This window comes from Streptococcus sp. 20925_1_22, from assembly GCF_041431685.1.
Taxonomy (GTDB): Bacteria; Bacillota; Bacilli; order Lactobacillales; family Streptococcaceae; genus Streptococcus.
This window is the reverse complement of record NZ_JAPVYE010000003.1, coordinates 288,357-346,027: the sequence shown is the minus strand read 5'-3', so window position 1 is coordinate 346,027 and position 57,671 is coordinate 288,357. Positions and strand designations below refer to the sequence as shown.

General features: G+C 43.4%; 53 protein-coding genes (2 of these 53 cut by a window edge). 47 read left to right on the top strand and 6 right to left on the bottom strand.

Annotation, left to right across the window (positions count from 1 at the left end; all coding sequences use genetic code 11):
• A protein-coding gene (locus O3621_RS06030; RefSeq protein WP_371513939.1) for a CshA/CshB family fibrillar adhesin-related protein crosses the window boundary here: on the top strand, window positions 1-775 show its final stretch. It extends 7,841 nt beyond the left edge of the window; the window shows 775 of its 8,616 coding nt (coding positions 7,842-8,616); the start codon falls outside the window, past its left edge; the stop codon is at window positions 773-775.
• A 186-nt stretch (window positions 776-961) separates the two neighbouring features.
• On the opposite strand, the gene fbpA is transcribed toward O3621_RS06030, so the two are convergent.
• Window positions 962-2,611 carry an Rqc2 family fibronectin-binding protein FbpA gene (fbpA, locus tag O3621_RS06025; RefSeq protein ID WP_125410312.1) on the bottom strand — a complete coding sequence of 550 codons (1,650 nt, stop codon included), beginning with the start codon at window positions 2,609-2,611 and terminating at the stop codon, window positions 962-964.
• Between the two features lie 158 nt (window positions 2,612-2,769).
• Between fbpA and O3621_RS06020 the strand changes: the two genes are divergently transcribed.
• The 10 genes from O3621_RS06020 (at window position 2,770) to O3621_RS05975 (ending at window position 13,558) form a co-directional block, all read left to right on the top strand.
• Window positions 2,770-3,330 (top strand): RNA polymerase sigma factor, encoded by a 561-nt coding sequence (locus O3621_RS06020; RefSeq protein ID WP_149565677.1) that lies wholly within the window; start codon window positions 2,770-2,772, stop codon window positions 3,328-3,330.
• Entirely contained in the window at window positions 3,311-4,060 is a 750-nt protein-coding gene (locus O3621_RS06015; RefSeq protein ID WP_371513936.1) for a beta-carotene 15,15'-monooxygenase, read from the top strand. Before O3621_RS06020 ends, O3621_RS06015 begins: the two co-directional genes overlap by 20 nt.
• Complete coding sequence (locus O3621_RS06010; RefSeq protein ID WP_125410314.1) at window positions 4,044-4,928, top strand: ABC transporter ATP-binding protein; 885 nt, start codon at window positions 4,044-4,046, stop codon at window positions 4,926-4,928. Before O3621_RS06015 ends, O3621_RS06010 begins: the two co-directional genes overlap by 17 nt.
• Window positions 4,912-6,096 carry an ABC transporter permease subunit gene (locus O3621_RS06005; RefSeq protein ID WP_125410315.1) on the top strand — a complete coding sequence of 395 codons (1,185 nt, stop codon included), beginning with the start codon at window positions 4,912-4,914 and terminating at the stop codon, window positions 6,094-6,096. The genes O3621_RS06010 and O3621_RS06005 overlap by 17 nt, the downstream gene beginning before the upstream one ends.
• A 422-nt stretch (window positions 6,097-6,518) precedes the next feature.
• Window positions 6,519-7,526, top strand: a complete 1,008-nt coding sequence (trpX, locus tag O3621_RS06000; protein ID WP_125410316.1) for a tryptophan ABC transporter substrate-binding protein — start codon at window positions 6,519-6,521, stop codon at window positions 7,524-7,526.
• A 319-nt stretch (window positions 7,527-7,845) separates the two neighbouring features.
• Window positions 7,846-8,895: a phenylalanine--tRNA ligase subunit alpha gene (pheS, locus tag O3621_RS05995; RefSeq protein WP_125332081.1), complete on the top strand. Its 1,050-nt coding sequence runs from the start codon at window positions 7,846-7,848 to the stop codon at window positions 8,893-8,895.
• Window positions 8,896-8,940: 45 nt separating this feature from the next.
• Window positions 8,941-9,450 carry a GNAT family N-acetyltransferase gene (locus tag O3621_RS05990; RefSeq protein ID WP_371513932.1) on the top strand — a complete coding sequence of 170 codons (510 nt, stop codon included), beginning with the start codon at window positions 8,941-8,943 and terminating at the stop codon, window positions 9,448-9,450.
• A 111-nt stretch (window positions 9,451-9,561) separates the two neighbouring features.
• Entirely contained in the window at window positions 9,562-12,003 is a 2,442-nt protein-coding gene (pheT, locus tag O3621_RS05985; protein WP_371513947.1) for a phenylalanine--tRNA ligase subunit beta, read from the top strand.
• Window positions 12,004-12,187: 184 nt separating this feature from the next.
• Window positions 12,188-12,580 (top strand): YbgA family protein, encoded by a 393-nt coding sequence (locus tag O3621_RS05980; RefSeq protein ID WP_125351719.1) that lies wholly within the window; start codon window positions 12,188-12,190, stop codon window positions 12,578-12,580.
• A gap of 150 nt (window positions 12,581-12,730) precedes the next feature.
• The gene (locus O3621_RS05975) at window positions 12,731-13,558 is read left to right on the top strand and encodes an alpha/beta hydrolase (RefSeq protein WP_314449421.1); all 828 of its coding nucleotides are present in this window, start codon (window positions 12,731-12,733) and stop codon (window positions 13,556-13,558) included.
• 123 nt (window positions 13,559-13,681) lie between these two features.
• On the opposite strand, the gene O3621_RS05970 is transcribed toward O3621_RS05975, so the two are convergent.
• Window positions 13,682-14,821, bottom strand: coding sequence for a cobalamin-independent methionine synthase II family protein (locus O3621_RS05970; RefSeq protein ID WP_314449494.1), 1,140 nt, complete (start codon window positions 14,819-14,821; stop codon window positions 13,682-13,684).
• Window positions 14,822-14,863: 42 nt separating this feature from the next.
• Entirely contained in the window at window positions 14,864-15,331 is a 468-nt protein-coding gene (locus O3621_RS05965; RefSeq protein WP_268697686.1) for a GNAT family N-acetyltransferase, read from the bottom strand.
• A 234-nt stretch (window positions 15,332-15,565) separates the two neighbouring features.
• Here O3621_RS05965 and O3621_RS05960 point away from each other — a divergent pair, with 234 nt between their 5' ends.
• Window positions 15,566-16,036 (top strand): SP_0198 family lipoprotein, encoded by a 471-nt coding sequence (locus O3621_RS05960; protein ID WP_125352755.1) that lies wholly within the window; start codon window positions 15,566-15,568, stop codon window positions 16,034-16,036.
• 180 nt (window positions 16,037-16,216) lie between these two features.
• Window positions 16,217-17,254, top strand: a complete 1,038-nt coding sequence (locus tag O3621_RS05955) for a zinc-binding dehydrogenase (RefSeq protein WP_268697685.1) — start codon at window positions 16,217-16,219, stop codon at window positions 17,252-17,254.
• Between the two features lie 92 nt (window positions 17,255-17,346).
• Here the strand turns inward: O3621_RS05955 and O3621_RS05950 are convergent, their stop codons facing one another.
• Window positions 17,347-18,072: a hypothetical protein gene (locus O3621_RS05950; RefSeq protein WP_314449430.1), complete on the bottom strand. Its 726-nt coding sequence runs from the start codon at window positions 18,070-18,072 to the stop codon at window positions 17,347-17,349.
• Window positions 18,073-18,180: 108 nt separating this feature from the next.
• On the opposite strand from O3621_RS05950, the gene O3621_RS05945 reads away from it, so the two are divergent.
• The 30 genes from O3621_RS05945 to O3621_RS05800 all read left to right on the top strand — a co-directional run bounded on the left by O3621_RS05945 (window position 18,181) and on the right by O3621_RS05800 (window position 51,259).
• The gene (locus O3621_RS05945; RefSeq protein ID WP_111675961.1) at window positions 18,181-18,789 is read left to right on the top strand and encodes a TetR/AcrR family transcriptional regulator; all 609 of its coding nucleotides are present in this window, start codon (window positions 18,181-18,183) and stop codon (window positions 18,787-18,789) included.
• 67 nt (window positions 18,790-18,856) lie between these two features.
• Window positions 18,857-19,918, top strand: coding sequence for an ABC transporter permease (locus tag O3621_RS05940; RefSeq protein ID WP_314449433.1), 1,062 nt, complete (start codon window positions 18,857-18,859; stop codon window positions 19,916-19,918).
• Window positions 19,919-20,584: an ABC transporter ATP-binding protein gene (locus O3621_RS05935; RefSeq protein WP_314449436.1), complete on the top strand. Its 666-nt coding sequence runs from the start codon at window positions 19,919-19,921 to the stop codon at window positions 20,582-20,584.
• Window positions 20,585-20,632: 48 nt separating this feature from the next.
• The gene (locus O3621_RS05930) at window positions 20,633-21,049 is read left to right on the top strand and encodes a GNAT family N-acetyltransferase (RefSeq protein ID WP_268697682.1); all 417 of its coding nucleotides are present in this window, start codon (window positions 20,633-20,635) and stop codon (window positions 21,047-21,049) included.
• Between the two features lie 167 nt (window positions 21,050-21,216).
• Window positions 21,217-21,828, top strand: coding sequence for a TetR/AcrR family transcriptional regulator (locus tag O3621_RS05925; protein WP_268697681.1), 612 nt, complete (start codon window positions 21,217-21,219; stop codon window positions 21,826-21,828).
• 18 nt (window positions 21,829-21,846) lie between these two features.
• Window positions 21,847-23,613 carry an ABC transporter ATP-binding protein gene (locus O3621_RS05920; protein WP_268697680.1) on the top strand — a complete coding sequence of 589 codons (1,767 nt, stop codon included), beginning with the start codon at window positions 21,847-21,849 and terminating at the stop codon, window positions 23,611-23,613.
• Complete coding sequence (locus tag O3621_RS05915) at window positions 23,606-25,351, top strand: ABC transporter ATP-binding protein (RefSeq protein WP_314449441.1); 1,746 nt, start codon at window positions 23,606-23,608, stop codon at window positions 25,349-25,351. The genes O3621_RS05920 and O3621_RS05915 overlap by 8 nt, the downstream gene beginning before the upstream one ends.
• A gap of 98 nt (window positions 25,352-25,449) precedes the next feature.
• Window positions 25,450-26,424 (top strand): hypothetical protein, encoded by a 975-nt coding sequence (locus tag O3621_RS05910; RefSeq protein ID WP_314449443.1) that lies wholly within the window; start codon window positions 25,450-25,452, stop codon window positions 26,422-26,424.
• A 200-nt stretch (window positions 26,425-26,624) separates the two neighbouring features.
• On the top strand, window positions 26,625-27,896 hold the full coding sequence (locus O3621_RS05905) for a DUF2130 domain-containing protein (protein ID WP_314449444.1): 1,272 nt from the start codon (window positions 26,625-26,627) through the stop codon (window positions 27,894-27,896).
• 9 nt (window positions 27,897-27,905) lie between these two features.
• Window positions 27,906-28,349, top strand: a complete 444-nt coding sequence (locus O3621_RS05900; protein WP_314449446.1) for a GNAT family N-acetyltransferase — start codon at window positions 27,906-27,908, stop codon at window positions 28,347-28,349.
• 30 nt (window positions 28,350-28,379) lie between these two features.
• On the top strand, window positions 28,380-29,183 hold the full coding sequence (locus O3621_RS05895) for an alpha/beta hydrolase (RefSeq protein WP_314449449.1): 804 nt from the start codon (window positions 28,380-28,382) through the stop codon (window positions 29,181-29,183).
• A gap of 3 nt (window positions 29,184-29,186) precedes the next feature.
• Entirely contained in the window at window positions 29,187-30,065 is an 879-nt protein-coding gene (gene truB, locus O3621_RS05890; RefSeq protein ID WP_314449452.1) for a tRNA pseudouridine(55) synthase TruB, read from the top strand.
• Window positions 30,066-30,312: 247 nt separating this feature from the next.
• Complete coding sequence (locus tag O3621_RS05885) at window positions 30,313-31,242, top strand: bifunctional riboflavin kinase/FAD synthetase (RefSeq protein WP_371513923.1); 930 nt, start codon at window positions 30,313-30,315, stop codon at window positions 31,240-31,242.
• 111 nt (window positions 31,243-31,353) lie between these two features.
• Window positions 31,354-31,755, top strand: coding sequence for a Spx/MgsR family RNA polymerase-binding regulatory protein (locus tag O3621_RS05880; protein ID WP_002906786.1), 402 nt, complete (start codon window positions 31,354-31,356; stop codon window positions 31,753-31,755).
• A gap of 2 nt (window positions 31,756-31,757) precedes the next feature.
• On the top strand, window positions 31,758-32,036 hold the full coding sequence (locus O3621_RS05875; protein WP_002897770.1) for a UPF0223 family protein: 279 nt from the start codon (window positions 31,758-31,760) through the stop codon (window positions 32,034-32,036).
• Window positions 32,026-32,796, top strand: coding sequence for an inositol monophosphatase family protein (locus O3621_RS05870; protein ID WP_314449459.1), 771 nt, complete (start codon window positions 32,026-32,028; stop codon window positions 32,794-32,796). Before O3621_RS05875 ends, O3621_RS05870 begins: the two co-directional genes overlap by 11 nt.
• Complete coding sequence (locus O3621_RS05865) at window positions 32,797-34,101, top strand: RsmF rRNA methyltransferase first C-terminal domain-containing protein (RefSeq protein WP_268688917.1); 1,305 nt, start codon at window positions 32,797-32,799, stop codon at window positions 34,099-34,101.
• Between the two features lie 131 nt (window positions 34,102-34,232).
• Window positions 34,233-35,114, top strand: a complete 882-nt coding sequence (locus O3621_RS05860; protein ID WP_371513921.1) for a phosphate ABC transporter substrate-binding protein PstS family protein — start codon at window positions 34,233-34,235, stop codon at window positions 35,112-35,114.
• A complete protein-coding gene (pstC, locus tag O3621_RS05855) occupies window positions 35,111-36,028 on the top strand; it encodes a phosphate ABC transporter permease subunit PstC (RefSeq protein WP_125435734.1) in 918 nt (305 codons plus the stop codon). The genes O3621_RS05860 and pstC overlap by 4 nt, the downstream gene beginning before the upstream one ends.
• Window positions 36,018-36,902 carry a phosphate ABC transporter permease PstA gene (pstA, locus tag O3621_RS05850; protein ID WP_002895770.1) on the top strand — a complete coding sequence of 295 codons (885 nt, stop codon included), beginning with the start codon at window positions 36,018-36,020 and terminating at the stop codon, window positions 36,900-36,902. Before pstC ends, pstA begins: the two co-directional genes overlap by 11 nt.
• A gap of 10 nt (window positions 36,903-36,912) precedes the next feature.
• Window positions 36,913-37,716 (top strand): phosphate ABC transporter ATP-binding protein PstB, encoded by an 804-nt coding sequence (pstB, locus tag O3621_RS05845; RefSeq protein ID WP_002895769.1) that lies wholly within the window; start codon window positions 36,913-36,915, stop codon window positions 37,714-37,716.
• Window positions 37,717-37,791: 75 nt separating this feature from the next.
• Window positions 37,792-38,550 (top strand): phosphate ABC transporter ATP-binding protein PstB, encoded by a 759-nt coding sequence (pstB, locus tag O3621_RS05840; RefSeq protein WP_009660526.1) that lies wholly within the window; start codon window positions 37,792-37,794, stop codon window positions 38,548-38,550.
• Window positions 38,551-38,564: 14 nt separating this feature from the next.
• The gene (gene phoU / locus O3621_RS05835; RefSeq protein ID WP_002897761.1) at window positions 38,565-39,218 is read left to right on the top strand and encodes a phosphate signaling complex protein PhoU; all 654 of its coding nucleotides are present in this window, start codon (window positions 38,565-38,567) and stop codon (window positions 39,216-39,218) included.
• 151 nt (window positions 39,219-39,369) lie between these two features.
• The gene (locus tag O3621_RS05830) at window positions 39,370-41,910 is read left to right on the top strand and encodes a M1 family metallopeptidase (RefSeq protein WP_371513918.1); all 2,541 of its coding nucleotides are present in this window, start codon (window positions 39,370-39,372) and stop codon (window positions 41,908-41,910) included.
• Window positions 41,911-42,062: 152 nt separating this feature from the next.
• Window positions 42,063-46,277: a GbpC/Spa domain-containing protein gene (locus O3621_RS05825; protein ID WP_314449473.1), complete on the top strand. Its 4,215-nt coding sequence runs from the start codon at window positions 42,063-42,065 to the stop codon at window positions 46,275-46,277.
• Between the two features lie 331 nt (window positions 46,278-46,608).
• Complete coding sequence (locus O3621_RS05820; RefSeq protein WP_314449477.1) at window positions 46,609-47,091, top strand: hypothetical protein; 483 nt, start codon at window positions 46,609-46,611, stop codon at window positions 47,089-47,091.
• A 106-nt stretch (window positions 47,092-47,197) separates the two neighbouring features.
• Complete coding sequence (locus O3621_RS05815; RefSeq protein ID WP_002897753.1) at window positions 47,198-47,872, top strand: response regulator transcription factor; 675 nt, start codon at window positions 47,198-47,200, stop codon at window positions 47,870-47,872.
• Window positions 47,862-49,253 (top strand): HAMP domain-containing sensor histidine kinase, encoded by a 1,392-nt coding sequence (locus tag O3621_RS05810; RefSeq protein WP_314449482.1) that lies wholly within the window; start codon window positions 47,862-47,864, stop codon window positions 49,251-49,253. Before O3621_RS05815 ends, O3621_RS05810 begins: the two co-directional genes overlap by 11 nt.
• 159 nt (window positions 49,254-49,412) lie before the next feature.
• Window positions 49,413-49,799 carry a VOC family protein gene (locus O3621_RS05805; RefSeq protein ID WP_002895748.1) on the top strand — a complete coding sequence of 129 codons (387 nt, stop codon included), beginning with the start codon at window positions 49,413-49,415 and terminating at the stop codon, window positions 49,797-49,799.
• Window positions 49,800-49,861: 62 nt separating this feature from the next.
• Entirely contained in the window at window positions 49,862-51,259 is a 1,398-nt protein-coding gene (locus O3621_RS05800) for a polysaccharide deacetylase family protein (RefSeq protein ID WP_314449486.1), read from the top strand.
• 91 nt (window positions 51,260-51,350) lie between these two features.
• Here O3621_RS05800 and O3621_RS05795 read toward each other — a convergent pair whose 3' ends face one another.
• Together O3621_RS05795 and O3621_RS05790 are read right to left on the bottom strand one after the other, a co-directional pair.
• On the bottom strand, window positions 51,351-52,442 hold the full coding sequence (locus O3621_RS05795; RefSeq protein ID WP_314449487.1) for a DEAD/DEAH box helicase: 1,092 nt from the start codon (window positions 52,440-52,442) through the stop codon (window positions 51,351-51,353).
• Window positions 52,432-53,442: a Gfo/Idh/MocA family oxidoreductase gene (locus O3621_RS05790; RefSeq protein WP_314449489.1), complete on the bottom strand. Its 1,011-nt coding sequence runs from the start codon at window positions 53,440-53,442 to the stop codon at window positions 52,432-52,434. The genes O3621_RS05795 and O3621_RS05790 overlap by 11 nt, the downstream gene beginning before the upstream one ends.
• A gap of 79 nt (window positions 53,443-53,521) precedes the next feature.
• Here O3621_RS05790 and udk point away from each other — a divergent pair, with 79 nt between their 5' ends.
• From udk to leuB, 4 genes are all read left to right on the top strand, one after another.
• Complete coding sequence (gene udk, locus O3621_RS05785) at window positions 53,522-54,157, top strand: uridine kinase (RefSeq protein ID WP_009660533.1); 636 nt, start codon at window positions 53,522-53,524, stop codon at window positions 54,155-54,157.
• 165 nt (window positions 54,158-54,322) lie between these two features.
• Window positions 54,323-54,991, top strand: coding sequence for a YoaK family protein (locus O3621_RS05780; protein WP_371513912.1), 669 nt, complete (start codon window positions 54,323-54,325; stop codon window positions 54,989-54,991).
• 537 nt (window positions 54,992-55,528) lie between these two features.
• Window positions 55,529-57,097: a 2-isopropylmalate synthase gene (locus O3621_RS05775; protein WP_371513910.1), complete on the top strand. Its 1,569-nt coding sequence runs from the start codon at window positions 55,529-55,531 to the stop codon at window positions 57,095-57,097.
• Window positions 57,098-57,109: 12 nt separating this feature from the next.
• A protein-coding gene (gene leuB / locus O3621_RS05770) for a 3-isopropylmalate dehydrogenase (RefSeq protein ID WP_371513908.1) crosses the window boundary here: on the top strand, window positions 57,110-57,671 show its 5' portion. 476 nt of this gene lie beyond the right edge of the window; 562 of the gene's 1,038 nt are visible here — the first part of the coding sequence; it begins with the start codon at window positions 57,110-57,112; its stop codon lies beyond the right edge, outside the window.

Here is a 57,671-nt window from a genome sequence, read left to right as displayed (position 1 = left end):
TGTTCCAACCGTGGTTGAACCATCAACCAGCAAGGACAGTGTGTCCAGCGGTCGCAAGGGTCAAGCTCAAACGGGAACGCCAACCTTTGAAGGGGCGATTGACCAAGCGGTAGCACCAACCTTTGCGGATGGTAGCACCGAAATGGTTGTCCCAGGAGAAGGAACTTATCGTTTCAATATGCTGGGAGCAGTAACCTTTGCGCCGGAAGCCGACTTTGTCGGAACTGCTCGCGGAGTCGTCGTGAAACGTCTCGATATTTATGGCAATGCCGTGACGGCTACCTATACCCCAACTGTTTTGGGAAGCACTGCCACAGAAGATACCGGCAGCACCGGTCTCAAAGGCCAGCCGCAGACTGGTAAACCAATCTTTGAAGGCGATGTGGATCCAACTGTTCCGCCAACATTCGAGGATGGCAGTACTGAAAAGGTTGTTCCAGGCCAAGGTACTTACACGATTGCGCCAGATGGCACTGTGACCTTTGTACCGGAAACCGGCTTTGTCGGCCAAGCTGACGGCGTGACAGTGATTCGCAAAGACCGTAATGGTCAGACGATTTCAGCGGTTTACGTTCCGACTGTGACAGAAAATCCTGTTCAGCCAGAGCGGACGATTACACCTGCACCGCCATCACTTTCTAAGAGTGCGGGTGCAAAATCCCTTCCTAAGACTGGTACAGAAGAAACCTCCTACTTGGCAGCAAGCTTACTTGCGGGAGTATCAGGTTTAGGACTGTTTGGTTTAGAGAAGAGAAAGAAGAATTCTGAAGACTAACATAGGCTTGAAGAAATTCCGTTAATGAACTAGAAGAATTTCGGCAAAGCGCAAAAACAGGTAGAACTTATGTTCTACCTGTTTTTTTATCAAAAAATTGTTGGGATTGATGGAGATAATAGAAAGTTTCAGCTAGCTAATGACTGTCCTGCTCCTAAGTCTGTTTCATAGTTAAAAAGGGTAATTCTACATTTTCATGCTTTTAATTTTCTCTTCGTCTGGTGTGACGCGCAGGGTTTTCTGGCCCGTATAGGTGACAAACCCTGGCTTACCACCGGTTGGTTTGTTGAGTTTTCTAGTCTCAATCATATCTACTTGGACCAGATTAGAGAGTCTGGCCTTGGAGAAGTAGGCTGCTAACTCGGCAGCGTCTGTCTTGACTTCATCGCTAGGTTGGAGGTTACCAGTAATCACCACATGACTACCTGGAATATCCTTGGCGTGAAACCAAAGCTCGTCCTTCTTGGCCATCTTAAACGTCAGCTCGTCATTTTGTAGATTATTGCGTCCAACTAGGATAATAGTTTGGCCATCTGTTGCCAAATATTTCTCCGGTTTCTGTCTTTTCTGGATTTTCTCTCTTTGGCGTCGGCGGATAAAGCCAGTCTGGATTAGTTCCTCCCGAATTTCTGCAATTTCAGTCAGGCTGGCCTGAGCAAGGGCAGTTTCCACGCTCTCTAGGTAGAGAATCGTAGCCCGAGTCTCCTCAATCAAGCTGGTCAGATGTTTGACGGCTTCCTTGAGCTTCTGGTAACGTTTGAAATAGCGCTGGGCATTTTGGTTGGGGGTTAGGGCCTTGTCAAGCGAGATAATAATCTTCTCACCTGTATAGTAATTATCCAACTCAACCTGGTCCTGATCGTTAGGTACCTGATGGAGAAAGGTAGTTAAGAGCTCCCCTTTTTGACGGAATTCCTCTGCATTCTCCGTTGCTAGAAGTTCTTCCTCTTGCTTGACCAGTTTTTTTCGGTTCTTTTCCAACTCATTTTCTACTCGGCGGATGAGCTCGCTGGCCTGCTGGTTGACCCGATCGCGCTCAGCCTTGTCCTTATAGAAAGTATCTAAAAGCTCGGATAGCGTGGACATTTGGGTCTTGCTGTCGGAAAATAGCAGAGCAGAGAAGGATTTTTCGGTCAGGTTTGGCCGAGTCGGACTGGCAAAAAATGCACGGAAAGTTTTGAGCTTGTCAGCTGTCAGACGGCCACTGAGCTCAGTAGCCGTATCTCGCCCCAATCCCTGAAAAATCTGCTGCAGGCGTTTGGACTCTAAGTCTTCAGTATGAAGTATTTCAAAGAGCTTTTCGTCGCCCACAGTGAAAGGGTTGAGGCTGCCTGTCTGAGGCGGTGCGACATAGGTTGAGCCCGGCAGGATAGTTCGATAGCTATTTTGCGAAAATCCGACGTGTTTAATGGCTTCAATAATCTTACCGCTAGCCTTGTCCAAGAGAATGATATTGCTATGCTTGCCCATGATTTCGATGACCAGAGTCACAGCCACGCTGTCGCCGATTTCGTTCTTATTGGAGACACTGATTTCCAAAATCCGGTCATTCTCTACTTGCTGGATTGATTCAATGACGGCGCCTTGCAGGTATTTGCGCATCACCATGATAAAGGTATTGGGAACAGCTGGATTTTCAAAAGTGGTATCTGTCAGCTGGACGCGCCCAAAGACCGGGTGGGCTGATAGGAGCAGCTTGTGGCTTTTACGGTTGCTGCGAATCTGTAAAACTAGCTCCTGTTCAAAGGGCTGATTAATTTTCTGAATGCGGCCGCCCAGCAATTCGCGGCGCAGCTCCTCTGTCATGTGGTGTAAAAAAAATCCGTCGAAAGACATGCTTTTCTCCTTGAAAGTTGCTACAGAAAATTATAACAAAAAACCAAGCTAAAAGCTTCTAAATTTTTTGAAAAAAATTTTTAAATAAATTAAATGATTTTTATATAAAAATTGTTAATATAGTAGTGAGAAGGAATTTAAATATAGATGGAGCTAGAATGTTTGAAGATTATATTTTAATTCAAAAGATAAAAAATGGAGACCAAAATGCGTGGGAAAGGGTGATTGAGAAGTATTATCACTCTATCTATTTTTACTGTGTACGCAGATGTTATGGTAATGTCCAGTTAGCAGCAGATTTGACGCAAGATATTTTTCTTAAAGTGATAGAAAATATCAAAAACTATCGTTTTACAGGGAAATTTTACAATTATCTCTTCACAATTGCTGTTCATCATTGCAATAACTATTATAAAAAGAAAGAAATAGAAAAAGTTGAATTCAACGAAAGTGTTTTATCTTCTCACGAAAGTGATGGTATGAGAAATTTAGTAGTTAACGAAGAAAATAAGGTAATTCAACACGCCTTAAATCAGTTGTCAAATCCGCAAAGAGAGGCTATTATTTTGAGATATTACCATGATTTAAAGGTTAAGGATATAGCAAAGATTACAGATGTAGGTGTTCCAACTGCACAGTCCCGAATTCATCAAGGGCTTGTAAAACTATCAAAGTTCTTAGATAAAGAGGCATTTACTTATGACGAAAAAAGTTATTGAACGTTTAAAAAATTATCAATTAGAAGTTGATGAATCTAGAAAAAAAGAGATTCTTTTACTCGGTGTTGCTCATCTGAAAAGTCAGAAAAAGAGGATTTCTTATCTGGAATTCGCTCTTTTTACTATTCGGTTTATTAGTTTAAAAACTTGGTTGATTCAGTTCGCAGTATTAGGAATCAGTTTATTAGTTATATTAAACAATCCGCTCGGTCTCGTTTATACTCTAATAAAAAATTTGACAGGATTGCTAATAATCTCTCTACTTTTCTTTATGGAAGAATTATTTAAAAGTTTTACATCTGCAATGTGGGAATTAGAGCAAACTTTCAAGTACGATTTACGCCAGCATGTATTAGTGAAACTCTTTATTTTTGGCTTCATTGATTTTCTGATTGTTCTGAGTTTTTCTATATTAACAAACTTACTCTTCAGATTTTCTTTTTTTAGTATGTTACTGTATTTGTTAGTCCCCTATAATATTGTTTGTATTGTTTTGTTTTATTCTCTCTCTCGTTGGAGAAATTCTGGCAATCATCGTAGTGCATGGTTCGTTTTGGGTATGGCTCTTTCAATTCTATTTGTAGCTTTGAATCTATTCAATCCTTATCGTATGGCTGTTATATATTGGTTCCTAACTTATTTAATGTCTCTTTTGATTCTCGCACTTTTGTTCTTTAAACAATTAAAAAAATTGACAGCAGGAGGAATGTGGAATGGAACTCACTCTTAAAAACATTAAAAAAGAATATGGAAACAAGTTGGTATTAGATTATGTTTCCATTTCATTAAAACCAGGACTTTACGGACTTTTAGGTTCGAATGGATCAGGAAAGACGACGCTTTTTCGGATTATTTGTGGTCTCATGAAGCCTACTCAGGGAGCTGTTTTCTTTAACGGAAAGAATATAGTTAATCAAGCAGAAAATTTTAGAGATATTTTAGGTTTTTTACCTCAGGATTTTCGATATTATCGAGACTTTACTGCTAGAAATTTTCTACTCTATATTGCCTCTTTAAAAGGGTTGAGTCGAAAAAATGCTTCTACAACAAGCGATGAATTATTAGAGTTGGTTGGCTTATCTGCTATCAAAAATAAAAAAATTAGAAAACTTTCTGGTGGAATGAAGCAGAGATTAGGAATTGCACAAGCTCTCTTAAACGATCCTCAAGTCCTTGTGTTAGATGAGCCAACAGTTGGACTAGATCCTAAAGAACGGGTTAAATTCCGAAAGTTATTAAGTAGTTTATCAAAGGAAAAAATCATTCTTTTATCGACCCATATTGTATCAGATGTCGAAAGTATCGCTGACGAAATTTTGATTTTAAAAAATGGGCGTTTACGAGATAGAGGAACGGTTAATCAATTAGTTTCTGAAATATCTGACAAGGTTTGGGAATGTGAAGTAACAGAATGTGAGGCTAATAAATTAGAAGAGACTTTTCTTGTGAGCAATCGCCGCCAGGATGGTCAACATATCGTGATGAGAATTGTTTCTGAACAAGCTCCAATCTCGAAGGCTTCCTTGGTTAGCCCAACTTTAGAAGATTTGTATCTCTATTATTTTAGAGAGGAGATGCAGGATGAAGACACTTACTAGATTTGAATTTCAAAAAATTTTAAAGAACAAAACGATTTTGGGAAGTTTAGTTGCAAGTTTATTTCTACTTGCTGGTATTTTTTTCATAGGCTATCATTATTCTCAGTATCAATTTGCAGCGAGAGATAATGTTGCACATGGCTATTCCAAAGATATTGAACAGAGTTATAGAGGGGAGTTTACAGATGATAAAATTCGAGGGATTATAGCAGACGATCTCAAAAAATTTCAAGAGAGAGAACTTTCTGATGATGGAAGTTGGAAAGAAAAAGGAGAACCTTGGCTTTTTCACCCATTTTATCTCTTTACAGAACAGATAAGCAACGTATTCGTCAAAGATGCTCGTCATCTTTATGAAAAACAGATGGAGCGTGTGAAAAAAGGAAAAATGCTGACGATTGAAGACATAGAAGTACGCAGCATTAAAGACCTTGGTTTTAAAGAGTTTGGTAAACCTCTAAAAATTGGTAATTATGCTCCTTGGCTTGATTTATATAAAGTTCAGGGAAATGTTTCCATTTTAGTTTCTGTTCTAGTCATTTTAGTTTGTTCTCTGATTTTTTCAGACGATAAGGCAAAAAATATGAATCAAGTATTGCTGACAACTAAATATGGACGCGATAGACTAATAAAAGCCAAGATTGGAGTGGCTTTTCTCTTGACTATTGTACTATTTATAGTTTTCCAAATGGTCACTTATTTTGTATTTTCTAGTATGTATGATACTAGTGGATGGAGTTCTAGTATTCAGACTAACTTAGATTTGGGGTTATTCAGTTTTCCATTGGAGTGGAATCATCTACAAGTTTACTTTTGGTTTTTGTGCTTACAATTTACAGGGCTTCTTTTTACAGCGGGAGTAACATTATTGATGTCCTCTCTGCTGAACTCTCCTTTGTCTGTCTTGTCATTTTCTATTAGTCTTTATTTGTTGCCTTATTTTTTAGCTCAGATTTTTCGAGAAGGACTTGCTCAAAAACTACTTTATCTTTTTCCAATCAATCAGCAGTCAGTGGGAAAACTATTAGGACTGTTTGCTTCGAATAAGGAATATTTTTTTCAAGATTTTATCATAAATAGTCTCTTCGTTTTTAGTTTTCTAATCGGTTTGGCTTTTGCATTGAAGATAATATCTTATTTCCATGCTAAAAATTGGAAATTTGCTTGAGTAGTCAAATCTGAACATTTTATAAAAATTTTCAAAAAGGTCTTGACATCCTTTCAGGAAAAACTTAAAATATAGGAAATTGGAAAAGTAGTAGATGTATTTGTTTTTAGCGAGCTTGTGGTTGGTGGAAATGAGCAGCAAATCTTTACGAAATTGGGCTAATGGATAAAATGAATTTGAAACAATAAGAATTCGGTGGGCACACCTTACAGTGCAGCTTGTTTGATGACAAGATAGAGACATGGGGAATATTAGCTATTTTCCATAATTGAGGTGGCACCGCGATTTTCGCCCTCACACAGAGTACCTGTGTGAGGTTTTTTGTTGCTTATTATAAAAAAATAAGGAGAATTGCCTATGTTTAAACGATGGCGTCCCTAGGGATTAATAGAAAATATAAAACATAGAAATGGAGAAAGAACATGAAAAATAAACGATTAGTAACTATCTTAGGCCTTTTGGCCGTTTTGGCAATCGGTGGGATTGTCTATTCCAGCTTGAACAGCAAAGGTAACACCACGAAGACTAACAGTGACAGTCAAACAGTCAAGGTAGGCGTGCTGCAGTATGTCAGCCACCCTTCGCTGGATTTGATTTACAAAGGGATCCAGGATGGTCTGGCTGAGGAAGGCTATAAAGGCGACAAGATTAAGATTGACTTTATGAATGCTGAGGGCGATCAGAGTAAGGTTTCTACTATGAGCAAGCAGCTGGTCTCCAATGACAATGATGTGCTGATTGGGATTGCGACTCCATCTGCACAAGGACTGGCTGCAGCTACTAAGGACAAGCCTATTGTCATGGGAGCTATCACAGATCCAGTCGGAGCAAACCTAGTGAAAAATCTGGACAAGCCAGGGGGCAATATTACTGGTGTCTCTGACCGCAATCCAGCTAAGCAACAGCTAGAGCTGATTAAAAAATTGACCCCAGATGTCAAGACTATCGGTGCGCTCTACTCTAGCAGCGAAGACAACTCTAAAACTCAAGTGGAAGAGTTCAAAAAATTAGCTGAAGAGGCAGGCTACAAGGTAGAGGAATACTCTGTTCCTTCAACCAATGAAATTGCTTCAACCATGAATGTCATGACTGGCAAGGTTGATGCTATATGGATTCCAATTGACAATACCATTGCATCAGCTTTTGCGACAGTTGTGTCCAGCAATAAAGAAGCTAAGAAGCCGATTTATCCAAGTGCGACAGCCATGGTAGAAGAAGGTGGTCTTGCCTCTGTCGTTGTAGACCAGTATGACCTAGGTGTTGCGACTGGTAAAATGGCAGCTAAAGTTCTTAAAGGTGCCAAACCTGCTGACACTGCAGTAGATATTTTCGATACAGGTAAATCTGTCATTAATACAAAAAATGCCAAAGAACTTGGCATTACTGTACCAGAGGATGTTCTGAAAGAAGCAGGACAAGTGATTAAATAGAAAGAAAGGGAGTCTGTTGTTTGACAGACTTCTTTTTCTCGATAGTCTCTTCTTGTAAATTCTTTAACTTAGCTTGCGAAATGTTTAGAAATCTGTTAGAATGAAATATAACTAAATAGCAATCCGCAAGACCAGTAACCTAGGGGAAGTTTAACAGGGAGGGGAGCCAGCGACTGAAAGCTCTCTAGATGAAAGCTAGGCGAATTCACTTGCTCTAGGATTGATAAGTAAGGTCTGGCTTGCCAGATAAAAAACGGATGGTACCGCGTGTCAACGCTCCGCTTATGGAGATTGGCGCGCTTTTTATTTTGGAGGGAAAATGACGAAAACGATTGAAGAACAACTGAAAAGCCTACGTGAAGAGACTCTAGCTTCTCTCAAGCAGCTCAAGGCTGAGAATCAAAAGGAACTGCAGGACTTGCGTGTAGCAGTCTTGGGTAAGAAGGGTTCGCTGACTGAAGTCCTGAAAGGGATGAAGGATATTTCAGCTGAAATGCGGCCGATTATCGGGAAGCATGTCAATGAAGCGCGTGATATTCTGACAGCAGCCTTTGAAAAGACTGCTCAAGAGATGGAAGAGCAATTAGTAGCTCTGAAACTGGCTGAGGAATCCTTGGATGTGACCCTGCCAGGCCGTCAAATTCCGGTTGGGAACCGTCATATTCTTAGCCAAACTAGTGAAGAAATTGAAGATATCTTCATCGGGATGGGCTATCAGGTCGTGGACGGCTTTGAAGTGGAAAAGGACTATTACAACTTTGAGCGGATGAATCTGCCTAAGGACCACCCAGCACGGGATATGCAGGACACTTTCTATATTACAGAGGAGATCCTGCTCAGAACCCACACCAGTCCAGTACAGGCCCGAGCTATGGATGCTCATGACTTTTCTAAAGGGCCACTTAAGATGATCTCACCGGGGCGTGTCTTCCGTCGGGATACTGATGATGCGACTCACTCCCACCAATTCCATCAGATTGAAGGTTTGGTGGTTGGAGAAAATATTTCCATGGCAAACCTGCAAGGAACGCTGCAGCTGATTGTCCAGAAGATGTTCGGCAAAGATCGCAGTATCCGTCTGCGTCCGTCTTACTTCCCGTTCACAGAGCCGTCTGTTGAAGTGGATGTTTCCTGCTTTAAGTGTGGTGGTGCCGGCTGTAATGTCTGCAAGAAGACCGGCTGGATTGAGATTATGGGAGCTGGTATGGTGCATCCGCGCGTGTTGGAAATGAGCGGCATTGATGCAGAGAAATACTCTGGATTTGCCTTTGGTCTTGGCCAAGAGCGGGTAGCTATGCTCCGCTACGGTATCAACGACATTCGTGGATTCTACCAAGGAGATATTCGTTTTTCTCAGCAGTTTAAGTAGAAACCTATATTCATAGATGCAGCTTTTCTGAGAAAGGAGTGCAGTATGCTAGTCAGAGTCAAAAAAGAAGAAGCGAACCTCCTGCGAGAGTTGGAAGTCGCGACCTATCAAGAAACCTTTGGTCCATTTATCAAGGAAGCTGATATGGCTCATTATTTTGACAATGAGCTGTCGCTTGCAACTATCGAAAAGGAACTGGCAGACCCTGAGTCAGAGACTTATTTTGTTGTCAAAGGCGGTGAAATTGCTGGTTTTCTCAAGGTAAACTGGGGACAGGCTCAAACAGAGCAAGAACTGCCACAGGCCTTTGAGGTTCAGCGAATCTATGTCTTGAAAGCCTATCATGGTCAAGGTTTGGGCAAGGAAATGTTTGAATTCGCCTTAGATGAAGCTGAGAAACGAGGCTTTGACTGGGTCTGGCTGGGCGTCTGGGAGAAGAATTTTAGAGCTCAAGATTTTTACTTCAAATACGGCTTTGAAAAATTCAGCCAGCACGACTATATCACTGGTGAGACAGTAGACACCGACTGGCTGCTGCGCAAGAAATTGAAATAAACAAGAAACTTTAAAGAGAGGAAATGATACGACCTAAAAGCTTTAAATTTAGATGATTTGTCTGAAATCGGGCTTTCAGACAAAACCCTAAAATTTGGTCGCTTTTACCAATTGCCTTGGCAATTGGCCGGTCTTAATATCTTAAATATGCTAGTAAGTTATAAGTGGTTAAAAGAGTTAGTAGACATTGATGTGGCGAGCGCTGAGCTGGCTGAGAAAATGTCTACGACAGGAATTGAAGTGGAAGGTGTGACATCACCAGCTGCTGGCCTGTCTAAAATTGTTGTTGGTGAGGTGGTATCTTGTGAGGATGTTCCTGATACCCACCTGCATGTTTGTCAAGTCAATATCGGAGAAGAGGAGAACCGTCAGATTGTCTGTGGTGCTCCAAATATTCGCGCCGGCATCAAGGTCATGGTTGCTCTGCCGGGTGCTCGCATTGCCGACAATTATAAGATTAAAAAAGGGAAAATCCGTGGCTTAGAGTCACTGGGCATGATCTGCTCTCTCGGTGAGCTGGGTATTTCTGATTCTGTTGTGCCAAAGGAATTTGCGGATGGCATTCAAATCCTGCCTGAAGAAGCAGTGCCAGGTGAGGAAGTCTTCTCTTATCTGGACTTGGACGATGAGATTATCGAGCTTTCTATCACGCCAAACCGGGCTGATGCTCTGTCTATGCGTGGGGTGGCTCATGAAGTGGCTGCTATCTATGACAAGTCAGTACAGTTCAAGGATTTCCCGTTGGAGGAAAATGAAAAGCAGGCAGCTGACAGCCTTTCAGTAGTCCTTGAGACAGAGAAAGCCCCTTATTACGCGGCTCGTATCTTGGAAAATGTCACCATTGCCCCAAGTCCTCAGTGGCTGCAAAATCTCCTCATGAACGAAGGAATCCGTCCGATTAACAATGTAGTGGACGTGACCAACTACATCCTGCTCTACTTTGGTCAGCCCATGCATGCCTTTGATTTGGATACGTTTGAGGGTGACCAGATTGTTGTGCGGGAAGCGCGTGCTGGTGAAAAACTGGTAACGCTGGACGGTGAAGAGCGGGAGCTGGAAGTCAGCGACCTAGTCATCACTGTGGCGGATAAGCCAGTGGCCCTTGCAGGTGTCATGGGCGGAGCAGCGACTGAAATTTCTGGTAAGTCCACTCGTGTTGTTCTGGAGGCAGCAGTCTTTGATGGTAAATCAATCCGTAAGACCAGCGGGAGACTTAATCTGCGCTCGGAATCATCTTCCCGCTTTGAAAAAGGCATCAATGTGGCAGCGGTTAATGAGGCCATGGATGCAGCAGCAAGCATGATTGTAGACTTAGCAGGTGCAACTGTTCAGGCTGGTATCGTATCCGCTGGTAGCTTAGACACTAGTGATGTAGAAGTGGTGTCTAGTCTCGCGGATGTCAACCGAGTTTTGGGAACAGACTTGCTGTATACAGATATTGTGGATGTCTTTCACAGACTTGGCTTTGGCTTATCAGGAAATGCTGAACAGTTCACTGTCAGTGTCCCTCGCCGTCGCTGGGATATTTCAATCGAAGCGGATCTCTATGAAGAAATTGCCCGCATTTACGGCTATGACAAATTGCCAGCTAGTCTGCCAAAAGATGACGGGACTGCTGGTGAATTGACTGCAACGCAACAACTGCGCCGTCAAGTACGGACCTTAGCAGAAGGAGCTGGACTGACAGAAATCATCACCTATGCTTTGACGACGCCAGAAAAGGCGATTGAGTTCACTCTCAATCCTAGTAACTTGACTGAGCTCATGTGGCCAATGACGGTGGAGCGTTCTGTTCTTCGTCAGAACATGGTTTCTGGCATTTTGGACTCCCTAGCCTACAATGTAGCTCGTAAAAATAAGAATCTAGCTCTCTATGAGATTGGAAAAATATTTGAGCAGACTGGCGATCCTAAGGAAGATCTGCCAAACGAAATCAATAGCTTTGCCTTTGCTTTGACAGGTCTGGTTAATGAAAAAGACTTCCAAACTAAGCCAGTAGCAGTTGATTTCTTCTATGCTAAGGGTGTGGTGGAAGCACTCTTTGCTAAGTTGGGCTTGACAGCTGAATACGCGGCTAGCAACCAGATTAAGAGCCTGCATCCTGGTCGGACTGCTTTAATCTCTATCAATGGCCAGCCTGTCGGCTTTGTCGGCCAAGTCCATCCTGCGACAGCCAAGGCTTACGATATTCCTGAAACTTATGTGGCTGAGCTCAACCTGTCTGCTATCGAAGAGCAGCTCCAACCAGCACAGCCATTTGTAGAAATCACTAAATTCCCAGCTGTCAGCCGGGATGTGGCACTCTTGCTCAAGGCTGAAATCACTCACCAAGAGGTCCTTGATGCAATCCAAGCAGCTGGTATCAAGCGCTTGACCGATATTAAGCTCTTTGATATCTTCTCTGGTGACAAGCTGGGTGTTGGCCTCAAATCCATGGCCTACAGCCTGACTTTCCAAAATCCAGAAGCTAGCCTGACTGACGAGGAAGTGGCTAAATACATGGAAAAAATCGAAAAATCTCTGATCGAAAAACTCGGCGCAGAGGTACGTTAATGAACGATTCCCCAGTCATGTGATTGGGGATTTTGATTAATACTTTTCGAAATCTTTTTCCAATCATAGTTGATTTACAGTTTCGCTTTGCTTTCTATTATGGCAAGCTTATTACTAGGATGCGAGCAAAGATGTAGACGAAACGAGAAGTATTCGAAATTGAAAATCAGTAGGAAAAGTAATCATGGAAAATTCAAACCAAATCTCCCAATGTCAGACTCTTTGGGCTAGAAATAAATATCTGGTTCTCAGTCATTCCAGTAAGATCTATCTGGAAATCCGCCAATATCTAAAAAGCGACTCGGTGGAAGCAGCACATGTTCAAGGCTTGATTGATCAGGCGATAGCCCTGCCTGAAAATCGCGGTCAGGTCTGCAATGCCTTTCAGCATGTTTGGGGCTATTTTAAGAAAAAAGCCAGTACAACTGAAAAAGAAGATTTTATGCATCTTTTGCTTCGTTACCAATCCGGTCAGGCTGAGCAGAAAGACTTGGTAACAGCTGTAAGGAACCTGCTAGTCAAGTATCCCAATCCTTATCTGCAGAATTCCACTTTGTTATTTGGGGATGAAGAATGAGGAACTGAAATCCAGGTGAAAGAATAAGCTTGCTCGTCTAGTAGCTTTGAGGGGTGTAGATGATAAGAATAATTTGTTAGGCTTATTAACAATATTATTTTGACTAGTTTCGATAAAGGCTCCACCTTGAGCAAAACGTGTCTTTAAGGTATGATTGGAGAAAAAATGTTTTTTACTTATCAGGGAAATAAATTATATTATAAAGTGATTGGTCAAGGAAAGCCAGTCTTGGCAATTCATGGTTTGGGCTGTTCATCTGAATTGATGGAAGGATGTTTGGAACCCATTTTTGAGAAACATGCTGACTATAAAAGGATTTATTTAGATTTACCTGGCATGGGTAGGTCTGATGCCAATCCTGCTTTTGCAAGTGCGGATGCGATTTTAGAGATGCTCTTGAACTTTATAGAGACTGTAATCAGCGAACAAACTTTTCTCTTAGCTGGAGAGTCTTATGGTGGCTATCTTGCTCGAGGAATTTTGGCTAAGAAAAGGTCGGAGATTGATGGTTTGCTGCTTATTTGTCCAGTAGTTGTACCCAATCCGAAAGAAAGAATTTTGCCTAAAGATACTCTGGTAATTAGAGAGGTTGAGTTTGATATAGCAGGCAAAAGCGAAGATTTCGTTGATTTAGTGATTTTACAGACTAAAGAAACTTATCAACGGTTTAAAAAAGAAATCCTAGTAGAGCTTCAGATGGTGAATGCTCCCTTTGTCCAAAAGCTGCAAGAAAACTATTCTTTTTCGTTTGAAGTAGATCAAGAGATACAGGAAGAGGGCTATGACGAGCCCAGCCTTTTTATAGCAGGAAAGCAGGATCAAGTCGTGGGCTTCGAGCAGTTAGCGCAAATGTCTCACTATTTTCCAAGGGCAACCTATGCTGTGATGGATCTTGCTGGCCACAATGCACAGATAGATCAAGAGGCTCTCTTTACTGCCTTGGTTGAAAATTGGCTCAAGCGAATTGAACTTTCCTGATACTCCAAGATTTAATATGTTGAACAGATGCAGATGAAACTGGAGTTCATCAAAGAAATCTAATTCAGCCCCAAATTGATTTTAAAAGCATTGAAAAAAGCGGTCATACCGCTTTTTTGCTCATTATCCCCAGAATTTCTGAGCGATTTCTTGGCCTTGTTTGATTTTGGCCCATTGTTGCTCAATGGTGAGTTCGTTTCCAGAGTCACAAGAGGCGAAGCCACATTGGTGGGAGAGCAGGAGTCGCTCTTTTGGTAGAACAGTTGCTGCTTTCTCAAGCAGGTCTAGGACGCGTTTTTCCTCATCCAAGCCTGTCGTCTTACTGGAAAGCAATCCTAAAACAACTTCCGCATCCTTGTCCTTCAAAGCTGCTAGGGCTGATACATCACCAGCTACATCGCTGTCCCACTCTAGGAAGTAGCGGTCATAGTGTTGGTCGCGCAGGAATTTTTCCGCGATAGCTTCGTAGGTACCCTCGGCAGCAGAGCGGCTTTCGTAGTTACCACGGCAGTTGTGGGTCCAGACAGTCAGTCCTAACTCATGAGCGTAGTCTACGACTTCGTTATTAATAGCGACAAACTCGTCTGCTAGGTCAGCCAGACTGGCATTGCCCTCTGTATAGAAGCTAGCAGGGTTGGACTCGTCAAAAAGCTCCCAGAGGCAGTCGTCAAACTGGATAATCTGTCCGCCAGCAGCCTTATAGTCGTCCAAAAATTCCTTATAAGATTGAATCAAGCCTTTTTTCAAATCTTCATTGGTCTCATAAACTTGTCCCGGTCCCGCCAAGCGGTCAAAGACAGCTAACTCAGTATAAGCGTGGGCAGGCCCCCAGACAGTCAGCTTGGTATCTTCACCAGCTGCCTCTTCCTTGACTAGCTTATAAATCTCGATAAAGTGATGGTTTTTACCAGAGAGTGGTGCTGTGATGCGGATACCAATATCCTTACGGGTCTCGTATTGCCCACCGTCGTGGTCTTTGAAGGTATAGCCGTGGTCAGCAATGTAGCGCTCGATTCCCTTAAGTCCCCAGACAAAGTCCAGATGCCACATGGACTTGGAGTATTCTCCATCCGTCAGGATGTCAATACCCTTAGCCTTTTGCTCAGCGATAATCTCCTTGATATCAGCTGTCTCCGTCTCATGGTAGCCTGGGAAGCTGTCGTAGAAGGGATATTGAATATCATCGCGGTGCTCAATTTCGGTTTTATACTGGCGCAGATTTTCTGGGCAAATAAAATAGTTGATTCTGCTGGTAGGGTATATCCGAAAACTATTGCTAGCGTTTCCTGAAATTGTTCTCTCAAATCAAAGTATCTTCTCCATTACAGTTTCCTGAGCCTGAAGCCCTAATCGCTCATAGAAACGCAGGGCTCCGACATTGTCGTTCCAAACATTGAGAGTCAGATTATAGCAGCTGATTTTCCGAGCATAGTCTTCCGCAAAGCGGTAAAGCTGCTCGCCAACCTTTTGCCCTCTGGCTTTCTCATCTACACATAAATCCTCGATAAAAAGTGTCTTGATGGGATTGAGTATAGGACTGACAGGTTCCTTGATGGAGCAAAAGAGGTGACCAAGGATTTCTCCATCTTCATTTTCAAAGACGAAAATAGGGGTGGAATCTTGTACCAGAATCTTCTCTAGCTCTTCATTGCTAAACTTGCTGCCCTTGGCCTTGAAAATGTCCGGCCGAGCTTGATGGTGGACAAGCAGGACTTGCTGAAGGAGTCCTTGTAATGTAGGAATATCACTGACTTGGGCTTTTCTGATTGGCATGATCTTCTCCTTTTATCTTTTATAGAAATATTATACGACTGGGAACTATTTTGTCAAGAGAACTCGGGAAGACTTAGAGAACAAGCAGCGTCTGAATAGCAAAGTTCAGTCAGAGTGATTCATTTCCTTTAGATATATTTTCCTTATAATAAAAACTGCTTTTTCTTGACAAATGAAACAGACAAGTGTAGAATATAAGTATAAACTACAAATGTAGAAAAAGGAGAAAGCGATATGACGATTACAAAAAAAGCCTTTATCGGAATTCTATCTCTGACAGCGGCAGTTCTACTGGCTGCCTGCTCAGGCAATACCAACCAAGGAGGGAATACTAGTTCATCACAGAATACACAAGGCCAGACATCACAATCTGCGCAAAATCAGACTTCGCAGTCATCAGCCACATCTTCCTCTAATCAGCCTTCTTCATCATCAAATGCAGGGCAGGCTACTAATCTAGACGGGCGCTATCAAGCAACCGACCATGATGGTGACCAGCATGTCCTGGAAATCAATGGTACGACTGGTACCTGGACTGAGACCGAGGTTGATGGCAGTAAGGAAATCAAGCAGGTACAAGTAGATGCTGCTAATCAAAGACTGATTGTTGGTGATGATGTCAAAAGTTACCGCCAAAATGGCAATCAGCTGATTGTGGACGAATTGGATGATGATCCAGACACTCTGACCTTTACCAAGCAGTAAAGCGCTTCTCATTCTGCTCAGGACAACAGGAAGAGCAGTGAGGAAATCTAACTAGGAAACTCTGAGAAAGGAGTTTCCTTTTTTATAAGAATTTTATCTTAAATGATGTCAAAAATTTGACTTGAAGGGTGCTCTAAGTTGTATAATAGTTATTATAAAGATATCAAAGGAGAAGAAACGATGAAATTGGCAGTTTATACAAAAGCAGGTCAAGTTGGACTGACTGAGATTGATCGTCCGCAAATCATTGAGGCAGATGATGCTATTATTCGGATTGTTCGGACCTGTGTCTGTGGCTCTGACCTATGGCGCTACCGCAGTCCAGATATTGAAGCCGGCCATCAAAATAGTGGGCATGAAGCGATTGGAATTGTCGAAGAAATCGGGGATGCAGTAACGACTGTTAAACCTGGCGATTTTGTTATTGCTCCATTTACTCATGGATGCGGGCAATGTGATGCATGTCGGGCAGGATTTGATGGCACTTGTGATTCTCATATTGGGAATAACTGGTCAGATGGAGTGCAAGCTGAATATATGCGCTTCGAATTTGCTAACTGGGCTCTTATCAAAATTCCGGGTCAGCCCTCTGATTATACAGAAGGCATGCTCAAATCACTCTTGACACTGGCTGATGTCATGCCAACGGGTTACCATGCTGCACGAGTGGCAGACGTCAAGCCTGGTGATAAGGTTGTCGTGATTGGTGACGGAGCTGTTGGACAATGCGCTGTTATCGCTGCTAAAATGCGTGGTGCTTCCCAAATCGTTCTTATGAGCCGTCACGAAGATCGACAAAAGATGGCCTTAGAGTCAGGTGCGACAGCTGTTGTTGCAGAACGTGGCGAAGAAGGAATTGCCAAGGTCCGTGAAATCCTTGGTGGTGGTGCAGATGCCGCTCTGGAATGTGTCGGAACAGAAGCAGCTGTTGATCAAGCTCTAGGAGTCCTGCACAACGGCGGCCGCTTGGGCTTTGTCGGTGTGCCTCACTATAATAACCGAGCTCTTGGTTCTACCTTTGCTCAAAATATTACAGTGGCAGGAGGAGCAGCCTCTGTCACGACTTACGACAAGCAAATCTTGCTCAAGGCAGTTCTTGATGGTGATATTAATCCAGGTCGCGTCTTTACTTCAAGCTACAAACTGGCAGATATTGATCAAGCTTATAAAGACATGGATGAACGCAAGACCATTAAGTCTATGATTGTCTTTGATTAAATGTAGAAGAAAAACAGCCTTGCTGCGATCTCTTTAAGATGGCAGTAGGCTGTTTTTGTATGGCTTGATAGGTATTTTTTAGGAAAGGAAATTCATTCTTTATGCTCTTTGCACCAAATTATCCATCTTGACCATTCGGCAGCCAGGTGGAGCTGGTGTTCTTTGATAAGGCTGTCTGGACAAAGCCTGGGAAATTCGACGCAGAATCGGGCTTCTAGGCCTTTTTCTGTGTCGCGAAACTGATGGCGAATTCCACCGATATTGCAACCGTTCACTAGACTGGCGGCACCGACAGTTTGGAAGGGATAAGACGCATCACGAGGCTCCTCTATCTCAGCTTCACAATCAAGCTTAAGAAAAAACTGTGTTGGCAGTGGGCTGTTTCCTGCAGTCTCAATGACTTCAAGTTTGCTGCCGTGGGGCTGCAAGGCATAATGGTCTGGACAGGCACCAAGATTGACGCTTTTATGAGCATCTGTTTTTTCTAGCATCAACTTTTCTAGCGTTTTACTGAAAGAAGCAGCAGTCAGTCCACTTTCAAAAATCGTGATGATTGCTTTTTTTCTAGGTTTCTTGGACCATTTGGCCGCCCATTTCATTAAATATTGGCTCCATTTGAGTTTTGTTCCGATTTGCTGGATTAGATCTTCGTATGTCAGCTTCATTTTTGATTCCAGTAGGGCTTGGTCTAAAATCTCCGTGTTGTCAGTACTAGGTAGCTGTAGATTAAGTATCTTAGCTGCTTTATGGATTCTCTTCTTCCGCCAGTGCTCAATTCTTTCTTGACTGACTTCCTTTTGATTGATAATAATCTTCATTTTTAATCCTCTTGTTCTTGTCTTCTGCTTATATTTATTATATAGTGGGAGCTGGATGGTAGACAAGCATCAATTTTAGAGAGACTGTTGCATTTTGAGGTGAATGGCATGTATGAGAAAAAAAGAAGAAAGACAGAAAAGCAGATAGAGACTAGCTTGCTGCAGTTGATGAAAGAGCAGACTTTTGAGACAATCAGCATTCGCCAATTGATTGACTTGGCGGAGGTGAATCGCAGTACTTTTTATCGGTATTATTTGGATAAATATGATCTGCTGGAGAAGATAGAAGACCGCTTGCTAGATGATTTGCAGGCCTATTATCAAGAGGCTCTAGAGTCTGCCTGCTTGTTCAAGTTAGAAAAGGATTTTAAAGTGGAAGACTATATCCATGAGAAACAAAATCTTTTTCATTTTTTTGAGCCTTACTTGGAAGACTTGGCCATTCTTTTAGGTCCAAATGGCAGTCCAACTAGTTCGAGGCGATTGCAGGAAGCTTTGAGGGAGATTTTCTCGCAGAGTATTTCCTTGGCTGATCCACATTTAGAGGAGGTTGAGGTGGACTTGCTCCTGAATCATCAAGCCGCGTCCTTTATGGGAACCCTGACTTACTGGCTGGCTCATCCTCTCTACAAGGCTCAGCAAATGAGTGATTTTCATGCTAGGGTGACCTCTGTCGGTCTGGCGGGCTTTGTTAGAGAGCATATGGAGGGGGATTGACAGGATAGTTTTTCCAGCTTGCTTCTTTATGGTATAATAGTCTCGAATATCTCGAAGGAGGACAGCTTTGTTTTTAGCTTTTAAAGAGATTGTCTACAGCCGCGGACGCTATCGTTTAGTGGTTGCTGTGGTCTTTCTCATTACCTATATGGTTTTCTTTTTATCTAGTCTTTCCGTCGGTTTGGCTAGGCTCAATCGCCTGGCTTTGGACCAATGGCAGGCTGAATCGATCGTTTTGTCAGAGTACGCCAATAAGAATCTAATAGCTTCGACTCTCAAGGAAGAGGAATACAGCCGCCTGCTTCAAGGGGACTCAATTGCGGCTTTGGGACAGACGTCAGCAGTGGCCAATTATGAAGATGGGACTGATAAACTCAATGCTCAGGTTTTTGGTCTCTCTTGGGATAGTTTTCTGGCGCCTGACATTATTGAGGGACGTCCTGCTGAGAATGCTTATGAAGTTATTGCGGATAAGCGCCTGCAGCAAAAAGGTGTAAAACTAGGCGATCAACTTCAGCTCAATGGCAGTGAGCGCCTCTATCAGGTTGTTGGTTTCACAGAGGATAATAGCTTCTTTACGCAACCTGTAATTTTTATGGATCTAGATGATTTCAGGGAATTAAAGTACGGCTCAAGTCAGGTTAAGAACATCAGCGCACTTGTGGTCAAGGATGGTCAGAAGATTGAAGAAGCAGGACTTAGTCAGCTCTCTATGAGTGATTTTATAGAAAATATCCCTGGTTATCAGCCTCAGGTACTGACTTTTTCCTTTATGATTGGGGCCATGGTTCTGATCACATTTTTGGTATTGGGAATTTTCATGTACATCATTACCATCCAAAAGACGCATCTTTACGGTATTATGCGCGCCCAAGGAATTGCCAGTGGGAAGATTATTGCTTCTATTTTTTGGCAGATTTTCATCCTGTCCACTCTGGGAATCAGCTTAGCTGTCTTGGCTCTTTTGGGAACCCAGCTAGTCTTGCCAACTTCTATGCCTTTTTACAGTGACTGGCGAGCTTATGCTGGATTGATTGTCCTGATTGTTTTCATGTCACTGGCTGGCGGACTTTTGTCCATTCACCGGGTTCTGAAAATTGACCCTATCACAGCGATCGGAGGTGAGTAAATGTCAATCATAGAACTAAAAGGTGTTACAAAAGAATATGGTCAGGGGCATACGCTGGTCCAAGCCCTGAAACCAACTGATTTCCGATTGGAAGCGGGGCAGTTTGTAGCTATTATTGGCCCGTCAGGATCGGGTAAAACAACCCTTCTGACCTTGCTGGGGCATTTACAAACACCTTCAAAAGGACAGATTTTCCTGCATGGGAAAGATACTTCCCAGCTCAAGGAAAAGGAACGGGCTGCTCTGCGTTTCAATGATTTCGGTTTTATTTTGCAGGCTTCCAATCTCATACCTTTTTTGAAAATCGAAGACCAGTTTCAGCTGATTGACCGCTTATCTAAAAAGGAAAGGACGGATCTAGACAGTCTGATTGAGTTGCTAGATCTTAAAGGAACTCTCAAGCAGTATCCGAAAGAATTGTCTGGCGGAGAACGGCAGAGAGCTGCTATCGCCCGAGCACTTTACAATAGCCCAGATATTATTTTGGCTGATGAGCCGACAGCTAGTCTGGATACAGAGCGGGCCAAGCGCGTGGTTCATCTGCTCAAAGAGGTGACCCAGAAATTCCATAAGAGCGTGGTCATGATTACCCATGATACCCGCCTTCTGGACGAGGTTGACAAGGTCTATGAGATGCAAGACGGAGTGCTGACTCAAGTTCGATGAAGATGCAAGCAAACGGAAAATAGTTTCCGACAAGATAAGGAGGTAGCCATGATTCATTATAAAACAAATCCTCAGCTGGATTTTGCGGCAGTGCTAGACCTCTACGCTTCAGTAGGTTGGAGCAATTACACCAATCATCCTCAGCGTCTAGAGCAAGCCTTCCATCAGTCGTTGTTTGTGATGGCGGCCTATGACGAAGACAAGTTGGTTGGTTTGATCCGAGCGGTCGGAGATGGGCTCACCATTGTCTTTATTCAGGATTTGCTGGTGTATCCACACTACCAGCGTCAGGGGATTGGCCGAAGCCTTCTTCAGCATACGCTGGAAAGTTTTAAGGATGTTTACCAAATCCAGTTGGCGACGGAGCAATCAGATAAAAATCTAGCTTTTTATCAAGAGCTCGGCTTTCGCCGACAGGAAGATTTCGACTGTACGGGCATGATTTATGCACCTGATAAAATGTAAAATTATAGAGGAGCTTGTTCGCAAGCTCCTTTTGTTATGTTTACAAAAGTAAGAGATATGGACCGATGAAAATATTTTTCGGCTTTTTTTGTTTTTCCTTGACAGTTAAATTGTCAGAATTTATAATAAAAGAAGAAAGGTGATAACGGTGTTATCGAATTAAAATCATGAAAAAAGAAACAGATGAGTTAAATGAAAAAATCTTGGAAAGCGCGAGGAGTGAGTTCTTGGCTTATGGCTATCAAGATGCTTCACTGCGGAGAATTTGTCGCGCTGCTGGCTTGACGACTGGGGCTTTTTATAAGCGCTATGAGAGTAAGGACAGTCTCTTTACTGCTCTGCTTGAGCCTACTCTGACAGCCTTAGACCAGTATGGACAAGAGCAGAAGCGACGTGACTATGATTTCCTAGAAGAGGGGCACCTGTCCGACATGTGGGCACATCGCTTAGAGGATCTCCAGTCCCTGATGCGGATTCTCTATGAGCATAAGGATATTATGCAGCTCTTGCTCTTTAAATCTCAGGGTTCTTCGCAAGCGGACTTCAGGATGCGTCTGCCTCATTTGGCTGCAGACGAGACTTATCGCTATTTGGAGCTGGCTTACAAAGAGGGAAAGAACAATCATTTGGTCAAACACGAGTTTCTGCGATCGTGCATGACGGCTTATTACACAGCTGTATTTGAGCCCTTGGCTCAAGACTGGCCCCAAGAGCAGGCGCTGGAATTTTGCCATTCCATCATGGACTTGTTTGACTGGGGAAGTTTGCTAGGTTTTTGATAGAAAGAAGGAAATTCTATGAAGAAAAAATCTGTTCTTGCTTGGATCTGGGACTTTGTTTCCCTTCATAAGATGTATTTTGTGCTCAGTCTGATCTTTGCCTTTGCCTCTGTGATTTCAGGATTTCTGCCTTATTTCTTTATTGGTGGAATGATTAATCATCTCTTGGCTGGCAATAAAAACTGGGATTTTTACCTGCAGCAGTCAGCGTGGGCAGGTCTGGCCTGGATTGGCTACTGGGGATTTCACGGTATTTCCACCATGCTGTCGCATACAGCTACTTTTAAGATTCTAGCAGAAATGCGGCATCGCCTGACAGACAAGCTGGCTAGGCTGCCTCTAGGTACAGTGCTTAGTCAGTCATCAGGCAGTTATAAAAACATTATCGTTGAGCGGGTGGATGCGACCGAAACGACCTTGGCTCACCTGATTCCAGAGTTTACCGCTGGGATTTTTGGTCCGATTATTGTTCTCATTGCTATGCTGGTTATTGATTGGCGGCTGACCTTGCTGTCTCTCCTGACTATTCCCATCGTGGTGCTGGCCTATATGCGGATGGCTGTCAATAGCGAAGCAGACTATCAAAATACTCTGGTCAAGACCAAAAAACTCAATGATACAGCAGTGGAATATATCAATGGGATTGAGGTTATCAAGGTTTTTGGCAAAGAAAAATTTTCTTACGATAAGTTTGTGACGGCTGCTAGAGAAGGAGCAGACTGCTTTATTGAGTGGATGCGCAAGTTCAATCTGGAGATGGGCATTGTGACTGCATTTCTGCCATCAGGCTTGCTCTTTCTGCTGCCGGCTGGCTGTTATTTCTATCTGCAAGGCAGCCTGACTGCTGGCAATTTCATTCTGATGATTATTCTATCGCTCAGTCTTCTGACTCCTCTGATTTTAGTTGCTAGTTATATGGACGATTTACGGAAAATCAGCACTATTTTTGGCCAAGTCATTGATATTTTGGAAAAGCCTGATTTGAAAAGGCCTCAGGAGCTGAGAGAACTTCCAAAAGGAAGGGATCTGGTCATGACGGATGTCAGCTTTGGCTATACAGATGAAGAGGAGGTGCTGCATGGAATTTCGCTAGATATTAAGACTGGCAGCATCAATGCTTTAGTTGGGCCATCAGGCTCAGGTAAGTCTACAATTGCCAAGCTTCTAGCTTCTTTCTGGGATGTCACTTCTGGTCAGATTACCTATGGTGGCTTGGACATCCGCCAGCTTCCGCTAGACTATTACAGTCGGCAGATTGCTTACGTGACCCAAGATAACTATCTCTTTGATGAGACTATTATGGAAAATATCCGGATGGGGAATCCGGCAGCTTCGGATGAAGAGGTTATTGACATTGCCCGTCGTTGTGGCTGTTATGACTTTATCATGAACTTAGAAAACGGATTTGAGACTCAGGTAGGCTCTGGTGGCGGTCATCTATCTGGTGGGGAGCGTCAGCGGATTGCCATCGCCCGTGCCATGCTTAAGGATGCGCCAATTCTTATTTTGGATGAAGCGACTGCTTATGCAGATCCGGAAAATGAAGCACGAATTCAGTCCAGTCTAGCTCGTCTGATTGAAGGACGGACCTTGATTGTCATTGCCCACAGGCTGTCTACGATTATGAGTGCAGACCAGATAGTTCTAGTTAATGATGGTCGGATTGAAGCTAGGGGCCGGCATGAAGAGTTGTTAGCGACCAGTCCGCTCTATGCTTCCATGTGGCAGGCTCATATAGCTATTAGGGATAGTGGTGAGATGGAAGGAGGGCTGACTCATGCTTAACATACTGAAGAAATTCTTTGATTTCTGTACGGCAGAGGACCGTAGGAAATTTTATCAATCCATTTATCTGGGCATCGTCAAGTCCTTTATTATTGCTCTACGTATTCCAGCAATCGGTCTAATCGTCATGGGGCTGATTGAGAAGAATCTCTCTATGCAGACCTTCTGGCTAGCTCTGGGTATCATGCTGATATCCACTATGCTAAATGTCTGGATTACACTAAAAATCACCATGCTGCAGACAGAAGCTGGCTATCATACCTGTGCTCAGAAGCGGATTGAAATTGCGGAGCACATGCGCTATCTGCCCATGGGTTACTTTAATCAAAATAGCTTGGGCAAGATTACCAGTGTTACGACTAATACGCTGGAAGGACTGTCTGATGTGGCCACACGAGTAGTTATGATGACTGTGCAGGGCTTTCTGACGACTGGTCTCATCACTGTTTTGGTCTTTCTCTATGATTGGCGGGTTGGACTGGTTCTCTTGGTGGGTCTCGTCCTCTTTCTCCTGCCAAATACTCTCATGCGTTGGCAAGTTGGCAAGGTTTCTGATGACAAGTATCAGGCGGATATGGACTTGGTAGCTGTTGTTTTGGAGTACAGCCAAGGAATTGCTGAAGTTAAGAACTACAATCTGGTCAACCGTTCTGCCAAGAAGCTGTCCAAGGCTATTGAAGGCAAGAGTCAGCTAGATACCAAAATGACACTCGTGACCTCACCTTACATTGCCCTCCAAGGCATGGTGACCAAGCTGACCGGTCTCTTTATGGGTCTTTTCTCTATCTATTTTTATCTCAATGGCAGTATGGAGCTACTGGTAACCATTATGATGATTGTCAGTGGTTTTATGATTTATGAAAATCTAGACGGCGTTGGCTCTTTCTCTTCTCTCCTGCGCATTGTTGATTTGTCGGTTGATATGGTCAATCAAGTATTGGCTATCCAGCCGATGGACATCAGCGGTCAGGATATTGAGCCTAAGAGCAGCCGGATTGATCTGAGAGACGTTAGCTTCTCTTATGGAAATAAGAAAATCATTGACCGGGTTTCCCTCACTATTCCCGAAAAAACGACAACTGCCTTGGTCGGATCTTCTGGATCAGGCAAAACAACGCTCTGCAACCTCATCGCCCGCTTCTGGGATGTGGACCAGGGAAGTATCAGTCTGGACGGACATGATGTTAGAGATTACAGCTATGACAGCCTGATTCGTAATTTCAGCTTTGTCTTCCAAAGCGTCTATCTCTTTGAGGATACCATTGCTAATAACATTCGTTTTGGCAAGCCGGAGGCCAGTCAGGAAGAAGTGATAGAGGCTGCCAAGAAAGCTGCCTGTCATGACTTTATCCTCTCACTGCCTGATGGCTATGACACCAAGATTGGTGAAGGAGGTGCCAGTCTTTCTGGAGGTGAGCGCCAGCGCATTTCCATCGCACGGGCAATTATCAAAGATGCGCCTATTATCATTCTGGATGAAGCAACAGCCAATGTTGATCCAGAAAACGAAGAAGCCCTCATGCAGGCTATTCAGGCACTGACTCGCAATAAGACCATTATCATGATTGCCCACCGACTCAAGACGGTTGAGCATGCAGACCAGATTTTGGTGCTGGATCAAGGCCGCATTGTCGAGCAAGGCAAACATCAAGACTTACTAGCCAAACAAGGTATCTATAGTAAGTTTATCCAAGAAAGAAAAATAGCCGCTAGCTGGCGGATTAAGATGGGTGAGTGATAAAATGAAACAGTAAGTCATTTGGCTTGCTGTTTTTCATCTGAAAAAAGAATGGTATAATAAAACTATCTTTGTTAATCAAAATAGTAGGGGGTCCCATGTTTAAATCGAAAAAGTGGATTTTTATTCTTTTCATTGTTATTGCCCTTCCGATTCTTATTATAAATCTACCATTTTTGACTAAGCCTCAATATAGTAACGATGGTAAGTTTATTCTTGAGCATCAAGATTCTATCAAAAAAGAAATTATAGAAAACCTGGATTTCGAAAAGAAACACATAAAATCTGTGACACTTTTGCCAGGTTCTGCTAGCGGAGAGTATGACAATGGAGGTGACGTGAGTGGGAATTATCATATCTATTTTTCAGCCTATGTCAATGATAATAAAGAACAATCATTAAGAGCTGAATTATCTTTTCCAGATGCTGGCATTGCACCCTTTACTTTTATCCATCCTAACCCTTATAAAGATAAAAGTCAGGATATGAGTACCTGGTATATGGGCGAGATTGAAATATCGGAAGACTCTACTTGGGATTGGAAGCGAGAGCAGGATGATGCAAAGGAAGCCTTGTATAATTTTTCGAATGCTCTTGCTGATTCAGGAAAGAATATCGTGTATCGGGTTCAAAAAGAAAGGGCGACTCGTTTCTTTAATGAATGGCTGCAAGTACATCAGGAAAATTTCAAATCAGCGATTCAGTCAGAACTGTATAGGGAACTTCCAGAACTCGAACAATCATTGGGAAAGATTCAAAGTATTCGTCTGAGTGAACATCAGTCCTATTTTCCATCTTCTTCTAGAGAGCTTAGTTTCGATATATCCTTTGAAAAATATCCTGAAGAAGTTGCAACCATGAAAGGAGTGGTTCGTTCTCAAAGTGAACAATCTATCTTTCAAGATTCTTCAGCATCTGCATCTATAAGTTTTGAGAATGGACGTTTTGTTATTGATTCTGAGAATGATTCAAAGCTATATTCCATTTTTAGCAAGAGTAGACTAGGAAGCAGTGCAGGGGACATATCTTATTACCTCCCAGAGGATCATGGACATAGCATTTTAATTCCGTGAAAATCGAGCAAGCCACTTGGCTTGCTGTTTTTCATTTATTGGCAGGAATGGTATAATAGTTGATAGTCATGAAAAGTAGATTAGTGAATTTGAGAGAATGATGAAAAAAAGAATAGCAAATAATAAATGATAGCCATATAATCTATCAACTTGGAAAAGAAAAGGAATAAAATTTTTAATTTTAAATGAAGAGGTACCCTATGAATGAAATCAAATGCCCCAACTGCGGGGAGGTTTTTACTGTCAATGAGAGCCAGTACAGTGAGCTTTTGTCGCAGGTTCGAACTGCAGAGTTTGACAAGGAGATTGATGCTCGGATTGAGCAGGAGCTGGCTTTAGCAGAGCAAAAATCCCAGAATGCCCAACAAGCTCTGCTATCGCAGAAAGATCAAGAAATTAGCAAGCTTCAAAGTCAGATTGCTCAGTTTGAGACCCGGCAGGAATTGGCAAAGAAAGAGGCGGAGCAGGCAGCTAGTCTTCAATTGCAGGAGAAGGATAAGGAAGTTCAGCAATTGGAAAGTCAGCTGACAACTCTGCGCTTGGAGCATGAAAATCAACTGCAAAAGACCTTGTCTGTGCTGGAAAAAGAGCGAGACGAGGTTAAGAATCAGCTAGTTCTGCAAGAAAAGGAAGCAGCGCTGGCTCAGACCTCTCTCAAAGAGCGCTATGAGGTAGAGCTGCGGCAGAAAGATGAGACTATAGAGTTCTACAAGGATTTTAAGGCCAAGCAGTCTACTAAGATGATTGGCGAGAGTTTGGAACAGCACTGCGAGTACGAGTTTAACAAGAATCGTATGGCTATGTTTCCACGAGCGGAGTTTGGCAAGGACAATGATGCCAGAACCGGCAGCAAGGGTGACTACATTTACCGTGAGGTGGATGAAAATGGTGTAGAAATCCTCTCCATCATGTTTGAGATGAAAAATGAAGGCGATGAGACAGCGACCAAGAAGAAAAACGAGCATTTCTTCAAAGAGCTGGATAAGGACCGGCGGGAGAAAGGCTGTGAGTATGCTATTCTGGTGACACTTCTTGAGGCTGACAGCGAGCTCTACAATTCGGGTATTGTCGATGTGTCCTATGCCTATGAGAAGATGTATGTTATCCGACCACAGTTCTTCTTGCCCATGATTACCCTCTTGCGCAATGCTGCGCTTAACTCGCTCCAGTACAAGCAGGAACTGGCCTTGGTGCGGGAGCAGAATATTGATATTACGCATTTTGAGGAAGATTTGGCTGCCTTTAAAGTAGCTTTCGCTAAGAACTATCAGTCTGCATCAACCAACTTTGGCAAGGCTATCGAAGAGATTGACAAGGCTATCCGCCGGATGGAAGAAATCAAGAAATTCCTGACGACCTCTGAAAACCAGCTGCGCTTGGCAAACAACAAACTGGACGACGTCTCTGTCAAGAAACTGACACGCAAAAATCCTACTATGAAAGCTAAGTTTGAAGCTTTGAAGGGAGACTAGGAGGCTCCTATGCAGATACGAAAAGCAACCATGAAAGATGCTGAAGCCTTACTGTCTCTATACGAAGACTTGGGCTATCCAACGACCGCTTCTAAGCTGGCTCGACGTTTAGAAATGATTCTCTCTCAGCCGCATTATGGCTGTCTGTTAGCTGAAAGAAACGGAGAAATTTTAGGTTTCTTAGGTTATGCAAAGCTCTTCTTTTTTGAAGCAGATGGATCTTATTATCGTATTTTGGCTTTGTCAGTTGCAAAAGAAACAAGACGACAAGGAATTGCTAGTAGGCTAATCGATGAATTGAAAAAACAAGCGGTAAAAGAAGGAGTTAAGGCACTGACTCTAAATAGTGGATTAACTGCTGAACGAAATGCTGCACATCAGTTTTATCAGGCGGTTGGATTTGAAAAAGTGACTGCCGGCTTTGCTCTGCATTTAAAAAGTCAACATGAATAAACATGATAAAATAGTAGTGGAAACGAAGTAATGTCTACAGCAAAAGGGAAAACCTTATATTTTAACAATAAGAGCATGGATTATGTGACCTTTGGAAAAGGGAAGAAACCTCTGCTCATTATTCCAGGTCTAGGGGATGGTTTGGCGACTGTTAAGGGAATGGCGAAAATGCTTGCCCTATCTTATAGGAGCTTCGCAACAGCTTACCAAGTGTATGTTTTTAGCAGAATCAATGAGTTGCCAGAAAATTATACAACACGAGATATGGCGACTGATATAGCTGAAGCTATGGATGTTTTAGGTCTGAAAACGGTAGCTGTCCTAGGAATTTCCCAAGGTGGTATGCTTGCCCAATGGTTGGCAGCAGATTTCCCAGAAAGAGTTGAAAAATTGATTTTGACAGTTACTACTGCGAAACTGAATAATCTTGGTAAGGAGCGAATTACTCGCTGGATTGAGTTGAGTCAGACTGGAGCCTATAAGGAACTGATGTTGGATATTGCAAGTCACTCTTATACGCCAAAATCCTTTGGAAAGTTTAAATACCTTTATCGAATCATGGGAATCTTTGGTCGCATTAAAGATAAACAGCGGATTGCTATTCAGGCCATATCTTACTTAAGACATGATAGTCTGGCAGTTTTGGGAAAGATTAACTGCCCTACGCTAATCATTAGAGCAGAAGAAGATGATGTTCTAGGTGTAGAAGCTTCGCTCGAATTACATCAACATATCAAAGATAGCCAGATAACTATTTTGCCAGACTGTGGCCATGCACTTTATGAACAGTATAAGGGCTTCCAAAAGCGAGTTTTAATATTTTTAGAAAGTTAACCAATGAACGGAATTATCAACCTAAGAAAAGAAGCGGGTATGACTTCGCATGATGCGGTATTTAAGCTGCGCAAGATTTTAAAAACCAAGAAAATTGGTCATGGGGGCACCTTGGATCCAGATGTGGTCGGGGTGCTTCCCATTGCTGTGGGCAAGGCGACGCGCTTGGTCGAGTTTATGCAGGAGGAAGGCAAGGTCTACGAGGGGGAAATTACGCTAGGCTGCTCAACAACAACAGAAGATGCCAGCGGAGACATCCTTGATCGGACACCAGTGACAGAGCTTTTAGAAGAAGCCCTTATCGACGAAGTGATGGAGTCCATGACTGGTGAGATTCGCCAGATTCCGCCCATGTACTCTGCAGTCAAGGTAAATGGACGCAAGCTTTATGAGTATGCAAGAGCGGGTCAAGAAGTGGAGCGGCCAGAGCGGCAGGTGACCATCTATAGTTTCGAGCGCACCAGTCCAGTTTCTTACGAAGATGAGCAGGCTCATTTCCGCTTTCGGGTCAAATGTAGCAAGGGGACCTATGTCCGAACTCTGTCTGTTGATTTGGGAGCCAAGCTTGGCTTTGCCAGTCACATGTCCCAGCTGACACGGACTTCCTCAGCAGGTATGAGCTTAGATGATGCCTTGACCTTGGATGAAATAGCGGAGCGAGTAGAAGTGGAAGATTTCTCCTTTCTCCAACCACTCGAATTGGGAATCGGAGATTTAGTGACGGTTGAGCTTTCTGACGAGCAGGTCGAGGACGTGAGAAACGGTCGTTTTATCAGCTTGGTGTCAGAAGAAGCGGAGTTGGCTGGCTTTTATAAGGAGAAGTTAGTAGCCATTTTGGAAAATCGGGAAGCAGTTTATAAGCCTCGCAAGGTCTTCCTTTAATATCCGCAGTAGAATTGTCAAAAGATTGTTACTCTTTTGTAATATGAAATGTGCGCTTGCATGTTATAATAATTTCATTAAACCTCACAAAAGGACAGCAATTGCACAACTGCTGTCCTTTTGTTTTGCTTTTTTTAGATTTTGACAAACGCCCTGACTAGAGCAGTAAAATCTTTTTGAATATTTTGCAGTTTCGCGCGGAACGGATATTGTAAAAATAGCAAATGCGTAGTAAAATAGAGGAATGATGATAACCAAGAGAATTATAGATGAAAAAGGGATTGATCAGACAGAAGATACAGTCCTTGTTCTAGGCTATTTCGATGGGCTGCATAAGGGCCATCAAGCACTCTTTGAGAAAGCGCGAGAGATTGCTGCAGAGCAAGGTCTAAAGATTGCAGTGATGACCTTCCCAGAGTCGCCTAAGCTAGCCTTTGTCCGCTATCAGCCTGAGCTCATGCTGCATCTAGCTAGTCCTGAAGACCGGATGGCGCAGCTGGAAAGTCTGGGTGTTGACTATCTTTACCTGATTGATTTTACTAGCCATTTTGCGGGCAATACAGCTCGGGACTTTTTTGAGAAGTACGTGTCTCGTCTGCGTGCCAAAGCCGTGCTAGCTGGCTTTGACTATCATTTTGGCTCAGACCGCAAAGAGTCACATGAGCTGAGAGATTATTTTAATGGCAAGATTGTTATCGTTCCCTCGGTTAATTTGGATAATCGGAAGATTTCTTCCACTCGGATTCGGGAGACGATTGCTGTCGGAGATATGCTGAAAACACAAGAGCTGCTTGGCTACCCTTTGTCTACTCGTGGCATTGTGGTTCATGGCAATGCCAGAGGACGGACGATTGGTTATCCAACAGCCAATCTAGCTCCTTTGGATCGAGTCCTGCTTCCAGGAGATGGTGTTTATGTCGCGGATGTTGAGCACAATGGTCAGCGCTATCGCGGTATGGCTAGTGTTGGGAAAAATGTAACTTTTGACGGGGATGAGCTTCGTTTTGAGGTCAATATCTTTGATTTTTCTCAGGATATCTACGGCGATACCATTCGGATTTTCTGGCTCGATAAGATTCGCGAGATGGTTAAGTTTGATGGTATTGACAGCTTGATTGCTCAGCTGCAGAGTGATGAACGGATCGCTAGAAGTTGGACTGGTTATCGAAATAGTTGAAAAATTTATATTTTCATGACATTCGGCAGTAATTTTCAAAAAAATATAGTCAAGCCAAATAAAATTTAGTATAATAGAGGTAGTTATTATACAGAATTAGAAGAGAAACGCATGATTACATTATTTTTATCGCCGAGTTGTACTTCTTGCCGAAAGGCGCGTGCTTGGCTGCTAAATCATGAAGTGCCCTTTCAGGAACATAATATCATGACGAGCCCTCTGTCAGCTCCCGAATTGCAACACATTCTTTCTCTGACAGAGAACGGTACAGACGACATTATTTCAACTCGCTCAAAAATTTTTCAGAAATTAGATTTAGATGTGGAGGATTTGTCCATTTCAACCTTGATTCAGTTGATTGAGGAAAATCCCAGTCTTTTGCGTCGCCCAATTATTTTAGATGGCAAACGGATGCAAATCGGCTTTAACGAGGATGAAATTCGTGCTTTCCTGCCTCGTAGTTATCGTAAGGAAGAGTTAAGATCCGCAACCATGCGGGCAGATATTCAGTAAAGATGAACAAAAATTATAGTTACCCACTAGATTTATCGTGGAGCACTGAAGAGCTTGCTTCGGTGCTCTCTTTTTTTAATGATGTAGAAGCAGCTTATGAACAGAAAGTCCAAGCGGAAAAGCTCTTGAAGTCCTATGCGGCTTTCAAGCAAGTTGTTCCTAGCAAGGGCCAAGAGAAGCGAATCGGCCGAGAGTTTGAAAACGTCAGCGGTTATTCGCTTTATCGTGCTGTTCAAGAGGCAAAAAGTAAAGGTAAAGGAAGCATTTCTCTTGGAAAATAAATTTCATTTTGCTAAAGAAATCATCTACCAAGCTGGTGCTTTTTTGAAGGAACATCTCTATGATGATTTGGATGTGAGTCAAAAGACCAGTGCCACTGACTTGGTCACCCAGATGGACCGGAAGGTTCAGGATGATTTGGTGGCTAAGATTCTAGCCCGCTATCCGCAGGATGCTATTTTAGCGGAGGAAAATGGACTCCGACATAATATTGCTGATGGCAATGTCTGGGTGATTGATCCGATTGACGGAACCACCAACTTTATCACTCAGAAGGCTGATTTTGCTGTTATGATTGCCTATTTTGAAAAGGGTGTTGGCCGTTTTGGCTTGATTTATGACGTGACCAGAGACCAGCTCTATCATGGTGGCGGGGACTTTGATGTCTATTGTAACGACCGGAAACTTCCTGCTTTTGAGGACCGGCCTTTTCAAGATTTTCTCATGGCTTCTAATGCCGGTATGCTGCAAGCCAATGATTGGGGCTTGGCAGACTTGGCTCGGGAGTGTTTAGGGGTTCGGGTTTATGGCAGTGCTGGGATTAGCTTCAGCAAGGTGCTGTCTGGTGGCCTCTTGGCTTATTTCTCCTACAACTGGCCTTGGGATTATGCGGCGGCTTCGATTATGGCGGAGAAGCTAGGCTTTATCGTTCAGACCTTGGATGGCAGTCAGCTAAATTTCCAGACTAGGCAGCCTGTCATGATGGCGCCTAAGTGCAAACTATCGGCTCTGAAGCCTTATTTAGAAAAGGGGAAGCAGTAGATGGACTTTCCTAAAGGTTTTAAAGAAAAATATGATCAGATTTTAGGCGCAGAAGCAGCAGAATTTTTTTCGACCTTTGATGAGGAGCCGATTTCAGCCTTTCGTACTAATCCTTTAAAAGAAGGCCAGCAGAATTTCTCAGATGCCATTCCTCAGACAGACTGGGGCTTTTATGGCAAGGTGTCTGGCAAGTCTGCTGAGCATGTGACTGGTCTGGTTTATTCGCAGGAGCCAGCAGCTCAGATGGTGGCTCAGATAGCAGAACCATCTAAGGGTATGAAGGTCCTAGATTTGGCGGCGGCTCCAGGTGGCAAATCAACCCATCTCTTGTCATTTCTGGATAATACAGGCCTGCTGGTCTCCAATGAAATTAACAGCAAACGCTCTAAAATCTTAGTGGAGAACATTGAGCGCTTTGGTGCTAGAAATGTGCTTGTTACCAATGAATCTGCTGAGCGTTTGGTTCAGGTCTTTGAAGGTTATTTTGATCTGATTGTTTTAGATGCCCCTTGTTCGGGCGAGGGCATGTTTCGTAAGCAGCCGGATGCTACCCAGTATTGGACTCCGGATTATCCAGCCCAATGCGCCCAGCTCCAGCGAGAAATTTTGACAGCTGCTATGAGCATGCTTGCCAAGGACGGTCGTCTGGTTTATTCGACCTGTACGTGGGCTCCTGAAGAAAATGAAGACATCGTTGCTTGGTTACTGGAAGAATTTCCACTTGAACTGATTGATATTTCTAAGATAAACGGGATGACTGAAGGAATTGGCTTTCCTGAGACAGTTCGGATGTATCCGCATCGCTTCAAAGGTGAAGGTCAGTTTGCAGCTCACTTTCGTTTTACTGGTGAGAATAGCAGTAAGAAGATTAAATCAGGTAAGAATCGTTTGACGAGCGAGCAAAGAAAGCTATGGCAGGACTTTGAGAGCAAGCATTTAAAAACAGTCTTGATTGGAGAGCTGCAGACCTTTGGGGACAATCTTTATTTGTTGCCAGCTGGACTGCCAGACCTATCCAAACTAAAGATTGCTCGTAACGGTTTGCATCTAGGAACATTTAAGAAAAATCGCTTTGAGCCTAGCTTTGCCCTAGGCTTGGCTATGAAGCCCAGCGAGGTTCTGAATCGAGTTGAAATCAATAATCAGGACTTCAAGAAATATGCTGAAGGCGAGACGATTGAACTGGCAGAAACGCAGCCGAACGGCTGGTACCAGCTGGTCCTTGGCGGGAACGGTCTGGGCTTTGCAAAAGTCACTGGAAAAACCCTGAAAAATTATTTTCCAAAAGGCCTGAGATTTAGATAAAATATTAGGAAAAGCTGGTATTATATGATATAGTTGAAGATGTGAATGTATTGAAAAAAAGCTTCTTTCTGCTAAGTAAGAAATACTAAAGATACTTCCCATCCTCTTGATTTTATTAAAGGAGAAATCTTTTGAACAAATTGAAAAAATTTGCTTTAGCGCTGACAGCTCTGGGCTTAGGACTCACCTTATCAGCTTGCTCATCTTGGATTGACCGTGGTGAATCCATGACAGCAGTAGGGTCAACTGCTCTGCAGCCCTTAGTTGAAGCGGCATCTGATGACTTTGGCTCCAACAACATCGGTAAAACAGTCAATGTTCAAGGTGGTGGATCTGGTACAGGTCTGTCTCAAGTGCAATCAGGAGCTGTTGAAATCGGGAATTCTGATGTTTTTGCTGAAGAGAAGGAAGGGATCAAAGCGTCTGACTTGGTGGATCATAAGGTCGCTGTGGCCGGTATTGCTGTGATTGTTAATAAAGAAGTGAACGTGGATAATCTGACGTCCGAGCAGCTGCAGAAAATTTTCACTGGTGAAATCACCAACTGGAAAGAACTGGGCGGTAAGGACTTAGAGATTTCGATTATCAATCGTGCGGCTAGCTCTGGATCCCGAGCAACCTTTGACAGTGTCATCATGGATGGGAAATCAGCTGTGCAGAGTCAGGAGCAGGATTCCAACGGTATGGTTAAAAATATCGTTTCGCAAACTCCTGGTGCGATTTCTTACCTAGCCTTTGCCTATGTTGATGAGTCTGTTAAAACCTTGAAACTTAATAACTACGAGCCAACAGCAGAAAATGTTGCTACAAATAACTGGTCGCTCTGGTCCTATGAGCATATGTATACACTAGGCAAGCCGACTGGTCTGGCTGCTGAGTTTCTGGACTATATGCTATCAGACGATGTTCAAAAAGGCGTTGTAACCAGCATGGGCTATATTTCAATCAACGATATGAAAGTCAGCAAGGACGCTGATGGGAATGTCACAGCAATAGAAGGAGATTCAAAATGAAAAATGAGGAATTAACCAAAAAGTTGTTATCGCCTTCTAAAAATTCTCGCTTAGAGAAGTTTGGCCGCTATCTGACTTTTGCTTGTCTGTCACTGATTGTGGTGATTGTGGCTATGATTCTAATCTTCGTTGCTCAGAAAGGTCTATCTACTTTCTTTGTCAACGGCGTTAATGTTTTTGATTTTCTTTTTGGTGGCATCTGGAATCCTTCCGGTAAGGAATTCGGTGCCCTGCCAATGATTTTAGGCTCTTTTATCGTTACCATTTTATCAGCTCTGATAGCAACTCCCTTTGCGATTGGTGCAGCTGTCTTTATGACAGAGGTGTCTCCGAAAGGAGCAAAGATACTGCAACCGGCGATTGAACTTTTAGTTGGGATTCCGTCTGTTGTTTATGGATTTATCGGTCTGCAAATCGTGGTTCCTTTTGTTCGTACAGTTTTTGGCGGTACTGGTTTTGGGATTTTGTCTGGTATTTTTGTGCTCTTTGTCATGATTTTGCCGACAGTAACCTTTATGACGACAGACAGTCTGCGGGCTGTACCACGCCACTACCGTGAAGCTAGTCTGGCTATGGGAGCTACGCGCTGGCAGACTATTTGGCGGGTAACACTCAAGGCTGCTCGCTCAGGTATTTTTACAGCTGTGGTCTTTGGGATGGCGCGCGCCTTCGGTGAAGCCCTAGCTATCCAGATGGTTGTTGGGAACTCTGCGGTGATTCCAACCTCTTTGACAACACCAGCAGCTACACTGACCTCTGTCTTGACTATGGGAATTGGAAATACCGTTATGGGAACAGTGGATAATAATGTTCTCTGGTCTCTGGCTCTGGTGCTCTTGATGATGAGCTTAGCCTTTAACAGTGTGATTAAACTAATTACAAAAGAAAGAGGTAAGAAAAACTATGCACGCTAAGAAATTAGATAAATTGGCGACTGGTGTTCTCTACACAATAGCGAGTATCATTGTTGCCATACTTGCCTCTCTTATCCTCTATATCTTAGTTAGAGGCCTGCCGCATGTTTCCTGGTCTTTCTTGACAGGGAAATCCTCTTCTTACCAAGCTGGCGGTGGTATTGGGATTCAGCTATACAATTCCTTCTTCCTGCTGGTAATTACTCTGATTATCTCTGTGCCTCTTTCGATGGGGGCTGGGGTTTATTTGTCAGAGTATGCTAAGAAAGGACCAGTAACTAACTTTGTCCGTACCTGTATTGAAATTCTATCCTCACTGCCGTCCGTGGTAGTCGGACTATTTGGTTATTTGATTTTTGTTGTGCAGTTTGAGTATGGCTTCTCAATTATTTCTGGTGCCTTGGCTCTGACAGTCTTTAATTTGCCTCAGATGACGCGGAACGTCGAAGACAGTCTGCGCCATGTCCATCATACCCAGCGTGAAGCTGGTTTGGCCTTGGGAATTTCCCGATGGGAAACGGTCCTGCATGTGGTCATCCCGGAAGCTTTGCCTAGTATCGTGACGGGGATTGTATTGGCTTCTGGTCGTATCTTTGGTGAAGCAGCGGCCTTGATTTATACAGCAGGCCAGTCAGCTCCGGCTCTAGACTGGTCCAACTGGAATATTTTCAGTGTTACCAGCCCTATCTCTATCTTCCGTCAGGCTGAGACCTTGGCTGTCCATATCTGGAAGGTCAACAGTGAGGGTACAATTCCTGATGGAACGGCTGTTTCTGCTGGTTCAGCAGCGGTTCTTTTGATCTTCATTTTGATTTTCAATCTAGGAGCCCGCAAACTGGGCAGCTATCTGCATAAGAAACTAACCTCTGCTTAAAGGAGAAGAAATGACAGAATACAATTGGAATGAAAAACATATCATTACTTTTCCTGAAGAAAAGGTAGCCCTGTCAACCAAGGATTTGCATGTTTACTATGGTAAAAAGGAATCCATCAAGGGTATTGATATGCAGTTTGAAAAAAATAAAATCACTGCTTTGATTGGCCCCTCTGGATCAGGTAAATCAACCTATCTTCGCAGCCTCAACCGCATGAACGATACCATTGATATTGCCAATGTGACTGGAGAGATCCTCTATGAGGGGATTGATGTCAACCGCCCTGAAATCAATGTTTATGAAATGCGCAAGCATATCGGCATGGTTTTCCAACGACCAAATCCTTTTGCCAAGTCTATCTATCGAAATATTACCTTTGCTCATGAACGTGCTGGTGTCAGAGATAGAAAGGTTCTGGATGAGATTGTAGAGACATCGCTCAAACAAGCAGCACTTTGGGACCAAGTCAAAGATGACTTGCACAAGTCAGCCCTGACTCTCTCTGGCGGTCAGCAGCAGCGGCTCTGCATTGCCCGTGCTATCTCGGTCAAGCCAAACATTCTGCTCATGGATGAGCCAGCGTCAGCCTTGGATCCGATTGCGACCATGCAGCTGGAAGAAACCATGTTCGAACTTAAGAACAACTATACCATTATCATTGTGACCCACAATATGCAGCAGGCTGCCCGTGCTAGTGACTACACTGGATTCTTCTATCTGGGCGACTTGATTGAGTACGATAAGACGGCTAATATTTTCCAAAATGCTAAGCTTCAGTCCACTAATGACTATGTTTCAGGCCACTTTGGTTAAGCAACTGTCCGTATTCATCACGGTTCAACAAGATTAGTCTTTGGTTGAATGTAAAATAAAATGAAGGAAAAACGTATGACAGAACCTATTTTGCAAGTCAAGGACTTGTCGGTTTATTATAATAAAAAGAAAGCCCTTAATAGCGTTTCACTTGATTTCATGCCAAATGAGATTACGGCTTTGATTGGCCCGTCAGGCTCAGGTAAGTCAACCTTGCTCAAGGCCATCAACCGAATGGGCGACCTGAATCCAGAAGTAACGACTACAGGAACGGTCATTTATAACAGTCACAATATCTATGGTCCGAGGACAGATACGGTAGAGCTTCGCAAGGAAATCGGAATGGTCTTCCAGCAGCCTAATCCCTTTCCTATGACTATCTATGAAAATGTGGTCTATGGACTTCGGATTAATGGTGTCAAGGACAAGGCTGTTTTGGACGAAGCAGTAGAGCGCTCCCTGATTGGAGCTTCTATCTGGGATGAGGTCAAGGACCGTCTGCATGATTCCGCTATCGGTCTTTCCGGTGGCCAGCAGCAACGGGTTTGTGTGGCTCGCGTGCTAGCTACTAGTCCTAAGATCATTCTCTTGGACGAGCCGACTTCCGCCTTGGACCCAATCTCAGCTGGGAAAATCGAGGAAACCCTCTACAGCCTGAAAGACAAATATACCATGCTTTTGGTCACTCGCTCCATGCAGCAGGCGTCTCGGATTTCTGAAAAGACCGGCTTCTTCCTTGGTGGAGACTTGATTGAATTTAATGAAACCAAGAAGATGTTCCTCAATCCAGCCCATAAAGAGACCGAAGATTACATTACTGGTAAATTCGGATAACAGAAAGGAATCTTATGCTTAGAGTACAATTTGAAGAAGATTTAGAAAAACTTCATAATCAATTCTACGCGATGGGAAACGAAGTCCTATCGCAGATTAACCGAACGGTTCGTGCCTTTGTTACACATGACCGTGAACTGGCTCGTCAGGTCATTGAAGACGATGCTGAAGTCAATGAATACGAGGTGAAACTGGAGAAGAAATCTCTAGAAATTATCGCCCTGCAGCAGCCTGTGTCTCAGGATTTGCGGACCGTTATCACCGTGCTGAAGGCCAGCAGTGACTTGGAACGGATGGGTGACCACGCCGTATCGATCGCCAAAGCGACTGTTCGGATGAAGGGAGAAGTCCGCATCGAGTCTGTAGAAGATGCCATCAGCAAGATGGGGCGCGATGTTAAGAATTTCGTCGAAGAAACCCTGAACGTCTACCTCAATGGAAATGTAGACCAAGCTTATGCCGTAGCAGCACTAGATGAGAAAATCAACCAATACTTTGATGATATTCGAGATCTTGCTACAGAGGAAATCAAACAAAATCCAGAGCTGATTGTGACGGGCCGTGACTATTTCCAAGTTATCTCTTACTTGGAACGAATCGGTGACTATGCCAAGAATATTTGTGAATGGGTTGTTTACTTTGAAACAGGTAAAATTATTGAGTTGTAATGATAAATGAAGACAGGTTATTCCCCTGTCTTTTTGTTTGCATTTATTCTGCACTGAAATCCTTTAAATATGATACAATAATAACAGATTATAAGCGGACAAGGGTGTCGGAGTAATCTTGCCATGTTGTTCGCTAGATGAGGAGAAGCTTATGCAAGCAGTTAAACATTTTATTGAAACTTTTGTTCCTGAGCACTATGATCTTTTTTTGGATTTGAATCGTGCCGACAAGACTTTTTCAGGCAAGGTGACCATTACTGGGGAAGCTAAGACGAGTAAGGTTTCCTTACATCAAAAAGATTTGACAGTTGAATCTGTAGAGGTGGCTGGTCAAGCACGTCCTTTTACTCTTGATAAGGACAATGAAGCTCTTTATATCGAGCTGGAAGCAGCTGGGTCTGTAGTGGTGACAATAACTTATACTGGTAAGATTACGGACAATATGACGGGAATTTACCCATCTTACTACACGGTAGATGGTGTGAAAAAAGAGATTATCTCTACGCAGTTTGAGAGTCACTTTGCCCGCGAAGCCTTTCCGAGTGTGGATGAGCCAGAGGCTAAGGCAACTTTTGATTTAGCTTTGAAATTTGACCAAGCAGAGGGTGAGTTGGCCCTGTCTAATATGCCGGAAATTGATGTTGAAAACCGCAAAGCGACTGGCGTTTGGAAGTTTGAAACGACTCCACGTATGTCTTCCTATCTCTTGGCTTTTGCTGCAGGTGATATGCAAGGAATTACTGCTAAAACCAAGAATGGAACTTTGGTAGGAGTTTATGCGACCAAGGCCCACCCAGCCAGCAATCTTGAGTTTGCTTTGGACATTGCGGTTCGCTGTATTGAATTTTACGAAGAATACTACGGAGTCAAGTATCCTATTCCTCAGTCACTTCATGTGGCCCTGCCAGACTTTTCTGCTGGGGCTATGGAAAATTGGGGCTTGGTAACCTATCGGGAAATTTATCTACTGGTAGATGAAAATTCAACAGCCCTGACCCGCCAGACAGTTGCCTTGGTTGTTGCACACGAACTAGCCCACCAATGGTTCGGAAATCTAGTGACCATGAAGTGGTGGGATGACCTCTGGCTCAATGAAAGCTTTGCCAATATGATGGAGTATGTTTCAGTTGATGCAATTGAGCCTAGCTGGAAGATTTTTGAAGATTTCCAGACCAGCGGAGCTCCTTATGCCCTCAAGCGTGACGCGACAGATGGCGTCCAGTCAGTCCATGTAGAGGTCAAACACCCAGATGAAATCAATACTCTTTTTGATGGGGCAATCGTCTATGCCAAGGGTAGCCGTCTCATGCACATGCTGCGTCGTTGGCTGGGAGATGATGCTTTCTGTAAGGGGCTAGGTGCCTACTTTGAGAAGCATCAGTATGGTAATACTATCGGTCGTGACCTCTGGGACGCTCTTTCTCAAGCTTCTGGCCGTGATGTAGCTGCCTTTATGGATGCTTGGCTGGAGCAGCCGGGTTACCCAGTCGTCACTGCTAAGGTCGAAAATGACTGCTTGATTTTGACGCAGAAGCAGTTCTTCATTGGGGAGCACGAGGACAAGGGCCGTCTCTGGCCAGTTCCGCTTAACAGCAACTGGCAAGGACTTCCTGATACTCTGACGACAGAAAGACTGGAAATTCCTAATTATGCAGCCTTGGCAGCGCAAAATGAAGGAGCCCTGCGTCTCAATACAGAAAACACAGCCCACTATATTACAGATTATCAGGGTGAGTTGCTGGATGCTCTTCTGAATAATCTCAGCTCTTTGGACAATATCAGTAAACTGCAAATTGTGCAGGAGCGCAGACTTCTGGCAGAGTCGGGTAAGATTTCCTATGCGGACCTGTTGCCAGTTATCAGCAAGCTGGCAAACGAAACTTCTTATATGGTGGTTTCAGCTGTTTCCCAAGTGCTGGAAGGCTTAAATCGTTTTGTGGATGAAGGCAGTCAGACAGAAGAAGATTACAAAGCCCTGTTGAAAGTTCTCAGTCAAAGTAATTTCGACCGTCTTGGTTTTGAAAAACAGGCAGGCGAAAGTGATGAGGATGAGATGGTTCGTCAGCTGATTGTGGGTAATATGATTAAGGCTGACGATGAGACAGCTAAAGCTCAAGCTAGCCAGATTTTTGACAAGTATCGTGATAATTTGGAAAAGCTTCCTGCTGCTATTCGTCTGCAGGTATTGGTCAACCAAATCAAGCATCATGAAAGCAAGGAACTGACTAAGCTTTATCTGGACCTCTATGTCGCTTCAAATGATGGAAGCTTCAAAAATGCCCTTTCTACAGCCCTTTCTTATACGAAGAACAAGGAAACCTTGGATGAACTTTTAGCGACTTGGAAGGATAAATTTACTGTGAAACCGCAGGATTTGTCAGCTTGGTATGCCCGTTTCCTCAACCGTGATTTTACTCAAGAAGCAGTGTGGACTTGGGCGCGTGAGAATTGGGACTGGATTAAGGCAGCGCTAGGTGGCGATATGAGCTTTGATAGCTTTGTCATTAGCCCAGCAGTGGTCTTCAAGACAGAGAAGAGATTAGCAGAATACAAAGCCTTCTTTGAACCACAGTTGGACGATATGGCGATTAGCCGAAACATCAGCATGGGAATCAAAGAAATCGCTGCGCGTGTTGAATTGGTGAAGCGTGAGAAAGAAGCAGTGGAAAAAGCAATTCGAGCTGCAATCTGATAGATTTGATTAAAATGACTAGAAAGTCTGGGATATTAGCCTATCTCAGGCTTTTTCTTTATTATTTTTAGTATTTAAACATTGCTTATTTGCTTTTGCTCTGATAAAATGGAACAATATGGACAATAAACAGGCAACTGTTTAAAGGAGAAATGGAGTTTATTATGGAAAAGAAAATAGTCTATGGCTTCCGCAAGAGCCGCCTTTCTAAGGGCTTGTGCGGAGCTGTTTTGGGTGCAGCTTTGTTGCTAGCTGCTGGGTCGGTTCAGGCTGAGGAAAAGGCAGCTGAAGCAGCAGATCAGTCTTCCCTTTCTGAAGCTGCACTTTCACCAACCGAAGCACCCCAGCCGACTGCTGCCCCTGTTCAGTCGGAGCCAGTAAGTCAAGACAAGCTTCCCTTGGAGGTTTCCCTTGCGGACCTGGACCAAGCTGTGGCAGATGCTGAGAAAGCAGGTATCCAGCTAAAGCAGGAATCGACTGTTGATTTAGGAACAGCTAGAAATCCAGAAGAAGCTGCGAGTAAACGGGAGACAGCGCTAGCAGATTATGCGACCCAAGTCAAGGAAATACGTGAAACCACAGCAGCTTATCAAGAGCAACTAAAGACTTATGAGAAAGAACTCAGTCAGAAAGAGTCTGCCAATCAAGCCTTGAAAGACCAATATGACAAGGCTCTGGCTTCTTATGAACAAGAGTCCAGCCGTATTCAAGCTGAAAATGCTCAGCTAGAGGCGGACTATGAGCAGAAACGGACGGCTTATCAAGCAGAATTAAACCGTATAGTAAAAATCAATCAAGAGAAAGAAGCCTCCTATCAAGCAGCTTTAGCAGCCTATCAAGAGGAGCGTTCACGAATTTTACAAGAAAATGCTCAAGCGAAAGCAGACTACCAAACTTCTATGGAGAGCTATGCTACAGAGCTGAAAGCTATTCAGGAGAAGAATGCTCAAGTAAAGCGTCGCTATGATGAAAAGCTTGCTCAGGTCTCAGCTCACAACAAAGCTGCCCAAGCTGAAAATGCAGCCATTGCAGAACGAAATCAGGCAGCTGAAAAGGCCTATCAGGAAGCAGTCAAGCAGTATGAAGCTGAAGTATCCAGACTGACTCAGGTTAAGGCAGAAAAAGAAGCTGTTTATCAAGCTGCCTTGACTGACTATGAGAAAGAATTGGCTCGGGTTCAGAAAGAAAATGCTGAGCTAGAGCAGCAGTATCAGTCAGAATTGACGGCTTACCAACAGGAAGTAGAACGCATTCAAAGAGACAATCAAGCAGCTCAACAATCTTATGAGACAGCCTTGGCTAAAATCCAAGAGCAGAACAAAGAGATTGAGACCCAAAATCTAGCTGTTCAGAAGAAAAATGCAGCCTTAAAGGAGCAGTATCAGGCTGATTTAGCTGCTTATCAAGAACGATTGGCTGAGATTCGACAAAAAAATCAAGCTGCCGAGAAAGACTATGAGAATAAATTAGCTGCTTATCAAAAGAATCGCTCTGAAATCCAAGCTGCTAATGATGCCAAAGAAAGAGATTATCAAGCAGCTTTGACTTCCTATCAAGCTGAACTTGAGCGTATTCAAGCTGAAAATAAGAAGCGGCAAACTGCCTATGAGTCAGAAAAAGCAGGAGTAACAGCCCGTAATGCTGCTATTGAAGCTGAAAACGCACAGATTCGTCAGCAAAATCAGGAAAAACAAGAGCTTTATAAAAATCAATTAACCCAATATGAGCAGGATGTGGCTCGAATCACCGAAAGCAATGAGAAAAGTCGAGAAGCATATGAGAAAGTCTTACTTGCCTATCAGGAGGCGACTGCTCGGATTGAGACGGAAAACAAGAATAAACTAGCTGCTTATCAGGCTGACTTAGCGACCTATAAAGCAGATCTTGCAAGGATTGAAGCAGAAAATCAAAGAATAAAAGAAGATTATGAGGCAAACCTTGCGGCTATTTCAGCGCAGAACGCAGTGATTGAGCAGGAAAATGTAAGCATTAAGGAAAAAAATGCCCGCTTGAAAGCTGACTATGATAAGCTGTTGGAAGAATATAAGAAGGCAAAAGCTGCCTATGATACTGCCAAAACTAAGTATGATGCAGCTCTTGTAACTTTTGAGAGAGAGTTGCAGGAAGCGGAGGCTAAGAAAAATGAAGAAGGCTATCTCAGCAAAGTTGAAAGCCAGCCTTTTGTTTTCAAATCTGAGCCCCAGGCCGTCTTGACGCTAGATCCCTCTATTAGAACCTATACCAATGATGAGCTGACTGATGAGGTTCGTTCTTGGGGAATGGATAAGACAGGAATAACTGCTTTGACCAGTGTTTTAAAAGGGAAAGAACATCAGACTAAAGTCGTTTTGCAAAAAGATGTGCCTCTGGTAGCTACTTATACCAATATCAAAAATTCCAGTATTCAGGGCAAGAAAATCGCCAAAGTTGTTTACACCTATACTCTCAAAGAATCTTCTAAGAGTCAGGATAAGCTTCCAGTTTTCTTGGTTAAGGATCCGACCTTGACTGTGTGGACCTTGGATTTTCATGGCCAATCTCGAGTCAATGTCCAAGCGGAGTTTTTCGATGAGGCAGGAGAAAAGCTTGATATGACAGGCTCGCTAGTCAGCTTCTCATCTTTAAATACGAACAAAGCTGCGATTGAGTACATCAAGAATTTTAATGGTGAATATGTTCCTATCACAGGCTCTGCTATTAACATTCACCCAGATACCAGTGTTCATGCCGATATTTCTATTAACCATGAGAAGGAAGGCTCTCGCTTTGAGTATAACAAGTGGGACTCGCCGAACAGTCCCTATAACTGGTATGGCGCTATCGTCGGTAAGGCACAGGGCGATGTCATTTCCTTTGATATTGGTTCACGAAATCGGGGTTCTGCTTGGTTTGTATTTAACTCTGATATTAAAGCCAAAGGTGTTCCAATAAAGCCTGTCGCTCCGACAGAAGTTGCTCAACCTCAGGAACCGGCTTATGAGGAAGTCAAGGCCTTGCATCCTCTTCCGAGTCAGCCAGTCTATCAACATTTGCCAAAAGAGCCAGCTCAGCCAGTCTATCAAGAACTTCCTAGCCAGCCGACAGAAACTCAGCCTCTTCCCCTTCCAAATCGGCCTGAGGAGCCAGTAGCCCTACCGGAAAGAGATTTGGAAAGTCTGCCGAAAGAGCTAACTTATCTGGCTGAGCCTCTACAACCTCAAAAGCCTGTTTATCAAGAGGTGCCTGAAGAACCTAGCGCCCCTTCTTTATTGAAAGAGCTGGATGCAATTGAAGAGCCGACCTATGAGAAGGAGCAGTCCTTGCTGAGTCTTCCGCAAGCTCCGGTTGAAGAAGCGCTGCCACAGGAACCACAGCTCCCATCTTATTTGAAGGAACCAGAGAAACCTCAAAAAGATCCTGAAGTAAGCACGGGTGAGGCTCCGAAACCGCCTGTTTATGAAGAAGAAATTGCTTTAGAGGAGCTGCCTCAGGAGCCAAGCTATCTGCAGGAACCACAGCTTCCTCAAGAACCAGTTCTTCAGCCTGAACCCCAGTCACCTATCAGAGAAGGTGACTTGCCTTTGATTGCTGAGCCTGACAAGCCGAACTATAAAGAGCTTCCTCAAAAGCCGGCTGAACCTAGCTATCAAGCTTTGCCAAGCCGTCCGCAAGCGCCGACTCAAACTTATCACTATAACCAGCTTTTTATCCAGTTAAAAGTCAGAGAAGAGTTGGAGGATGAGTCCAAGAAGAATATTCATCAACAAGAGGTTAGCCAGGGAAGTTTTGCTGTCCTTAATCTGGTAACGGATGCTTTGCCTGCTTATCGCCTGCCAATTCATTCTTTCGTATTGGAAGATCGCCTGCCGGAAGGTTTTGAATTGGATCTAGAAGCGACTAGAGCGAAAAGTCCTGGTTATGAAGTTTCTTATGACCCGAGCACCAGAGTCTTGACTTTTGTTGCTGCACCAGGTCTGCTTGAGCGCTACAATGCTGACTTAAATACTGCGACTGAGACTCTAGCTCCAGCAGCAGTCGGTCGACTCTTGTATCCAGGCAGAACCTATACCAATCATTTCAGCTTGCTGATTAATAATCAATACCGGATTGCATCCAATCAGGTTAGTGTTTCAACACCTCCTGCAGAAATTACTGTCCAAACAGCGCAGAAATTTGAGCCTCTTTCAAACCGAACTTGGCAGTATCGAAGATCTGCAAGTAAACAACCAAGTAAGATGCAGCTATCTGTCAGCTACCAAACCAAAGATAGAGCTTCTCAAGGACAACTGCCTAAAACTGGAAGCAATACGAGCTCTCTTCTCACTTATCTTGGCTTTGCGGTCTTGCTAGCTTCAGCTGGCTTCCGTTCTTCTAATAAAGAGTCGTAAAAAGATAAGTAGCTCCTGCATCCAGAGCTTTTGAACATGATAAATCAAGACTGAGACAATTTTGTCCCAGTCTTTTTTACTGAGGATTTTTTGAGGAAATGGTTGATATCATCCAGTTTAGAAAGAGAATTGGAAAAATTCCTTTTCATGCTCCATTTTCCCTATCTTTCAGCCTTTTTTAAGAAAAAATTCAGTCCTGTTTAAGTAAAAAAATATATGATAATGCTATTCTTGTGAAAGGATGTGCATTGGATGACTTGTAAGCTGCATTAGCTTCTTGCTTGATAGAATGAGTCAGAAAAATTAAAAAAGAAAGAAGGTAATAGATTAAATGGATATGGAAAAAATGATTGTTGTAGAAAAAAGTACCAAGTGGTGGCTGACGGTTGCAACGGGTAGTGCTCTAGCAGTCGGACTTCTGGGCGGTTATGGTCTTGCGACAGCTATTCACGGTACAAACAGTCAGCAATCAGCTATTCAACAGCCAGCTACTGTGCCTGGAGCACCGGAGCAGGTACAAAATGGTCAGGATGCAGGAAATAGCATGCCTCCGCAACCAGGTCAGAATGGTCAAAACGGCGGACCGGGTAGTAGCATGCCGCCGCAGGATGGTGGTTCAGGACAGAACGGTCAAAACCAAGGAATGCCGTCTCAAGACGGTCAGCAGTCTGGCAAGGATAAGAGCAAGGATTCTTCTGCTCAACAAAATGACAACGGGAAGAAAAACAAGAAAAAGTCTTCAACGAACACAAGTGAACAATCGGACAAGAACAATAATAAGTCGACAAAAGAAAATAAAACGTCGCAGTCGTAGGAAAAAACTTACTGATTTTGAACCCAAGTCATGATATAATAAGAATAGCAAATAAAACAAAAACCAAAAGACATAATCTTGGTAAGTTTTATTGGAGGAAAGAAAGATGATTAAAATTCTATTGGTAGAAGATGACCTTGGACTGTCAAACTCAGTTTTTGATTTTTTGGATGATTTTGCAGATGTAATGCAGGTTTTTGATGGTGAAGAAGGTCTATATGAAGCAGAGAGCGGTGTTTATGACCTTATCTTGCTGGATCTCATGCTTCCTGAAAAGGATGGTTTTCAAGTGCTGAAAGATCTTCGGGCAAAAGGAGTCACAACCCCTGTTCTCATCATGACAGCTAAGGAAAGCTTGGATGACAAAGGACATGGCTTTGAGCTCGGCGCTGATGACTATCTGACCAAACCTTTCTATTTGGAAGAACTGAAAATGCGGATCCAAGCGCTCTTGAAACGCGCTGGTAAATTCAATGAGAATACTCTTTCTTACGGTGATGTAACTGTCAACCTATCTACAAATTCAACCACGAAGGCGGGTAAAGATGTAGAGTTGCTTGGTAAAGAGTTCGACCTCTTGGTTTATTTCCTGCAAAATCAAAATGTAATCTTGCCTAAGACTCAAATTTTTGACCGTCTGTGGGGCTTTGACAGTGATACCACTGTTTCCGTTGTCGAAGTGTACGTTTCAAAGATTCGTAAAAAACTGAAAGGAACGGCATTTGCGAAAAACCTACATACTCTTCGTAGTGTCGGCTACATTTTAAAAGATGCTGAATAAAATCAAGAAGACCTTTTATGCGGATGATTTCTCTTATTTCATTCGCTATTTTGGGTTGTTTACATTAATCTTCTCAGCCATGACCTTGATTATTATTCAGGTTATGCGCTCCAGCCTTTATACGTCAGTTGATGAAAATCTGAAAAACCTGAGTAATGATCCTAGTTCGGTAGCAGATTTGGCCTATCGGACGACAGGTCAGCAGTCTGATCCGAGCAATAAGGTCAACACTAAAAGTCCTAAAAGCAGTAAAGAGTCAGATGGTGATCCAAACGAAGAGCCTAAGCCTGACAATCTGACGACGCCAAATGTTAGTTCTAACACTTTCGCCCTGCTTTTGGATGATAATTATAAAAATATTTCCACCAGCAAGAGCGATGGCTTTCTGGATTTCAACTCGCTGGACTTTAACAAGTCCTATCTGAATCAGATTAAGGAAATTGTGATTGGCAACAGCTTTGGCCAGACGGAAAGCTATCGGGCTTATCTCTTTGATATCGACCCTAATAATGAATATCCTGATATCAAGTACGCTGTGGTCATGACTAGTATCAGCCAGTTGGAGCAAACCAGTGGCAAGCATGAGCAACTGATTGCCATGGTCATGGTCAGCTTTTGGGGGATTTCCCTGATTGCCAGTATTTATCTGGCTCGGATGAGTGTTAAGCCCCTGCTGGAAAGTATCCAGAAGCAGAAGGCTTTCGTGGAAAATGCCAGCCATGAGCTGCGGACACCCTTGGCTGTTTTGCAGAGCCGCTTAGAGACGCTCTTTCGTAAGCCTGAAGCTACAATTATGCAGAGCAGTGAAAATATCGCTTCTAGCTTGGATGAAGTACGGAATATGCGCTTGCTGACGACCAATCTGCTCAACCTGGCCCGTCGTGATGATGGCATCAAGCCTCAATATGGTGAAGTCGAACCGGAATTTTTTGATACGACCTTTGCTAATTACTGCATTATCGCAAGGGAAAATAAAAAAGCTTTTCATTCAGAAAATATGATCAAGAACCCTATTGTGACAGATCAAATTTTCCTCAAGCAACTGATGACCATCCTATTTGACAATGCTATCAAGTACACAGATGATGACGGCGAAATCAGTGTTATGGCTGCTTCAACCGATCGTTACCTCATCTTTCGGGTAGCAGATAATGGACCTGGTATCAGCAACGAAGATAAGAAGAAGATTTTTGATCGCTTTTATCGGGTGGACAAGGCTCGGACCCGTCAGAAAGGTGGCTTTGGTCTGGGGCTTTCTCTGGCCAAGCAGATTGTCGATGCTTTCAAGGGCACTATTTATGTCAAGGACAACAAACCAAAAGGTACGGTCTTTGAAGTTAAACTGCTATTGAAAGAAACGAAAAAGCGTTCTGTTAAATAGCCGAAGAGTGATTTTCATTGACAAATTTTTTGAACAACAATTCTTAGCAAGCCTTATTGGTTTGCTTTTTATCTGCTTTTACTTACTTTTTTAAAAATTTAATATAAGTTTTGCCCAAAATAGGGTATAATAATAGACAAGAAAGAATGAGGTGAAATTATGGCATCAAAAATGTTACATACTTGTTTGCGTGTGGAGAATTTGGAAGCGTCTATTGCTTTTTATGCAGAGGCTTTTGGCTTTAAGGAGCTTCGTCGCAAGGATTTTCCAGATTATCAGTTTACTATCGTTTATCTAGGTTTGGAAGGCGATGATTATGAGCTGGAGCTGACCTATAACTATGACCATGGTCCTTATGTGATTGGAGACGGTTTTGCTCACGTGGCACTTAGCACGCCAGACTTGGAAGGTCTGCACGCTGAGCACAAGGCCAAAGGCTATGAAGTGACAGATCCAAAGGGTCTTCCTGGCAACCCTCCTAATTATTATTTTGTAAAAGATCCTGATGGCTACAAGGTGGAAGTCATTCGTGAGAAGAGTCTTTAACATCTAACTGTAGTTAAATTTTGCAAGATAAATGATGATTTTTATTCATTTAGGACAGGTGTATGAAAAGACAAAATAACAAGAAACACGGTAAGAAAACACTCATTGTTCTCAGCTTGCTAGGTTTAGCTTTTATTGCTGCTTTAATTCTGGGTGCTGTAAAAATTTACGCTATTTTCCAAGAAAAGGAACTGCAAGAGAAGGTTAGTGTGCTGATTTCTCAAGAAGAGACCTTCCACGCTGAAAAAACTGAAAAGCAGAGCAAGATGATTGGCAGTCACTACGTAGAGGCCTTTTATCCTCTGCTGGATGGTCAGGTTATGGCAAGTGTCAAGGAGCAGATGGACGCTGATAGCCAGACGATTAAGGACAATCAGAAGAAGGGCGATAAGATTGAGGAATTGACCTTCTACTATGCCGAGGAAAAAGAAACGAGCCTGAAGGATGTTAAAGAAGTACTGGTGCATCGCAAGGACTATCATGTCAAAGAGATGAAAATCAGTAAAGGAGAAGAGCGGGAAGTTGCTGACAGCTATCTCGGTGCAGATGGCAGCCGTTTCACTCTGGATAAGCTCTTTCAGGATCCAGATGCAGCTAAGGAAATCTTCATCAACGAGATATCCAGCCAGCTGACCTTTAGACAGGCCGATGAGTCGGTGCAGACGGAAATTCTCAATACCCTCAATGGAACGGAGTTGGGTCAGTGGTCCTTCCGTTATGAATACAGCCATTTTTCTATTAAGCTGAGTAAGGAAGTGCAAGGCTTAACCAGCATTGACGTTCCTTTATCCAGTTTTTATGACCAGATCAATGCGGACTATCTGACCGGCGATGACTTGGCAGCTTATCAGAGTTTTGAAGCTAAGAAGCATGTGAAAATGGTTGCTCTGACCTTTGATGACGGTCCAGATCCTAAGACAACACCGCAGGCCCTGGATATTCTCAAGAAATATGGTGCCAAGGCGACCTTCTTTATGGTTGGGCAAAACATTGCTGGTAATGAAGCGATTGTCAAGCGCGTGCACAATGAAGATCATCAGATTGGTATTCATACATGGGACCATCCAGTCTTAACCAAACTACCTCTGGAGTCAGCCCAAAAAGAAATCCTTGATACCCAGACCGCTATTAACAATGTCATAGGCATCAAGCCAACGATTACGCGGCCTCCTTATGGAGCTATTAATGCTACAATCCAAAATTCGGTTGACCAGTCCTTTATCATGTGGAATGTGGACAGTCTAGACTGGAAGACACGCAATACTAAAGCTATTATGCAAGAGATTGCTAAAACCCAGCCAGGTTCAATTATCCTCATGCATGATATTCACCAGACCAGTATTGACGCTCTGCCAAGTGTCCTCGAATATCTGAAGAGTAACGGCTATACTTTGGTAACGGTCGATGAGCTGCTGGAAGGTCAGCTAGAGCCCCATCGTATTTATTACGGCAGAGACTAAGACGGTCTTGGGGTTAGATGTTTGAAATCGTTGTTGGCAATGAGTAGAAGCAAAAAGCTTTGGAAACTAGATTTCCAAAGCTTTTTTTAGTTTAATTCGTTACATAAAGTTCTTGATTTTTTAGTACAATTTCACGAACAGAAGCGTATTTTTTCAATGTTTTCAGCTCTTCTGGATGGCTGATAAAGGTAATGACATAGCCTTCCTTGCCCATGCGGCCGGTTCGGCCAGAGCGGTGGGTATAGGTTTCTAAATCGCGCGGAAGCTCATAGTTGACGACACATTCTAGCGAGTCAATATCTATGCCGCGAGCAACCAAGTCAGTGGCTAGCAGGAGAGTGATCCGATGTTCTTTGAACTTATCCAGAATAACCTTGCGGAACTTAACATTGACATCGCTGGCTAGAGAAACCGCGTTGGCTTCACGATACTGGAGTTTTTCCTCGGCGCTGCCTAGGTCTGACAGAGCGTTGAAAAAGACCAGTCCACGGAAATCTTCTACATTGGATAGCTTACGCAGCAACTCTACCTTATCACGTTTTTCGACATGCATGTAAAAATGCTGGATGTTATCCAAAACTTGGTCGTCAATGCTGATTTCTAGAGTATTTTCAGCAATTTTATCGTGGTCGAACTTAGCAGTGGCGCTCATATATACCAGCTGGTGGTCACGAGGCGCATAGTGGGTGATTTTATCTACAAAGTGATACTGAGAATCGCTGAGCAGCTGGTCAAATTCATCTAAAATGATGGTTTCGATATTCATCATCTTGATTTTCTTGAGCTTGGCCAACTCAAAAATCCGCCCAGGCGTTCCGATGATAATCTCCGGACCTTTCTTAAGGCGCTCAATCTGTCGCTTCTGGCTGGATCCGGAGAGCAAGAGTTGAGCTATCAGCCCTAAAGGCTCCGCCCAAGTCTTGCAGACCTCAAAAATTTGTCCAGCCAACTCAGTATTAGGAGCTAAAATCAAGAGCTGTTGGGCTTTTCTAGGTGTCAGTTTGAGCAAACTGGGAAAGAGATAGGCCAGAGTTTTACCAGTACCAGTCGGACTGACTCCCAGCACTGTATCGCCTGCAGAAATAGGCTCAAACATCTTCTCCTGAATAGCTGTCAAATCTTCAAACCCTAGCTGAGCCAGCTGATTTTGCCAGCTCGGGGGAAATTGTTCCTTAATCATCATCAACCTCAAATCTAATACCAGCGTCCTTGCGCATGGCAAATAAGCTTTCGTGAACAGCCGCTGCTGCATCCAACCATTTCTCATAAGCCGCATCCTGTTCGCCCTTGAGCACTCGCGCGAAAGCCTGATCTTCCTCCAGCATGGTATGGGAGGCACGCTTGATAGGCAGTACCTCCTCTTGACCGTCCAGACTTTGGAAAATAGCAGAGCTGATAAATTCAATTCCGTCTAAAGTCAGAGTTCCTTGATCCGTGTAAATTTCCGCAGGCAGATTGCTGTTTATATTTTTACCGGCCTGAATCTGAACTTGAAAATTTGGATAGATAAGACAGCCGGATCCATTTAAATCAATCGTATTAGCTAGCTGCTGGGCGCTGTAGCGAGCGAAGCGCGGATGGCCGAAGAGTCTGATAGCCGCATAGACAGGATAGACACCCAAGTCCATCAAAGCGCCGCCAGAAAACTTGGCTGAGAAAACATTGGGCTGCTCTCCCGCAAGAAGAGCCTGCATTTTAGAAGAATACTTGGCGTAGGTAAAGTTAGCTCCTAAGACAGTCTTGTCCTTGAGGAAATCACTAATCGTATCAAAGGCCTGCTCATGATAGTTGCGGGCAGCTTCAAAGAGATAGACTTGATGCTCGTCAGCCAGCTTGACCAATTCCCGCCATTCTTTGGGACGGGAAACCGCAGGCTTTTCGACAATGACATGTTTACGAGCCAGAATGGCTACTTTGGCATGCTTAAAATGCAGGCTGTTGGGACTGGCGATATAAACGACATCGATATCAGACGACAGAAAGTCTAGCATTTCCGTAAAAAGAGCTGTATTTTCATAGTTTTGCACAAAGCGCTCGGCAGAAGCCAGAGTCCGAGAGTAGACAGCTGCCAACTGATAGTCGCCTGTTGAATGAGCGGCCTTGATGAACTCATGAGAAATAGAAGCTGTTCCGATGATTCCAAGTTTGAACATAAAAACCTCCTTTTTTCTATTTTTAAGCATGTACTTTTTTTATTTTAGCTCTTTCATTATAACATGAATTGCGGTAAAATAGATAAGATAACAAGAGATGGAGCTTATAATGCAAAATAGACCTATTATTATTGGTGTGACTGGTGGTTCCGGAGGCGGAAAGACCAGTGTTTCTCGAGCAATTTTGGCTAATTTTCCAAACGAAAAAATTGCCATGATTGAGCATGACTCCTATTATAAGGATCAAACGCATCTGACTTTTGAGGAGCGGGTGAAAACCAACTATGACCATCCTTTTGCTTTTGACACGGACCTGATGATTGAGCAAATCAAGGAGCTCTTGGCTGGTCGGCCAGTGGATATTCCGACTTATGACTATACGGAGCATACCCGCAGCAAAAAGACCTATCGTCAGGAGCCTCAGGATGTGTTTATCGTTGAGGGGATTCTGGTTTTAGAGGATCAGCGCCTGCGGGATTTGATGGACATTAAGATCTTTGTAGATACTGATGATGATGTTCGGATTATCCGTCGGATTAAGCGAGACATGGAAGAGCGTGGACGCAGTTTGGATAGTGTTATTGAGCAGTATTTGGGTGTCGTTAAGCCTATGTACCATCAGTTCATCGAGCCGACCAAGCGCTATGCGGATGTCATCATTCCAGAGGGAGCTTCTAATAAGGTGGCTATTGACCTGATTACGACCAAGATTGAAAAAATCCTTAAGGAAGCCAGAGAAGGCTAGGATAAGCTGCTTTCTAGCTCAGTCGTTTGAGGAAATAAATAGCTGTAAATCTGGTAAAAAGCAGTAGCTGCAAGATTTTCGAAATGTAATCTAGCAAGGGGAAGTGGACGGACTGAAATCAAGGATTTTCGGAGTCTGGTCACTCCCTTATTTTGTAGGTGGTTTATGAAACAATTTGTAAAAAGAGAGTTTCACTCTCGTTCAAAATTTTTTGCCTGTCTCTTGACCTTTTGTGCAGGATTTATCGACGCCTATACCTTCATTGAGAGGGGAGGGACCTTGGTGGCAGGGCAGACAGGAAACGTCGTTTTCCTTTCGGTTGAACTCATCAATCAGGAGACAAGAGGAATCGAAGTTAAATTAGCGACTATGCTGGCCTTTATGCTGGGGATTTTTTTGATGACTGTTTTTCAGCATTATTTTGAGCATTCTTGGCGCAGGCTGTCCAGTGTTTTTCCTTTGATATTGACGACAGTTATCGCTGGATTTTTGCCAGCAAATGTCCCCCACCTCTATATTGTGCCACCACTGGCTTTCTGCATGGGCATGGTTGCGACGGCTTTTGGCGAGGTGGATGGCATTGTCTATAACAACTCCTTTATGACGGGGAATATCAAGAAAACCATGGTAGCTTTTGGTAACTATGCTCGAAATAAGAAAGGAAAAGATTTGAAAGAAGGCCTTTTCTTTGTAGCCCTATTAGCAAGCTTTGTAGTGGGAGCTATCATCTCTACCTATCTGATTCAATTTTACCTTCTGAAGACCATCTGGCTTGTTTCCCTGATTCTAACAGCCTTTCTCCTTTTCCGAGGTATTCAGTATACGAGGAGATGAATAAAGTGTAATTAGAATATGTTGCGATTTCTGAAAAAATAGAAGAAGCAAAGTTACCTTACTTCTTTTTTCTCGTATTTATAGTTTTAAATCCTCAAAAATAATCCAGCATATTAAAAATTTTCAGAAAATATCGACTTTTTCTTGACAGGCCTATGATACTGTGCTAAAATACTAAACAATAAGAAACCATCTCAAAAAGGAGTTAGTCAAACATGAAGCCAACCCAATCTTCAAACTTTGCTTTGTTGTTGCGTTACTCGGGCTAGTGCAAAAGCATTAGTCCTGTTTGGCTTACCAAGCGGGAGTAAATCAACATCTCGCTTGTTCCTCAAGTGAGATGTTTTTTATTTCACCTATCTTACCTCAAGCTCTGATGAGGAAGAAATGGTTTCTAAAGGAGCGACGGGAGTGGGAATGCATCTTGATTTTTCTGAGATCAATTTGTCTCATACCGTCTCAGTCATTGAACACGACCTAGAAGTAGGGGAAGAGTTTTTCCTAAATGGTCTATGTATCTTAGAAAAGGAGTTGTCTATGACACGCAAAGTTGAGTTTTTTGATACCAGCCTCCGGGATGGCGAGCAGACACCAGGAGTGAATTTCTCTATCAAGGAAAAGGTGGCTATTGCCAAGCAGTTAGAGAAGTGGGGTATTTCAGTCATTGAAGCTGGTTTTCCTGCTGCGAGTCCAGATTCTTTTGCGGCGGTGCAGGAGATTGCTAAAGCCATCACAAAAGCTTCTGTTACTGGGCTGGCGCGTTCGGTCAAGTCCGATATTGATGCCTGCTATGAAGCGCTCAAGGATGCCAAGCATCCACAGATTCATGTTTTCATTGCGACCAGTCCCATTCACAGAGAGTTTAAGCTGAAAAAGTCTAAGGAAGAGATTTTAGAAGCGGTGAAAGAACATGTCTCCTACGCGCGCTCCAAGTTTGAGATAGTCGAGTTTTCACCAGAGGATGCGACAAGAACAGAGCTGGATTTCCTCTTTCAGGTGGTACAAACAGCAGTGGATGCAGGTGCGACTTATATCAATATTCCAGATACAGTCGGCTTTACTACTCCTGAAGAATTTGCAAATATTTTCGACTACCTAGTGGCAAATGTGACTTCTGATCATAAGGTTGTATTTGGTGTTCATTGCCATGATGACCTTGGCATGGCAACGGCCAATACTTTGACGGCTATCAAGCACGGTGCTGGTCGTGTTCAGGGAACTATCAATGGAATCGGTGAGCGGGCTGGAAATGTAGCATTGGAAGAAGTAGCAGTTGCATTGGAGATTCGTCAGGACTATTACCAGGTTGAGACAGACATCGTCCTTAATGAAACCATCAACACTTCAGAGCTGGTATCCCGCTTCTCAGGTATTCCAGTGCCTAAGAACAAGGCGGTTGTTGGTGGCAATGCCTTCTCTCATGAGTCCGGTATCCATCAGGATGGTGTCCTTAAGAATCCACTGACCTATGAAATCATCACACCTGAGCTGGTTGGGGTTAAGAGCAATTCACTGCCACTTGGCAAACTGTCTGGCCGACATGCCTTTGTCGAAAAACTCAAAGAACTGGCTCTGGACTTTGCAGAATCTGAAATTAATGATCTCTTTGCTAAGTTTAAGGTCTTGGCTGATAAGAAAAATGAAGTCACAGACGCTGATATTCGGGCTCTGATTGCCGGAACGACCGTCGAAAATCCTGAAGGCTTCCACTTTGATGATCTGCAGTTGACGACCAATGACGACCATACCATCACAGCGGATGTGCAGCTGGTTAATGGCGATGGTGAGACAATTAACTGTGTGGCAGAAGGCAAGGGAAGCGTCGAAGCCATCTTTAATGCCATTGACCAATTCTTTAACCAGTCTGTTCAGCTTTTGTCTTATAATATTGAAGCAGTGACGGATGGTATCGACTCCCAGGCTCGCGTCTTGGTAGCTGTTGAAAATACGGATACAGATACGATTTTCAACTCTTCTGGTATTGACTTTGATGTTCTTAAGGCCAGCGCCATTGCCTATATCCATGCCAACACCTTTGTGCAAAAGGAAAATGCTGGTGAAATCGGCCATCAGGTATCCTACCGCGATCTGCCTGCAAATAGTTAGAAGGAAGCGACTATGACAAAAGAAATTGTAGCACTGGCGGGTGACGGTATCGGTCCAGAAATCATGGAGGCCGGTCTCCAAGTACTGGCTGCTGTTGCGGGCAAGTTCGGCTTTACATACCATGTAACTGAGAAAGCTTTTGGGGGTGCTGGTATTGATGCGGAAGGTCATCCTCTGCCTCAGTCAACTCTAGAAGCAGCCAAGGAGGCAGATGCTATTCTTCTAGCAGCTATTGGCAGTCCCCAGTATGATGATGCCCCAGTTCGTCCGGAGCAAGGCTTGCTCGCTCTGCGGAAGGAGCTTGAACTCTATGCTAATATTCGGCCGGTTAAGATTTTTGATGCTCTTAAGCATTTGTCGCCTTTGAAGACAGAGCGTATTGCTGGCGTGGACTTCGTGGTCGTGCGCGAGCTGACTGGTGGGATTTACTTTGGTGAGCATATTTTGGAGGACAGAACTGCGCGTGATATTAACGACTACAGCTATGAAGAGGTGGAGCGGATTGTTCGGAAAGCTTTTGAGATTGCGCGTGGTCGCAGAAAGCGCGTGACCAGTATCGACAAGCAAAATGTGT

What these genes read in the sequence shown, in the direction of transcription:
- fbpA (WP_125410312.1), bottom strand. Translation starts at nt 2,611, where the DNA reads ATGTCTTTCGACGGATTTTTTTTACACCACATGACAGAGGAGCTGCGC.
- O3621_RS06020 (WP_149565677.1), top strand. Translation starts at nt 2,770, where the DNA reads ATGTTTGAAGATTATATTTTAATTCAAAAGATAAAAAATGGAGACCAA.
- O3621_RS06015 (WP_371513936.1), top strand. Translation starts at nt 3,311, where the DNA reads ATGACGAAAAAAGTTATTGAACGTTTAAAAAATTATCAATTAGAAGTT.
- O3621_RS06010 (WP_125410314.1), top strand. Translation starts at nt 4,044, where the DNA reads ATGGAACTCACTCTTAAAAACATTAAAAAAGAATATGGAAACAAGTTG.
- O3621_RS06005 (WP_125410315.1), top strand. Translation starts at nt 4,912, where the DNA reads ATGAAGACACTTACTAGATTTGAATTTCAAAAAATTTTAAAGAACAAA.
- trpX (WP_125410316.1), top strand. Translation starts at nt 6,519, where the DNA reads ATGAAAAATAAACGATTAGTAACTATCTTAGGCCTTTTGGCCGTTTTG.
- pheS (WP_125332081.1), top strand. Translation starts at nt 7,846, where the DNA reads ATGACGAAAACGATTGAAGAACAACTGAAAAGCCTACGTGAAGAGACT.
- O3621_RS05990 (WP_371513932.1), top strand. Translation starts at nt 8,941, where the DNA reads ATGCTAGTCAGAGTCAAAAAAGAAGAAGCGAACCTCCTGCGAGAGTTG.
- O3621_RS05980 (WP_125351719.1), top strand. Translation starts at nt 12,188, where the DNA reads ATGGAAAATTCAAACCAAATCTCCCAATGTCAGACTCTTTGGGCTAGA.
- O3621_RS05975 (WP_314449421.1), top strand. Translation starts at nt 12,731, where the DNA reads ATGATTGGAGAAAAAATGTTTTTTACTTATCAGGGAAATAAATTATAT.
- O3621_RS05965 (WP_268697686.1), bottom strand. Translation starts at nt 15,331, where the DNA reads ATGCCAATCAGAAAAGCCCAAGTCAGTGATATTCCTACATTACAAGGA.
- O3621_RS05960 (WP_125352755.1), top strand. Translation starts at nt 15,566, where the DNA reads ATGACGATTACAAAAAAAGCCTTTATCGGAATTCTATCTCTGACAGCG.
- O3621_RS05955 (WP_268697685.1), top strand. Translation starts at nt 16,217, where the DNA reads ATGAAATTGGCAGTTTATACAAAAGCAGGTCAAGTTGGACTGACTGAG.
- O3621_RS05950 (WP_314449430.1), bottom strand. Translation starts at nt 18,072, where the DNA reads ATGAAGATTATTATCAATCAAAAGGAAGTCAGTCAAGAAAGAATTGAG.
- O3621_RS05945 (WP_111675961.1), top strand. Translation starts at nt 18,181, where the DNA reads ATGTATGAGAAAAAAAGAAGAAAGACAGAAAAGCAGATAGAGACTAGC.
- O3621_RS05935 (WP_314449436.1), top strand. Translation starts at nt 19,919, where the DNA reads ATGTCAATCATAGAACTAAAAGGTGTTACAAAAGAATATGGTCAGGGG.
- O3621_RS05930 (WP_268697682.1), top strand. Translation starts at nt 20,633, where the DNA reads ATGATTCATTATAAAACAAATCCTCAGCTGGATTTTGCGGCAGTGCTA.
- O3621_RS05925 (WP_268697681.1), top strand. Translation starts at nt 21,217, where the DNA reads ATGAAAAAAGAAACAGATGAGTTAAATGAAAAAATCTTGGAAAGCGCG.
- O3621_RS05920 (WP_268697680.1), top strand. Translation starts at nt 21,847, where the DNA reads ATGAAGAAAAAATCTGTTCTTGCTTGGATCTGGGACTTTGTTTCCCTT.
- O3621_RS05915 (WP_314449441.1), top strand. Translation starts at nt 23,606, where the DNA reads ATGCTTAACATACTGAAGAAATTCTTTGATTTCTGTACGGCAGAGGAC.
- O3621_RS05910 (WP_314449443.1), top strand. Translation starts at nt 25,450, where the DNA reads ATGTTTAAATCGAAAAAGTGGATTTTTATTCTTTTCATTGTTATTGCC.
- O3621_RS05905 (WP_314449444.1), top strand. Translation starts at nt 26,625, where the DNA reads ATGAATGAAATCAAATGCCCCAACTGCGGGGAGGTTTTTACTGTCAAT.
- O3621_RS05900 (WP_314449446.1), top strand. Translation starts at nt 27,906, where the DNA reads ATGCAGATACGAAAAGCAACCATGAAAGATGCTGAAGCCTTACTGTCT.
- O3621_RS05895 (WP_314449449.1), top strand. Translation starts at nt 28,380, where the DNA reads ATGTCTACAGCAAAAGGGAAAACCTTATATTTTAACAATAAGAGCATG.
- truB (WP_314449452.1), top strand. Translation starts at nt 29,187, where the DNA reads ATGAACGGAATTATCAACCTAAGAAAAGAAGCGGGTATGACTTCGCAT.
- O3621_RS05885 (WP_371513923.1), top strand. Translation starts at nt 30,313, where the DNA reads ATGATAACCAAGAGAATTATAGATGAAAAAGGGATTGATCAGACAGAA.
- O3621_RS05880 (WP_002906786.1), top strand. Translation starts at nt 31,354, where the DNA reads ATGATTACATTATTTTTATCGCCGAGTTGTACTTCTTGCCGAAAGGCG.
- O3621_RS05875 (WP_002897770.1), top strand. Translation starts at nt 31,758, where the DNA reads ATGAACAAAAATTATAGTTACCCACTAGATTTATCGTGGAGCACTGAA.
- O3621_RS05865 (WP_268688917.1), top strand. Translation starts at nt 32,797, where the DNA reads ATGGACTTTCCTAAAGGTTTTAAAGAAAAATATGATCAGATTTTAGGC.
- pstC (WP_125435734.1), top strand. Translation starts at nt 35,111, where the DNA reads ATGAAAAATGAGGAATTAACCAAAAAGTTGTTATCGCCTTCTAAAAAT.
- pstA (WP_002895770.1), top strand. Translation starts at nt 36,018, where the DNA reads ATGCACGCTAAGAAATTAGATAAATTGGCGACTGGTGTTCTCTACACA.
- pstB (WP_002895769.1), top strand. Translation starts at nt 36,913, where the DNA reads ATGACAGAATACAATTGGAATGAAAAACATATCATTACTTTTCCTGAA.
- pstB (WP_009660526.1), top strand. Translation starts at nt 37,792, where the DNA reads ATGACAGAACCTATTTTGCAAGTCAAGGACTTGTCGGTTTATTATAAT.
- phoU (WP_002897761.1), top strand. Translation starts at nt 38,565, where the DNA reads ATGCTTAGAGTACAATTTGAAGAAGATTTAGAAAAACTTCATAATCAA.
- O3621_RS05830 (WP_371513918.1), top strand. Translation starts at nt 39,370, where the DNA reads ATGCAAGCAGTTAAACATTTTATTGAAACTTTTGTTCCTGAGCACTAT.
- O3621_RS05825 (WP_314449473.1), top strand. Translation starts at nt 42,063, where the DNA reads ATGGAGTTTATTATGGAAAAGAAAATAGTCTATGGCTTCCGCAAGAGC.
- O3621_RS05820 (WP_314449477.1), top strand. Translation starts at nt 46,609, where the DNA reads ATGGATATGGAAAAAATGATTGTTGTAGAAAAAAGTACCAAGTGGTGG.
- O3621_RS05815 (WP_002897753.1), top strand. Translation starts at nt 47,198, where the DNA reads ATGATTAAAATTCTATTGGTAGAAGATGACCTTGGACTGTCAAACTCA.
- O3621_RS05810 (WP_314449482.1), top strand. Translation starts at nt 47,862, where the DNA reads ATGCTGAATAAAATCAAGAAGACCTTTTATGCGGATGATTTCTCTTAT.
- O3621_RS05805 (WP_002895748.1), top strand. Translation starts at nt 49,413, where the DNA reads ATGGCATCAAAAATGTTACATACTTGTTTGCGTGTGGAGAATTTGGAA.
- O3621_RS05800 (WP_314449486.1), top strand. Translation starts at nt 49,862, where the DNA reads ATGAAAAGACAAAATAACAAGAAACACGGTAAGAAAACACTCATTGTT.
- O3621_RS05795 (WP_314449487.1), bottom strand. Translation starts at nt 52,442, where the DNA reads ATGATGATTAAGGAACAATTTCCCCCGAGCTGGCAAAATCAGCTGGCT.
- O3621_RS05790 (WP_314449489.1), bottom strand. Translation starts at nt 53,442, where the DNA reads ATGCTTAAAAATAGAAAAAAGGAGGTTTTTATGTTCAAACTTGGAATC.
- udk (WP_009660533.1), top strand. Translation starts at nt 53,522, where the DNA reads ATGCAAAATAGACCTATTATTATTGGTGTGACTGGTGGTTCCGGAGGC.
- O3621_RS05780 (WP_371513912.1), top strand. Translation starts at nt 54,323, where the DNA reads ATGAAACAATTTGTAAAAAGAGAGTTTCACTCTCGTTCAAAATTTTTT.
- O3621_RS05775 (WP_371513910.1), top strand. Translation starts at nt 55,529, where the DNA reads ATGACACGCAAAGTTGAGTTTTTTGATACCAGCCTCCGGGATGGCGAG.